The following is a 55,047-nucleotide window of genomic DNA, read 5'->3' on the forward strand; positions in this document are numbered from 1 at the left end:
TCTCCAAGCTGGACCGTCTGATCATCCCAGGCTCCGTACTGCTGATCTGTCTGGCCGCCATGCTGGCGGTGGGCATGCTGGAGCCCCAGTACGGGATTCCGGCCCTGCTGTAACGGCCCGGATGGAAACAAAAAGCGCGCCCAAGGGCGCGCTTTTTTGTGTGTGTCGGTCGGGAGTCAGAGCCGCTGCACCATCAGGTGACTGTGCAATCCCTCCAACTCCATCACCACCAGATCCGGATCCAGCTCCGCGGGCACGCTCAGGGCCAGCTCGGCGGTGAACAGGGTGCCGCCCTCGGCGCTGGCCACCCGGTGGCACTCCATCTGCTCGACGTTGATGCCGTGGCTGGTCAGCGCCGAGGTGATGTCGTTGATGAGCCCGGGCTGGTCCTTGGCGTCGATCTGCAGCGCCAGGGTGCGGTCCGGTGCCGACCACTCCGGATGGCAGTCGTGGATCTGCAGGTGCATCCGCGGGGTCTCCATCAGGGCTTCCTGCAACTGCTGCTGCTGGGACTTGGGCACCTCCACCTTGATGATGGCGGCAAACTGCCCCTCCAGGTTGATCATGCGGCTGTTCAACCACTTGCCCTGGTGCTGGTGGGTGAGGGCCGCCAATTGATTGAGCATGCCGGGGCGATCCGGCCCCATCACGGTCATCAGGAATAGTGCGGTCATGGCCAGGCTCCTTGCTAAGTTGGGGTCGCTTTTCAAGTGTAAACCAGACGCTTAGTCCCGGCCTGATCCCGATCAAAGGGGTCATGACGCCCGCGGGGGAATGCAGTAGGCTGGGATCGAGTCGACAGCCTGAGGCCACCATGACGAAACCCTTTTCCCAGGCGTGCGAGAACAACCGCGCGCCCATATTGAGCGTGCTCAAAGCGGCCTTTGCCGACACCCGCCGGGTGCTGGAGATCGGCAGCGGCACCGGCCAGCACGGGGTGCACTTTGCTCCCCAATTGGACCAGTTGATCTGGCAGATGAGTGACCGGGCGGAGAATCTGCCGGGCATCGAGCAGTGGCGCCGGGAGTGCGGGGTGAGTAACCTGCCGCCGGCCATCGAACTGGACGTCACCCGGGCCTGGCCCGCGATGGCGGTGGACGGGGTGTTCTCCGCCAACACCGCCCACATCATGGCCTGGCCGGTGGTGGAGGCGATGATGGCGGGAATTGGCCAGGTGTTGCGACCCGGGGGGTGCTTCTGTCTCTATGGCCCCTTCCATTACGGCGGTCAGCCCACCAGCGCCTCCAATGCCCGTTTCGACGCTTACCTTCGTTCCGAGGCCCCCCAGATGGGGATCCGCGACATCGAGGCGGTGACGGCCCTGGCCCGGGCCCAGGGCATGACGTTGGAGGCGGACCACCCTATGCCCGCCAACAATCGTCTGTTGCAGTGGCGCCGGCTCAGTCTGTCTTGAAGGGCAGGCGGCTTCGCGCCTCGGCGTGGTAGGGGGCCAGCGCCGCCCACTCGTCGCGACAGAAGCGGTGGATGGCGGGGGCGAACTCGGGATGACTCACCTGACCGCAGCCGTAGGTGAACACCGGCTCGAAGCCGCGGGCCAGCTTGTGCTCCCCCTGCACCCCGGGATCGAAGCGGGCCAGGCGGTGGCGCAGGCAGTACTCGATCCCCTGGTAGTAACACAGCTCGAAGTGCAGGCCATGGATCTCCTCCAGGGCCCCCCAGTAGCGGCCATAGAGGGTGTCGCCCGCCTTGAGGTAGAGCGCCGAGGCCACCACGGCGTCGCCGCGCCGGGCCACCATCATGACCAGGTGGGGCGTCAGGTGCTGGGCCAGGGCGGTGAAGAACGCCTCGGTCAGGTAACCACCCTGGCCGGTGCGCTTGAGATAGGTGTGGTGGTAGCAAAGATAGAACCGGCGCCACAGTTCGGGGGGGATCTCGGCGCCCTCGAGCACCTCGACGGTGACCCCCGCCTGGCGCACCCGCTCCCGCTCCTTGCGCACCATCTTGCGTTTGCGCGCCTTGAAGCGGGCCAGGTAGGCCGCCATGTCGGCATCGCCGCGGTTGATCCACTGGAAGTGCACATCCCGACGCCGATACCACCCCTGTTCGGTCATGGCATTGGCCTGCTCGGCGGGACAGAACAGCCACTGCACTCCGGAGGCGCCCAACCGCGCGCACTCCCCCTCCAGATGCACTGCCATCGACGCCATGATGGCCCCCTCATCTTCGTCGGGGGCCACCCCCAGTCGGGGGCCGCTCACCGGGGTGTAGGGCACGGCACTGACCAGCTTGGGGTAGTAGGCCAGGCCATGGCTCTGGTAGGCCCGGGCCCAGGACCAGTCGAACAGGTACTCGCCGTAGGAGTGCTGTTTGAGGTACAGCGGCAGGGCCGCCACCAGATGCTCGCCCCGGTACACCAGCTGGTGGTGGGGGTGCCAGCCGCTGCGGCCCCCAACGCAACCGGTGGCCTCCAGGGTGTGCAAAAAGCGGTGGCCGGTGAACAGGCCGCCGCCCAGCAGGGGATCCCACTGGGCGGGCGCAATATCCGCAAGGGTGCTCAGGGTGCGGTGGCGCAGGGGCTCGGCCATGGGGTGTGGGTCAGATCAGCCCCAGGTGGGCAAAGCGCTCCCGCACCATGGCCACCGGCAGGTTGCCGCTTTCCAGGAAGTGACGGTGGAAGGCGCGGTCCCGGGCCCGGGGATCCGGCTGCTGCTCGGCCTGGGCGGCGTCGAAGTCCCGTTTCAGGCCCCACACCAGGTGGTTGCCCACCAGGTAGCTCAAGGGGTAACCCCGCTCCTGGGAGTACCAGTTCAGCTCCCCCTCGACCCGCTCGTCGGTAAAGCCGGTGACCGCCTTGAGCAGCCGACCAGCGTTGACGAAGGGATCCTCGCTGTCCAGGGTCAGCGGGTAGCCAATCTCCAGGTAGTCGGCGTTGCCGGTCATAAAGTAGAGATCGATGGCGACCCGGGCGCTGATGCGGCTGAGATCCAGCTTGGCGATAAAGCGGGCCTCGTCGGTCAGCTCCCCCATGTAGCCCAGATCCAGCATGTAATCCTCCAGCATGGTGGCCCAGCCCTCCGCCAGCTCTATGGCGGGAAAGGCCCGGCGCACCATAGTGGGGTGCAGGGCGGCGGTGGCCAGCTGCAGGTGATGGCCGGGGATCCCCTCGTGCATCATCATTACCGGGATCCCCAGCTCCGTGTGTTCATCCAGCAGCGCCTCGGAGAGGGTGAGGTAGACCTGGCTGGTCTTGGTCCCCTCCGCCAGGGCCGCCGGCTGCATCATGGCGCCGGCGGGGATCATCGGGGCCATAAAGGCTGGGGTCTGCATGATGGTCATCGACTGGGCCTCGGGCAGCACAAAGAGATCGTGCTGGCGAACGAAGGCTTCAATCTTCTCCGCCTCCCGGTGGTAGCGGTCAATCACCGAGGCCAGTTGGCCCCCCTCCAGCGGCACCGCGTAGCGGCGATGGAGAAAGGCTTGCAGCTCAGCCACCGTGGTGTCCGCACCCAACTGGTAGCGCTGCACCAGCGCCCGGTGCAGACTGGCGATCTGGCCCTGGGTGCGGCTGACGAACTGCCGGGTCACCTGGTGGATCTCATCCAGGCTTAAGCGGACGCCGTTCAGGGCCACCAGGCGCTGGGCCCGCTCCAGGCCGATGGCGAAGCGCTCGGAGCTTGGCAGGGCCTCAAGCGCCTCGGCGTAATGTGCCATGGCCTTGTTGGCCTGGGCGATGGCCTCGGTCAGGCTGTCCAGGGCCGGGTAATCCGCCTGCACCGCCCAGTGCCGGATGCTGTCAAACAGCTCCGGCAGCCCCGCCAGGGTCTCGATGTCGATCTGCACCCAGCGGGCCAAAGGCACCGTCAGCTGGGCCAGGTGGCCGTGCAGGTACTCGGGCACCTGCTTGATCCGGCCCAGGATGTCGTCCAGGCGCTCGCTGTCGGCCCGGTTATCCCGGGTCACCAGCAAAAAGATCCCGGCACTGATGGTCTCCCCCGCCTTGGGCAGCCGCTGGCGATGGGTGTGGCCATCCACGTCGAGGGTGCCCTCGAAGCGCACCCGCTGGGCCCACAGCCGCATCAGTTGGCGGTCCTGCTCCTGGTCGAAGCTGAGCGCACCACAGGCGTCCGCCGCGTCCAGCACCGCCTGGGCCTTGGCCATCCACTGCTGATGGCTGGCCTCGCTGGGGTCCGGCAGGCGGTCCCGCTGCTGGGCCAGCCCCAGCTCGATGCAGGCGTTGGGGCAGTGGCTGATGAAGGCCAGGAAGGCCCGGTTCAGGTCGGCTAAGGGGTCCATCTGGGGTCGTGCTCCGATGACAAGGGGGGAAGGGCGATGGTGGCACAGCCCGGGTCCGGGGAGCAACCGAACCGGGCCAGTGGATCCCACTGCGTACCCGGCCTGGCCCTGTCTTGTGGTGGTGGTGAAAAAAGCACCAGGGCGCGGTGCCCATGGCGGTGGGTTTTGTTCAGGTTACCCACAGACTTAGTCCCAGAAATTGTGGATAATCAGCCAGTAACGTGGGAGTGAGCCGGGAATGTCGCCAGTGGATCCTGCTGAAAACCCGGCCCGTTACGGTGTGGAATAGGGGGCGGTAAAGGGCCTGCGGGCCCTGTACAGCAAGTGAATGAATAGACATAATTTGCGTTTAACTATGCAGCAATGAGGAGGCGGCTTTGAGCCAGAGTGTGGCGATCGTGGGGGGCACCCACGGCAATGAATTTTCCGGACTGACCCTGATCCGAGAGTGGGAGAAACGCCCGGAAACCCTGGCTCGGCCCGGACTGGCGGTGCGCACCCTTTGGGCCAACCCCCAGGCCCACCAGGCCAATAAGCGCTACCTGGACGCGGATCTCAATCGCCAGTTCGAGCCGGCCCTGCTGGCGGACCCGGAACTGACCAACTACGAACAGAGCCGGGCCAAGGTGATCAACGCCCAGCTGGGCCCCAAGGGCCAGAGCCAGACCGATCTGGTGATCGATTTGCACAACACCACCAGCAACATGGGGCCAACCCTCATCCTCATCGATAACGGCTTGTGGGAGCGTCAACTGGCGGCCTTCGTCAAGGCGCGGATGCCCGAGGCGGTGATCCTGCTGGAGGACGCCAAGTCCCCCGCCGAGTGGGGCTACCTGTGCTCCGTGGGCAAACGGGGGGTGATGGTGGAGGTGGGGCCCCAGTCCCAGTCGGTGCTGCGGGACGATGTCCTGGAGCAGATGGCCACCCTGACCCAGCTGATCCTCGACTTTGCCAGTCTGGCCGCCACCGAACAGCTGCCGGCGCTGGCCCAGTCGGTGGAGGCGTTTCGCTACCTGGAGACCCTCTACCTGCCGGTGGACGAGGCCGGTGAGCGCACCGCGGTGGTCCATCGCCAGCTGGAGCAGAACGATTTTGCGCCGCTCAAGCCCGGCGATCCCATCTTCCGTCACTTCGACGGCACCCTGGTGCACTACCAGGGGGAGGAGGTGGTCTATCCCCACTTCATCAACGAGGCCGCCTACTACGACAGCAACGCGGCCTTCTCTCTGGCCCAGAAGATCCAGCTGTCGGTGGCCGACGGCGGTTACTGAGCCGGGGGCAGAGCCTCTTGGTGGGCGCGGATCCGCGCCGCGGCCAACTCGGCCCAGTGTCGATGGGTGGGCTCACCGGGGTGGAATCGGTCCGGAGCCAGGTGCTCCAGGGAGAGGGTGTGGCCCCGGGTCAGATCCAGCAGCCCCAGACCGGGCTGGTCGGCGACCCACTGGCCCAGCAGGCGGTTGAAGTGATCGGCCCGGCGGCCCAAATGGGCGCTTAAGGGCCAGGGCAGGTCGGGAAAACGGGCCAGGGGCGGCAACTGGGTCAGCAGCAGCAGGCCCGGGGCAAAGCGTTCGCTCAGGGTCTCGACCAGCGCCTGGGTCTCCCTGAGCCAACGCGCAGCGCTGGTGGCGGAGAGCGCGTCGTTGACTCCCAGGGAGATCAGCACCACGTCAAAGCGGGGGGCGTCGATGGCGCTCAGCAACTGCTGGGCGTCCTTGGTGGTCAAGCCGCTGCGGGCGTGCAGTTGCCACTGCAGCCCGAACTGGGCTTTGAGCTGCTGAGCCAACTGGCCGGAGAGGGCCTGGGTCTGGTGCTCGATGCCCACCCCCGCCGCCGCTGAGTCTCCCAGGATCAGCAGCGACAGGGGCGCTCCGGAGCCCAGCTGGCCCAGCCGAGGGCCCGGGGCTTCCGGCAGCTTTGGGGTGCGAAACCGCACCCACTGGCCCTGGGCCAGCAGTATGGGGGAGAGCACAACAGTCCAAAGATCCAGCATCGTCCTTTGCCATCCTGGTGGGCGTTCTGTGACGCCGTTGTGAGTGAAAGGTTGCGGGCTCAGCATGCCGTCCTGGCGTGCCGCTGGCAAGGGGGGCTGAACAAAAAAACGCCAGGCACTAGCCTGGCGTTTTTGTTATCCGCGCTGGGGGGCGCGGCGGCGACCTTGGCCGCTGGATTGGCCTCGTTCGGCCTGGTCCGAGCGCCCCGGACGACGGCGGCGCTGGGGCTTGGGCCGATTGTGCCCTTCACCGTGGCTCTTGTCGTGGTCCCGACGGGCCTGGGGCTTGTCGGCGGCCTTGGCGGGAGCGGATTGGCCGTCACCGCTGCGGCTTTTCGGCTTCTTGGGCTTTTTCGCCTTCAGCGGGCGCAGGGGCTTGGAGTCCGGCAGCGGCAGCTTGGGCTCGAAATCGGACAGGGGCACCCGCTCCAGGTGGGTCTGGATCAGCTGCTCGATGTCGTTAAGCAGCTTGAACTCCTCCTCGCACACCAAAGAGATCGCCTGACCCTCGGCGCCAGCCCGGCCGGTGCGGCCGATGCGGTGAACGTAATCTTCCGCCACCTGGGGCAGGTCGAAGTTGACTACCTGGGGCAGCTGCTGGATGTCCAGGCCCCGGGCGGCGATGTCAGTGGCCACCAGGGCCTGGACGCTGCCGTCCTTGAACCCGGCCAGGGCCCGGGTGCGGGCGCCTTGGCTCTTGTTGCCGTGGATCGCAGCGGCCTGGATCCCGTCCCGCTCCAGCTTCTGGGCCAGGCGGTTAGCGCCGTGCTTGGTGCGGGTGAAGATCAGCACCTGCTGCCAGTTGTTGTCGCGGATAAGCCGGGACACCACCTTGGGCTTGGCGCTTTTGTCCACCGGGTGCAGACGCTGGCTGACGGTGCGGGCGGTGCTGTTGCGGGGGCTGACGTCCACCTCCACCGGCTGGCTCAGCAGGCCCCGGGCCAGATCGCGGATCTCACCGGAGAAGGTGGCGGAGAACAGCAGGTTCTGGCGCTTGGCGGGCAGCAGGGCCAGGATTTTGCGGATGTCGCGGATAAAGCCCATGTCCAGCATGCGGTCCGCTTCGTCCAGCACCAGCAGCTCCAGATCGTCGAAGCGCACGGCGTTCTGGCCGTACAGGTCCAACAGCCGGCCGGGGGTGGCCACCAGCACATCGGCGCCGCGGCGCAGGGCCTGGAGCTGAGGGTTGATGCTGACGCCGCCGAACACCACCACCGAATTCAGGGGCAGGTTCTTGCCGTAAGCCTCCACCGACTCGGCCACCTGGGCCGCCAGTTCACGGGTGGGGGTAAGCACCAGGGCCCGGGCCCGGTTGCTGCGGGCCCGACGACCCTGCATCAGGTTCTGCAGCATCGGCAGGGTGAACCCGGCGGTTTTGCCGGTGCCGGTCTGGGCGGCGGCCATCACGTCCCGGCCCTCCAGGATGGCGGGGATCGCCTGGGCCTGGATGGGGGAGGGGGACTGGTAGCCTTTCTCGGCAACGGCGTGGGCCAGTTCTTGGGACAGGCCCAGGGAAGCAAAGGGCATAGCGTTCGACTCTTTGGGTGGGTGAGCCCAGCGAAGCGCGGATGCGGGCCCGAAAGGCGCGTAGCATAGCGCAAAACCCGCGCCTTGGCAGCTTTGATGTCAGGGCATGGGGTGCTCCGCGGTAAACAGCGCCTGGCGTCGCGCCGGGTAGGGGGGCGCCGGGTCCAGGCGCAGGCCGCTGCCCTGGCGGGTCAATCCCAGCCAGCGGTAGCTGGCATCCAGGTCGGGAAAGGCGCGGTCGTCGATGATCGCCCGGTAGTGCTGCTCAAACAAAGTGCCGCCGGCGAGGCGGTCGAAGGTGGCGATCAGCGCCTGGGCGTCCCAGTGGCGCCGGGTGTTGCGGCAGCAGTCAACAAAGCGGGCCAGCACCTGGTCCAGGCTGTGGGGGGCCTGGTCGCGCTGGCGCAGGGCGAGATCCACCGCCAGGAAGTAGGCCGCACCGCTCCAGTAGACCCGCATGTAGCTGCCGGTGCGCCACATGGCGGGGCTGAGCTCCCGCAAGCTGCGGTCCTTGCGCTGGGCATCGCGCTGACCGCGGCGAAAGCCGGCGTCCAGCTCCTCCAGGGCCCGCCCGGGGCTGACCACCCCCACCCGGCCCCGCAACAGGTTCTGGTAGTAGCTGGCCAACCCCTCGGAAAACCAGATGTCCTCGTGGCCGGGGTAGGGGATCAGCAGGTGGCTGAATTCGTGCAGGGCGGTCCAGTCCTGCCAGTAGTCCGCCGGGTCGTAGCCGGGGGTGATGTAGAAGTGGATCCCCTCCACCTGGCCCCGCTGTACCCGGGCCCAGGGCACCGGCCCCCCACCGGGACCGGTGGGGGAGACCCGGATCCGGGCCCGGGGAATGGGAAACTCACCGGTAACCGTCGACAGGGCGTTGGCGGAGCGCTCCACCCAGTCGGTGAGGGCGTCGCGCTCGGCGGCGCTGATCTCGCCGCTGATGCGGATCTCCAGGGGGCCGGACTCGGCCCAAACGACGCTGCCGGCAACGAGCAGCAGGGCCGGCAGCGCGGCCCTCAGGGCATCGACCATCGCCCCCTCCTCAATGAACGTGAACCTGCCTCAAGTGTGGCAGACCCGGCGGGCCTTGCCGGGGTGATCCTGGCCGATGCCGGACCCGTATCTTTGGGGGTAACGGCAGAGGAGGGTCTATGGCCAAATGTGTGGGAGTCCTGGTGCTTATCTGGGCACTGGTGGGGTGCAGTGGCCTGCCCGAGGGGGCCAAGGCGGTGGAACCTTTTGAGCTGGAGCGCTACCTGGGCACCTGGCACGAGCTGGCCCGGCTGCCTAACCGTTTCGAGAAGGATCTGGTGCGGGTTACCGCCGAGTACAGCCTGAGGGAGGACGGCGGGGTGCGGGTGCTCAACCGTGGGTTCAACACCCGCTATCGCCAGTGGGAGGAGGCGGAGGGTCGGGCTTACCGGGTTGATCCCAGTGCCGCCATGCTCAAGGTCTCCTTCTTTGGCCCCTTCTACGGCGCCTACAACGTGATCTGGCTGTCGGAGGAGTACGATCTCTCCCTGGTGGCCAGCCACGACCTGGATTACCTCTGGTTGTTGGCCCGGGAGCCCAACGTGGAACCCGAGCGGCTCAGGGCCCCGCTTAAGCTGGCCGAGGGGCTGGGGTTTGCCACCGAGCAGCTGGAGTGGGTGATGCCTACAGCCAGGGAGTGAACTCGAAGCCGAGGCTCACCCGCTCGCTCTTGACGTTGTAGTCGATAAGACTCTCGCCGTAGCCGTAATAGATCTGGACGTAGCCGCGCAGCTTGGCGAACAGCGGCAGACTCCAGCCCGCCTCCACGCCGCCCTTGCCGGTGGCCAGGTTGCCCCGTAGGCGCAGGCTCAGGTTGCGCTCATCCCTTTTGTAGAGCATCAACAGCTCCCCATGGCCCATAAAGTCGGTGATGTCCGGGTTGTCGTCGCCGCGGGGATCGTCCGGTGAACTCTTGGGATCCTCCTTGAGTCGGTGCCAGGCCTGGGCGCCGAAGGTCCAGGCGCCGTTGCTGACCGCGCCGCCACCGATGATCCGGTTCCAGCTGCGGGATTGGGTGCCGCTTTGGCCGTTGGACTGGTGGTTGAACGCCAGGCTCAGGGCCTCCACTTTCCACTCCCCCCACTGCCAGTTCGGGCGGTGGAAGTAGATGAGTTCCGGCATGTGGTTGGTTTCCCGGAAGGGGGCCGAGGCGTCCTTGTTGTAGGCCTGCCACCAGCTCTGGTTGGTGTAGGCGACGTAGAAGCGGCCCTGGCCGGAGAACCACTCCGGAGTCACCGGCACCTTGACGCTGAGCTGGAACTTCACCTCCCAGTTGTCCATCGCCTCCGGGGCGTACTCCCAGCCCGCCTCGTTGGGCCGTCGGTTGTAGCTGGCGGGCAGGATGTAGTTGTTGTGGTGGGCATTGAGGACAAAGCGCTCCTCGGCGGCCGCCATCTCGGCGTCGATCCGTTCGGACGCGGCACTGTCGTCGTCATCGGCCTCAAGGTTGCAGTGGGCACGGATCTGCCCCAGGGTGGTGTCCTCGGCGCCGTGGCGCAGCTGTTCTTCGACGCAGGGGTTGGCGCTGGCCGCGGCCAATAACATCCATGTGGTTAGGCTCATTGCAGTACCGCAAAGGGATTGAAAAGGCAGGTGAGTTTACTCTGCCAGCGGCCACCGGCAGAGTAAAGCCGCTCATCCGGCCGGGTAGCCGGTCAGACGGCGGATCTCCCGGTAGAGGGGGGCCAGCTGGGGATAGAGCCGCCGGTACACCCTCTGGTAGAGCGCCTGGTAGAGCGCATGGTGTTGTGGGTTGGGCTCGAAACGCTGGCCGACCCGCACCATCGCTTGCTGCGCCTGGGCAAAGTCCGGGTACCAGCCCAGCCCCACGGCGGCGCAGATGGCGGCCCCCAGGCCCGAGGTCTCAAAGGTATGGGGCCGCTCCGCCGGCAGGCCGAAGAGATCGGCGGTCAGCTGCATGGCGGCGCAGGATTGGGAGCCGCCCCCGGAGATCCGAAGCACCTGGGTGCGGGCGCCGGTGGCCCGCTCGATGCTGTCCAGCCCCTCCTTAAGGCCGTAGGCCAGCCCCTCGATCAATGCCCGATAGAGGTGGGCCCGGGTGTGCACATCGCCAAAGCCGATGATGCTGCCCTTGGCCTCGGGGCTGGCCAGGTCCGCCCCCCAGTAGGGTTGCAGCATCAGCCCCATGGCCCCGGGGGGCACCTCGGTCACCAGCTGGTCGAACAGCGCCTCCACCGGCTCGCCGCTCTCCCGGGCCAGCAGCTGCTCCAGCTGGCCGAACTGCTCCTTGAACCAGCTCACCATCCAGAAGCCGCGAAACAGCATCTTCTCGTTGAGAAACACCCCGGGCTCGCAGGCCGGGTAAGCGGGGATGAGGGGCACCACCTCGCGGTAGCGGCGGGCCGCCAGGTTAACCGTGGCGGTGGTGCCGAAACTGAGGCTGGCCACCCCCTCCTGGTGTCCCCCGCTGCCCAGCACCTCGCAGGTCTTGTCGCCGCCGGCGGCGAACAGGGGCAACTCGGCGGCCAGGCCCAGCTCGCTGGCGGCTTCGGCGGTCAGCCGGCCCAGGCGCTCGCCGGGGGCCTTCAGCGGGCACATCTGCTCCGGGGTGACCCCCAGGGCCGCCCAGCGCCAGTTACGCCTGTGATGCCAGCGGTGGCGCCGGTAATCGAAGGGCAGGTAACCCACCTGGGCGGCGGTGCTGTCGCACAAGGTGCCGATCAGGCGCCCGGTGAGGTAGGCGGAGAGGGAGACCAGCTTGTCGCAGCGCCGCCACTGTTCGGGCACCTGCTGGGCCAGGCGATTGGCGGGGGCCCGCTGGCGTACCTTGGTGAGCAGGGGGCCGATTTTGGGCAGCGCCAGCAAGATGCGCCAGGGCTGGGGCAGGAGGGGCAATTCGGTGGCCCGGCGCTGATCCAGCCAGAGGACGGCGGGCCCCAGGGACGTACCTTGCTTATCCAGCGCCACCACCGAGGTGCGCTGGCTGGTCAGACTCAGTGCCGCCACCGAGGCCGGATCGGCGCCCTCGCGCCACAACCCCTGGCAGCAGTGCACCAGGGCGTCCCAGTAACGGCTGACCTCCTGCTCCGCCGCCCCCGGCTCCGGGCTGTGGTAGGGGGGCTCGAAGCGGTACTGCTGCTTGGCCACCAGGTTGCCCTGGCGGTCGAACAGCAGCGCCCGCAGGCTCTGGGTGCCGTTATCGATGGCCAGCAGGTGCTCAGCGCCCATCCTCGGGCCCCTCCATGTGGTAGGCCTGCCACTGCTGCCAATAGTCTTGCCACTGCGCCTGCCAGCGTGCTTCGGACCACTCCAGGGCCGGGGTGCACAGCCGTTGGATCTCCGTCTGGTAGTCCGCCAGGGTCTGGCCCAGCACCCAGCCCAGGCGGGTGCGGCGCAGCAGCAGATCCGACAGTCGGTGGATGGCGCCGTGGCGGGCCCAGTGCACCAGCTCGTGGCGGTGCACCAGGCTGTTGCCGATAAGGTTGCCGTCCAGGTGCGCCTGCTGAGTCAGCACCTGGTCCTCTTGTGGGGCCGGGGCGGGCAGCCGGCCCTGGGCCTGGGCCCGGGCCATCACCTCGTCGGCCATCTCCACGAAGGTGGTGAGCTTGCCGCCGGTGACGCTCACCAGCCCCGGCTCGTCCCAGATCAGGTGCTCCCGGCTGGCGTCCGAGGGGGCCTGGTTCTGACCCTCCCGGGCCAGGATGGGGCGCAGCCCGGACCAGCTGCTGAGGATGGGTGGGACCTGGCTGACCCCCAACAGCGGCAGGATCGCCAGCAGGTAGTCCCGCTCCTGGTCGCTGCAGCGGGCCGGCGCCGCCTTGTCCGCCAGGTGATCCAAGTCCGTGGTGCCCAACACGGTGGTGCCGGCCCAGGGGTAGCAGAACACCACCCGACCGTCCTGGGGATGGAACAGGGTCAGGGCGGCAGGCAGGGGCAGGTCCCGGGCGTCAAACACCAGGTGGGAACCGCGCAGGGGCCTCAGGGTGAGGCCCTCGGGCAGGGGCGTCAGGCCGTCGGCCCAGACCCCGGTGGCGTTGACCACCAGCGTGGCCTTGAGGCGGCAGGGGGTGCCCTGGTGGTCGATCTCCACCCCGGTCACCTGGCCGGACTCGCGCAGCAGACGGCGCACCGGGGTGTAGTGGCACAGGGCCGCGCCCTGGCACACCGCCTCCTCCAGGGTGCGCAGCACCAGCTGACTGTCGTCGCAGACCGCATCGAAGTAGTGGTTGGCGCCCTTGTTGGGGGCCAGGTTGAACCCTGGCAGTCGGGCCGCGAGGGCCTCGGGGCTCAACCAGCGGGGGGTGTGGGCCGGCGCGGCGCCGGAGATCCTATGATAGAGCCAGAGCACCAGGCGCATGGGCCAGGGGCCGGGGCCGCGGCCTTTGTGGTGCACCAGGTAGTAGGGCAGGGGGGTGATGATGTCCGGCCAGCGTTGACGCAGCCGCTCACGGGCCCGGGCCGCCTGTCGGGTCAGTTTGAAGTGGCCCTGGCCCAGGTAGCGCAGGCCGCCGTGCACCATCTTGGAGCTGAAGTTGGAGGTGCCCCCCGCCAGGTCCCCCCGCTCCAGCAGCAGGGTACGGTAGCCCTGCTGGGCCGCCAGGCGGGCCACCCCGGCACCGGTGATCCCCGCGCCGATGACGATAAGATCCCACTGCTGGCCGTCGGCCAGCTGGGCTCGGGTCTGGCAGACCGACTCAGTCAGGCTTCGCATCCGGGCTCCTTGGCCAGCAGGGCCCCGGGGTTGAGCTGCGCCTCGGGGTCGAAGTGACTCAGCACCGCCGCCAGGGTGTCCTGGGCGATGGGCCCCTTCTCCTGGGCCAGGTAGGGGGCGTGGTCCCGCCCCACCCCGTGCTGGTGGCTGATGGTGCCGCCGTGCTCGACGATGGTGGCCGAGGTGGCGTGCTTGAGTCGCTGCCAGCGGGCCAGGGTGTGCTGGGCGTCCTGGCCGCAGGGGAAGAGGTAGGTGGTGTAGAGGCTGGCGCCCTGGCGATAGACATGGCTGATGTGGGTGAAGGCCAGCACCGGCTGGTCCTCGCTGGCCAGGCCGCTGCGCAGGCTGTGCTCCATGGCTCGACGCAGCGGCTCCAGGTTGGCCCAGTCGATGGCGGTCTCCAGGGTGTCCACGCAATAGCCCGCCTGCCACAGGGTGTCGCGCAGGTAGGGGGCCAGGAAGCGTTTGCGCTGCCAGTGGGCCCCCAGGGTGGCGCTGTGCAGCACCGCCCCGTGGCGGTTCAGCGCCCGCTTGATGGCGCGGTAGTCCGCGCCCCCCTCCCACACCAGCATGGCGGGCGCCGTGGCCCCGCGCAGGGCCAGGTAGCGTTCCAGCCAGCGCCGCTTGTTCTCGGGCAGGGCCAGCGCCAGTTGGGTGCGGGTCTCCTCCGGGTGGCTCAGGCGCAGCATGCCCGCCGGCACCCCCGCCTGCACCAGGGCGCGTACCGCCAAGAGGGCCTGGTCCCAGTCCTTCAATATCGATGTGCAGAAGCGCTCGGCCCGGGGCAGGGGACGGACTCGCACCGTCACCTGGGAGAGCACTCCCACCCGCCCTTCGCTGCCGAGGATCAGCTCCCGCCAGTCCGGGCCGGCGGCGGAGGCCGGCTGGGTGGGGAGGCGCCAGCGCCCCTCCAGGGTGTGCAGCACGCCGCCGGCGAACAGCTGCTCGATGCGGCCATAGGTGAGGGATTGCTGTCCGCTGGAGCGGCTGGCCACCCAGCCCCCCAGGGTGGAGAGTTCGAACGACTGGGGGAAGTGGCCCAGGGTGAAGCCCTGGGCGTTGAGCGCCGCCTCCAGGGCCGGGCCGGTCACCCCGGCGCCGAAGGTGGCCAACTGGCTGACCGGGTCCAGGTGCAGCAGGCGGTTCATCCGCGCCAGGGAGAGGGTCAGCACCGGGCGCGGACTGTCCGGGACATTGATGTGGCCGGCCACACTGGTGCCCCCACCATAGGGGATCACCACCAGCCCCTGGGTCCGGGCGGTGTCCAGCAGCGCCCGCAGCTGATCCTCATTGTCCGGCTGGGCCACCGCGTCCGGGTAGTGCCCCAGCTGGCCGGATTTGAGGGCCAGCCAGTCCGGCAGACTCTGGCCCCGTGCGTGGCGCAGGCGCAGCTCCGGGTCCCGGGACCACAGCGGGTTGGGCCCCAGGCGCGACGTCGGCACCCGGGCCAGGGCCTCGGCCAGGGCGGCCTCGCCCAGAGGCACTCCAGGGCCCAGTTGCTCAGCCAGCATCGCCAGGGCGCCGGCGGGCAGCTGCGGGGCCAGGCCCTCACGGCCCCAGGCATTCCAACGTCGTTCCATCTTGTTGTCCCCTAATCACTTTTCTAAAGATAGAGCCTAAACAAGGGCGCCCTCAAGCGCAGCGACCCGTGGGGACAGCCAGGGGACATTTGCGGACAACTTGTCACGTCCTTGTTCCGGGCGGTACGGTATAGCCAGTCGTGGCCAGGGGGCGACGGCGGACAAGGACGGTGAGGGAGGAGTGAGATGGCACTGGGAAGTTGTGCCCTGCCGGCGGTGTTGCAATACCTGGACCTGGCCAGGGAGCGCGGACTGGCGATCCCGGCGCTGCTCAGCGCTGCTGGATTGACCGCCGAGTGCGTGGACGGCCGTCAGGAGCGGCTGGCGGGGGAGCGTTTCCAGGCGCTTATTTTGGCGATGCGGGAGCAGACCGGGGACGACACCCTGGGTCTGGCCAGCGCGCGCTTTGTGCAGCCGGGCTCCTACTCGGTGCTGGGCTACATCGCCATGAACAGCGACAGCCTGGCCCAGGCCCTGGAGCGGGCGCTGCCCTTTGAGAAGCTGGTGGGGGACATGGGCCGCTCCACCCTCACCCCGGTGCCCGGCGGCTTGGCCCTGCGTTGGCGCTGCCAGTACGACCACCCCCAGGTGGTGCCCCAGATGGTGGACAACGTGCTGGCCAGCTGGACGGGGTTTGCCCGCCACCTGCTGGACGACGCGGCGGCCTGCCCCGCTGCGGTGCAGTTGCGCCGCCCGCGCCCGGCGGACGGCGGCGCGGCCCACGAAGCCTGGTTTGGCTGCCCGGTGACCTTCGGGGCCGACTCGGACGCCCTGTTTATCCCCGACACCATACTCGACCGACCGGTGGCCCGGCCCGATACCGAGCTGCGCCGGGTGTTGGAGCAGCACGCCCGCAGCAAACTGGTGGCCCTGGATCAGGAGGACGACCTGCGATTGCGGGTGCGGGCCCTCATTCGCCAGGCCTTGAGCCAGGGGCCGGTGCGCCGTGAACGGATCGCCGAGGCCCTCAACATGACGGAGAAAACCCTGCAGCGGCGCCTGGCCCAGTGTCACACCCAGTACCAGAGTGAGCTGGACGCGATACGCCAGGAGATGGCCAAGGATTGGCTGGAAGCCTCTCCCATGCCGGTGTCCGAGATCGCCCTGCGCCTGGGCTTCAGCGAGCCCCGCTCCTTCCAGCGCCGCTTCAAGGCCTGGACCGGTCTGCCGCCGGGAGCCTACCGGGAGCGGGCCCGGGAGGCGCGGCCATGACCTTGCCCAGCGGTAACCTCTTTGCCCAGCTGCCCCCTCTGGAGCCCAGCCAGCCGGAGTGGTTTCAGACCCTGTTGAGTGGCCAGGGCTGGCAGCTGGAGCGGATCTTAAGCGCCGGGCATCGCTCGGAAGCGGGCTTTTGGTACGACCAACCCCAGGGGGAGTTTGTCTTGCTGCTCCAGGGGGAGGCACGACTGCGCATCGAGCAGGAGGCCGAGGCCCGTACCCTGGGACCAGGGGACTGGCTCTACCTGCCGGCGGGCTGCCGTCACCGTGTGGAGTGGACCTCACCGACCCAGCCGACCCTGTGGCTGGCGCTGCATCTGGCGCCGGAGGCGGCCCTGCCTGTGACGCCAAATAACATCGAGTAAAATATTTATAAATTTTTTGTCTTAGACAACTGACTGTTCTTTATCACTTCGATTGGAATATGGCCGGAAACGGCGCGGTTGTGCGCCGATTGGCCCCTTTTTCACCACCCCCACCGCTGTTATGATGCCGTCCCAAACGATAATGAAGCGGGTTCGTTCCCGCCCTGCCTTTTAGGGAGTTCCAATGATTGAAACCGGCCTGATCCTGGCTCTGGCAGCAGTGCTGGTGGTGCTCCTTCGGCCCTTTTTCCGCTTCGGCTGGGCCTTTTTCGTGGATTACCTGGAACGGCGGTTCAGTCACAAGATCGACGACTGAACACCGCCGGGGACATTAAAGTCGCCAATGAGTGCATCTGTGAGCGGGGCCTCGGTAAGGGGACTACGCTTTAGACTAAAGTCGTAGAACCCCATTGCTGTTTAGGAGGCGATTGAGATGTCAGTGGTGACCTGTTTGGTGGTGTCAGCGGTTCTGGTGCCCGTCGTAAGACCCGTGGTGGATCGCACCATCGACAGCCTGGCCGATCGCATGGCCGACAATCAGCGTAAAGACGACTGATGGACGCGTCGTCACGGAGTGCCGTGACGCGTGTTGCTTCCCCGTTTCCTCCCCCCCTGAATCGCCCATCCGAACCGCCGTTACGGCCGGTGACCCCATAAAGGCTTGTGTAAAATCCAGTTAGTGGTAGTTTGCCTGCAAACGCCTTAACCGGGATAAAGTGACCATGCCAAAAGCAAGTGAAATCAAAAAGAACACCGCCATCGTTTTCAATGACAAAACCTACATCGTTCGGGATATCGAGCGCTCTGTACCCCAGGGGCGTGCGGGCGGCAGTCTCTACCGGATGCGCATGTACGAGGTGGTGACCGGTCAGAAGGTGGATGAAACCTTTAAGGACAGCGACATGCTCGATTTGGGTGATTTGCGCCGCCGGGCCGCCACCCTGTCCTACATCGACGGCGATGAGTACGTGTTCATGGACTCGGAAGATTACTCCAGCTACCACCTGAACAGCTCCGCCATCGACGATGCGATCCCCTTCCTGGATGAGTCGACCGAGGGGATGCAGGTGGTGATCGTCAACGACACCCCGGTGGGCCTCGACATGCCCACCAGCGTGGAGCTGGAGGTGATGGAGACCGATCCCTCCATCAAGGGCGCGTCGGCCACCTCCCGCACCAAACCGGCGGTGCTCTCCACCGGCGTTACCGTACAGGTGCCGGAATACATCGCCACCGGCGACAAGATTAAGGTGAACGTCGAAGAGCGGCGCTTTATCGGTCGTGCCGACAGCAAGTAACGGCCAAACGTCTCTGGTAAAGAAAAGCCCGGTGCACTGCACCGGGCTTTTTGGATCTCCGGCAGGCAGGTACCGGGGCCGGTCGCCTCCGCGACGTCACGCACCGGAGAGAACGCGCGATTTGCCCCGGTACCCACAGTGGTAACGGCCCACAAGGGCGAACGGTTTGGTTTGGGGTGAAAAAGAGCGTCAGGGCACGGATTTCGGCCCCTCCAGGGCCAGGGTTTCCAGGTCCACCAGCAGCAGGTCGCTGTGCAAAAAGCCCGTGCTGTAGATGTTGCGCACCCGATGTTGGCCGTCCACCAGGTAGACCCGAAGCAGGTGGGCCAACTGACCGGTCTGCCGACCCTGCGCGTCGTATTCGGCCATCACCCACTGGTTGTAGTCCTCGAGGATGGGGGCCAGGGCCGCGGGGGATTCGGTGGTGACAAAGGCCCATTTGGGGCCGGCATCGCGGCGGTGGCGCCGGGCGTACTCGGCCATCACCGCCGGGGTGTCGTTGGCGGGATCGAAGCTCAGGGTCACCAGTTGCACCCGGCGGGCCAGCGCGGGCTGCTGGGCCAGTTTCCACTGCAGCCGGGAGAGGGCGAAGCTGGCCAGGGGGCAGGCGTTGGGATCCGGGCAGCGGGTGTAGATGAAGCTGAGCACCGTGAGCTTGTCATCAAACAATCGGTGCAGGGAGGTGGCCTGGCCCGTCTCATCCACCACCTGACCGTCGGACGCCGGCCCCAGCGGAGGCAGCGGATAGCTGCCCGGGGCCGGCAGGGGGTAGCCCAGGGGGCCGTAACCCGGCGCGTCGGGGGCCTGCTGACGGTGGGCGGCGTGGGGATCCGCGGCCAGGGCCCCGGTGGGGGCCCACAGCAGGGCCAGCAGGGCCCAACGGGCCAGGGGCCTCATCGGCTGGCCGCCTGGGTGCCTGTGGGCTCATCCGGTTGCTGGCCATAGAGGGCGAAGGCCCCCAGGCGCATCTGATGGGGGCTGCCCAGCTGTTCGGCGTGGAAATCGAGGGTGAAGGTGGGGGTGAGCGCTTTGCCGTCCCAGCGGAAACCCTTCACGTATTGCAGATCCTCCCCTTCGGTCTTGTCCCAGTTGGCCAGCAGCGAGGAGGAGTAGTAGAGCCGTTGCCCGTCCCAGCTTTGCGACACCATATTGACCTGGCCGCCGATCACCTGCTCCATCAGCTGTTTGGGGGCGAAGGGATCGGAGATGTCGAACAGCCGGGTCTTGCCGTCGTTCCAGGTGTTGACCCACAGCCGGGTGTCGTCGGCGGAGATGGAGATGTCCACCGGCAGGGGCACCTGGCTGGCATCGCCGATGTCCGCCACCGCCTTGGCCTGCCACTGGCCTGCGTCATCCTCGTAGATCAACCACAGCTTGGAGGTGAGCGCCGTGGTGGTGAAGCAGTAGTTGTGGTTGGGGCCCCAGGCGCAGCGCAGCTCCAGCGGCGCCCCGGGCACATCCAGGATGGTGTGGGGCTGGCGGGTGTGCAGGTTCCACACCACCACGGTGTTGCCGAAGCGCTTCATCGCCTCGGCGTCCGCCATCATCTTGCCCAGCCCCATCATGTAGTTGTTCCAACCGGTGAAGGAGGAGGTGAACATGGCGTTGCGCCGGGGCAGCACCCGTACGTCGTAGCCATAGCCGTCGGCAAACTGGCCGGTCTGACGGGCGCCATTGAGCGCGCCGGTTTTAGGATGCCAGTGGGTGGCCACGTAGTCCCCCTGGTTGCTGTACTCCACCAGGGCGGTTTCACCGCCGTGATCCCGGTCATTGGAAAGTCCGGTGAGCAGCATCCGCCCGGGCAGGGCGTAGTTGGTGTGGGGCCCCACCACGCCACCGGAGCGCTTGACGAAGTCCTCGATCACCTTGTGCAGGCGGGGTTTGGCGGGGTCGCTGTGGACATCGAAGATGAAGATCTTGGAGGTGTCCAGGCCGCTGGCCCAGAGGTAGCGGCGATCGTCGGTAAAGCCGCTGTGGTGGGCCTCATTGCGGCCCCCCACCGACAGGCTGTGGATCACCTGGCCGAAGCGCTCGGAGTCGGGGTTGACGTCCAGGGTGACCAGTTTGTCCTGGCCGTCGCCCACCCCCTCCACACCCAGGGTCCAGACGTAGACCACGTCCTCCTGGCCGACGATTTTGGCCATATAGGGGGACATGCAGGTCTCATCGGCCCACAGGGGCCAGCAACACAGGCTAAGCATCAGGGCGGTAAAGGGTTTCATCTCAAGCCTCCTGTTACCCGGTGCTAGGATTCAGGGAGTATAGCCATTGGGAGTGCGCACCATGGTCAAAGGGGGGCTGGGCCTGCTGGCGGGGCTGTGGTGCCTGGGGGCCGTGGCACAGGTGCCCCTGGGCTTGCCGCCGTCGCAACCGGTGGCCACGGAGGAAGTGGTGGCCCTGGGGCGGACGCTGTTTTTCGACCGCCGCCTCTCCGTCAACGCCACCCTCTCCTGCGGCAACTGCCACGTGGCCGCCATGGGCTTTAGCCACCGCGAGATGGCCACATCTGTGGGGATCGAAGGCCGAGCAGGGCGGCGCAATGCCCCGGGGCTTTTCAACGTTGCTTACCTGCCGGCGCTGTTCTGGGATGGGCGCAGCGCCGATCTGGAGGCGCAGATCTGGTCGCCGCTGCTGGCGGACAACGAGATGGGCAATAGCAGTCGGGCCCAGGTGCTGGCCCGGCTGGCCACCCTGGACGATTACCCCCAGCGGTTTGAGCGCGCCTTCGGTCGGGGCATCGACGAGCAGACCCTGGGCCAGGCGCTGGCGGCCTACCTGCGCAGCCTGCTGCTGGGGAACAGTCCCTTCGACCGCTGGTTTTACCGCCAGGAGCAGGATGCCCTGAGTGCCAAAGCGCGGGCCGGCTACCGGGTGTTCGTCACCCGCGCCGGCTGTCATCGCTGCCACCAACTGGGGCTGGAGTGGGCGCTGTTTACCGATCACCGCTACCACAACACCGGGGCGGGGGCCGGGGCGCGGGCCCAGCAACGGGTGCAGCTGGCGCCGGGACTGGCCACCACCGTGGGGGATTTGGCCTCGGTGGGGGGCGCGGCCGAGGCGGATGACGGGCGCGCGGAGGTGACCGGCCTGGCCAGCGATGTTGGGCGGTTTCGCACCCCCAGCCTGCGCAACCTGACCCTGACCGCCCCCTACATGCACGACGGCTCCCTGGCCACCCTGGAAGCGGTGGTGGCCTTCTACAATCGCGGCGGCGGTGCTCACCCCAACAAGGATCCCCTGCTGGTGCCTTTGAACCTCAGCACCGAAGAGCAGGCGCAGTTGGTGGCCTTTCTTGAGTCGCTCACCGGCCGCGGTGCCGAGGCCCTGGTGGCCGAGGCGGAGGCCACGGCGGTGGGCAACCCGTGAAAAAGGTCGCCAAGCCCGGGCCGGTTCGGGATAATGTGCCCCCCTTGAACTGCGGATGCCCCCTCGATGCTCAGTTATCGCCACAGCTACCACGCCGGCAACCACGCCGATGTCCTCAAGCACAGCGTCCAGGCGCTGATCCTCGATGCCCTCAAGGGCAAGGATAAGCCCTTCGTCTACCACGACACCCACTCCGGGGCCGGTCGCTACGATCTGAAGGACGCCCACGCGGAGAAAACCGGCGAGTACGTCGACGGCATTGGCCGGCTCTGGGGCCAGGATTGCCCGGAGATTCTGCACCCCTACCTCAAGGCGGTGAAGGCGCTGAACCCCAACGGCAACCTGCGTTACTACCCGGGCAGCCCGCGCCTGGCGGCGGCCCTGACCCGGCCCCAGGACCGCCTGATGCTGACCGAATTGCACCCCAGTGATCACCCCCGCCTGGTACAGGAGTTTGCCCAGGATAAGCGGGTGCGCATCGCCCGGGAGGACGGCTACCAGTGCCTCAAGGCCAGCCTGCCCCCCAAGGAGCGCCGCGGGGTGGTGCTGATCGATCCCCCCTATGAGCTCAAGGGCGAATACGGCGATCTGGTCAAGGGGGTACTCGAAGGGGTCAAGCGCTGGGCCACTGGCACCTACGCCCTGTGGTACCCGGTGGTCTACCGCCAGGACATCGACTTTGTCGAGCGTCGACTCAAGGCGTCCGGGGTGCGCAAGATTCTCAAGATTGAGTTGCGGGTCACCGGCGATAACGCCGAGCGGGGGATGACCGGCTCGGGGATGATGGTCATCAATCCCCCCTGGAAGCTGGAGAGCCAGATGACCGAGCTGCTGCCCTACCTGGTGGCCCAATTGGGCCAGTCGCCCCAGGCGGGCTTCACCCTGGAGTGGCTGGTGGCGGAGTAACCCCGCAAAGAAAACCAAACAGGGCGCCTTAGGGCGCCCTGTTTCTCTTCGCTGTCCGGTCAGCTTTTCAGGTCGCGGACCAGGGCATCGAGCTGGCCCGACTGGCGGTTCAGCCCCTCGATGTGGCTGGCGGCGTCCTCCAGCATCTGGCCGATGGCCAGGCCGTGTTGACGGATCCGGTCGATGTTGGCCACCAGGGTGCTGGCCACGCCGCTTTGCTGTTCCGCCGCGGTGGCGATCTCCACGCTGCCGTCCGCCAGGCCCTGGTTGCGCTCGCTGATCTCACCGATCTGCTGCTCCACCTGGCCCATCAGCTCGCCGCTCTGGGCGGCGTTGCTGACGGTGCGCTCCATCACCTCCACCAACTGGGCGCGGCCCTGCTGCAGGGTGTCCATCATCCCCTGGATCGCCACCGTGGCCTCCTGGGTGCGACCGGCCAGGGTGCGCACCTCGTCCGCCACCACCGCAAAGCCGCGGCCCTGCTCGCCGGCCCGGGCCGCCTCGATGGCGGCGTTGAGGGCCAACAGGTTGGTCTGCTCGGAGATGGCGTTGATGCTGGTGAGCACCTGGTTGATCTGGGTGATGTTCTGCTCCAGCTCCGAGACCGCCTGGGCGGCTTCCCCCACCTCCCCCTGCAGCGCCGTCAGGCTGTGCTGGGTTTCGCTCAACCGCGACTGGCCGGCCTGGGCGGCGCTGGCGGCGCCCTGGGTGTTTTGCGACGAGGTCAGGGCGTGGTTGGCCACCTCGCGGATGGAGTACTCCATCTCCTCCGAGGCGCTCACCAGGCTGTCGAGTTGGCTAGACTGCTCCTGGGCCAGCACGCCGGAGTCCTGGCTGACCCGGGTCAGCGCCTGGCTGAGATCCTGCATCAGCCCCGCCGCCCGTTTCATCTCCTGCACCAGGTTCTGCTCCCGCGCCGCCACCTGATCGATGGTGATGGCGATCTGGCTGAATTCATCCCGCACCGGGAAGAAGTTGAGCCGGGCGGTCAAGTCCCCCTCCTTCAGCTGGTTCAGGGCCCGGTTCATGGTGAACATGGCGCCGCCAATAAAGGTCATGATGTAGTAGGAGAGCAGGCCGCACAGCGCCACCGCCAGCCCCAGCACCGAAAGGGCGACAGGGGTGAACAAGGTGCCGTAGCCGGGGGTGGACTTCAGCCCCAGGGCGTAGCCGGTAGACAGGCGCAGTGGGTGGGCGCCGCCGTCCAGCACAAAGGGGGTGTCCGCCAGCCAGGGCCCCGCTTCGGCCCGGGGCACCGCCAGGCGCTCCATCTGGTCGGCGAGGTGACGCTGCTGCGCCATCAGCTGTTCCAGCGCCTGGGATTGGGCCTGCTGGGCCAGGACGCCACCGGCGATGGCCAGGGTCAACATGGGCAGGAAAAAGAGGACGAGGAATTTCTCCCTCAGGGTGAGGTGGATCCAGAGCCGGTCAATCCAGCGAAACGCGACTTCTTTCATCGGTTTGAACGTCCTTCCGATGGCTAATTCGAATGGCATTATGCGGATAACGAATGTTAAAAAAAAGCACTTTGGGCCAACATTACAAACTCTTATAAAACCACATCACAACGGGCGCGTTACCGCATCGCCCAATCCGGTTGAATCAACGGCCACTGATGCGGTCTTAGCCCTTAAGCCGGCGGCGTCGGCACAGTGGCGAGGAGCACTCCACCATGGCGATAAGCGTTCGACAGCGTCAGGCCTTCGCGGCCCAGATGGCCCGGGCCAAGGCGTTCTACCAGGACGGCGTCTGGGACCAGGCGTTCTACCACCTGGAGAATGCCCACGTGCTGGGACAGCGCAGCATTCGCCGCCACGCCCTCAGTCACTGGTGGATGCTCAAGGTGGGCTGGCGACAGCGCCGCTGGGGCGAAGTGGCGAGTCAGCTGCCCCGCCTGATGGCGTCCCTGGTGGTCAGCCGAGTCTGGGTGCCACCGGGCAACACCGGGGGCAGCAACGTCTCCCCCTTCCAGGCGATGCCCCTGCGCAAGGAGTTGCGCCAGGATATGGAGTGGCAGGACTGAGCCGCCACCGTGAAACGGGCGTCAGAACCCCGGGCGACGGTGAGCCCCGCCCCGAAAGGGGCGCGTCTGTGCTGCCCGGTGTGATTACTGAATCCCCCCGTTAACCCTCTCAAGCCCGTCGGCCAGCGCCTGCTCGGTGGCGCCAAGCAGTCCGTACGCCAGTTCGATGGGCTCGAGCGTGGGATTGATGATGAGCTTCTCGGCCATGATGTCGCAGGCCTTGGCGGCCTCTCCGGCGTGGGCCGCGGCGTCGGGCTGATCCGCCAGGCGCTGGGCCAGGCCAGTGAGCCTGTTTCGCTGCGCCAACATCTGTCGGATCAGGTCGTAACGCAGGGCCTTCTCGCGTTTTTTCATGGGCTCACCTCCTGCAAAACCTCGGCCCGGCGGATCCGCTCGGACGCCATGGCCAGACCGCCGGCCCGGCCGCTGTAATAACGGCCCAGGGAGGTCATGTGCCCCCGGTTGGCCGCCGCCCGGTTGGCTTCCACCGCCAGGCGGTTGACCTCGGTGAGCAATCGCTCCACGTCGGTGCGAGCGAACACCGTACCGCTGCGGGCCAGGTTGCGCAGCAGCTCCGCGCCCTGGTAGTGGCCCCAGGCGGTGCCCATGGGGCGCAGGCGATCCCACTCCGGCACCTCGTCCACCGGGACCGCGGCCACACGGCGGGACGCTTCGCGCTCCAGTTGGCTGGCCACCTCAATCAAATCGTCTTTGCCAATCATCCCATTCGCCCCCAAAAGCGGTCTATTACGGCGTTTTTTGCGACGGCTCGCCGCGACAGTTGGGGATTATTGCCCAGGTGCGCCTCGGTCGCCCCGGATTGGATGGTGAGCGGTTCAGACTGTGTCTGGTTTGGGTTTGGCGGGGGGCCTTGCCCGCGTCCCCGGGGCCTTAGGGGCATAAAAAAAGCGCCCATCGGAGGGCGCAAGGGGGTTATCAAAGCAGCGAGTCGGTAGCTGGGGGTGCGGATGGGCGGGCCATCGCAACGCCGTCATCATCCCCAAGGGGTGTGGCGGCAATGTGACCCTTTTGTGTCCAAACGATGACAGGGGGCGGCAGTGACGCTAACTCATTGAGCTGTATCGCGGTCTATACTCAAACCCATTCTTGTTGGCTGCAACGCCAGAGGGAGAAGCGAAGATGAACGACAGCTCCTGGACCACCCTGGGCATCCTGATCGCCGGGGTGCTGGCCCTTATCGTCTTTACCTGGGTCTTTGTGATCCTGCGTCGAGACCGGGCCCACGATAAAGAGGAACAGCTGCGCTCCGATGCGGCGGTGGACTCCGCCCTGTCCCGGGTGCTGGCCGCCTACCAGAAGGCGGTGAAGCTGCCCGGGGACGAAAGCCTGTTCGAGGTGGAGCAGCGCCTTAAGGATCTGCTGCTGGTGGTGGTCTCCTTCGAAGAGGTGGACGAGGACTTCAAGACCCTGCCCCAGGCGCTGGAGGAGGTGCTGGGCAACCTCGAGCGATTGCAGGGGCGGGACGAGGAGGACAGGGTCACCCAGCTGACCGAGGACATGCAGCGGATGCAGAGCTACCACCAGAACTTCGAGCGTCTGCTGGACGGTCACCCCACCTAAAAACCACAGCCGCAACCGGCGGTTAACTTGATGGTAACCGCCATCTGTGGTTTGATGTCGACCAAAGTCGAATGGCGCCCCGTTCGTGGGCGTGATTCAGGGATGGATCGCCGACGGGAAAAGGAACGGGATGAAACGGATGACCCTTTGGCTGGTGCAGGCGCTGCTGCCGACGCTCTGCGTTGGGGTCGTCTGCCTGACGCTGCGACCCCTGCTGGGGGAGTTTGATGCCCCCCGCACCCTGGCCCTGATGTGTCTGGGCCTGGTGATCGGGGTGATCTGGGCCGAGCGCCACCGACAACACCACAGACTCACCGCTCTGCGCGCCCTGCGCTGACTCGGCCCCCCTCTGGGCTTTGGTCGCATGGCCCTGGCCGCTCCCCTCTGGAACACTGGGGCCTTTCCTTTTATGGGAGAGGCCCATGCTCACCACCAATAACGCCGTCTTACTGCTTATCGATGTTCAGGGCAAGCTGGCCCGCAGCATGGCGGACAGCCCGGCCCTGATCGAGAAACTGCGCGCCCTTATCCAGGGGGTGCAGCATCTTGACCTGCCCATCCTCTGGGTGGAGCAGTACCCCCAGGGGCTCGGCCCCACGGTGCCGGAGTTGTCCGAGCTGCTCGGCGCACAGGCGCCGCTGACCAAACTCAGTTTCGGCTGCGGCGGCGAGCCGACCATCCTGGCTGCCCTGTCGGCCCTTAAACGCCGCCAGGTGCTGGTTTGTGGCATCGAGACCCACGTCTGCGTCTACCAGTCGGTGGTGCAGCTGCTGTCGGAGGGATACCAGGTGGAGGTGGTCAGTGACGCCGTTGGCTCCCGTCAGGGGGCCGACAAGGCGATGGCGCTGGCCAAGATGGCCCGTTTGGGGGCCGAGCTGACTTCGGTGGAGATGTGCCTGTTCGAATTGATGGGCCGCTGCGATCACCCCCAGTTCAAGCGCCTGCTGCCACTGGTAAAATGACCCTTGGCGTTGTGGGGTATCCCTGCTAACTTTCTAATTTCTAAATAAAACACTGGCAATGCCGGAACAAGGAAGTGGGAGAGGCAGGATGGGATACATCTGGCGAGGGATGGGCTGGCTGGTGCCGGTGCTGGCGGGGGGACTGCTGTTGGCAGCCCAGGGGCTGGCCACCGGGCTGCTCGGCGAGGGGGTGGAGACTGGCCCCTGGCCTTTGTGGCTGGCCACTGGACTCAGTGCCCTGGCCATCGGGGTGCTGGGCCTGGCACTGAACGCCGGCGGCGAACGCAGCCAGGGGCCCCACACCCTGTTGGGGATCCCGATGCAGTACTGGGCGCTGCTGCTGCCCCTGGGGGTGGCCCTGATCAGCCGTGCCCCCCTGCCGGAGCCTCAGGATCCGGTGGCCGAGATCGCCGCGCCCCAGGTGGGGGATCGTTACCTGGCCAATTTCGATTTCATGTTCGATGACGTGGATCCCGGGTTTCCCTACGGGGCCCTTGAGGTGTTGTCGGTCAACAGCAAGGGCGTCAAGGTGACGGTGAGCGTCTACCAGTTCGACACCCCCCGCAGCCTGCGCCGGGCCCTGCGCTTGGGCGGTGAGGAGAGCGAGTTTGCCGACGACATCGACTTCTACTTCGGCTTCGAGGAGCTCAGCGATCTGGCCGCCGAGGGCCACATCTTCGACGTTCAGCGCCAGCGTGCGCCATGACACGGCACGCCACGCCCTAAACCCGACTCGGGGTTAGGGCGTGCTCACCACCGCCAGGTGCCGGCCATCCGGGCTCAGCGCCAGGCGCCCCAGGGTACCGACCCCCAGATCCGCCACCTTCTGCCACTGCCCCGCCACGGACCAGCGCCACAACTCGCTGCCCCGACCCATCCACAGACTCTGACCGTCCGGGTGCCAGGCGTAGTCCTCGCTGCGTCTGTCCACCGCCACCAGGGGGCGCAGGGCGCCGCTGTCCGGCTCGAAGGCGGTGATCACCCAGCTGCCGTCCACCCGCTTGTGCAGAAAGCTGAAGGCCTGGCTGTGGGGGATGGGGTGGAGGCTGCGGCCAACGTTGGCGCTGACCAGGTGACCCTCATCGGCCCGCTCGCCCCAGGGCTCGAAGTAGAGGTGGTAGCCGTAGCGGGCCCACAGCAGGGTGCCCTGGCCCGGTCGCTGGGCATAGTAACCGGCGGGGATCAGGCTGTTGATGGCCCGCTGGCGCGGCTGGCCCGGGGCCTGCACCCAGACGCTCTGATGGGGCACCCCCTGTTCCACCACGTAGCTGATGGCCCCCTCGGTGCCACTGGGCTGGGGAGAGAATTCGCTCTCATCCGGGGTGTTGGTGAGGTTGGTCAGGGTGCCGTCGGCCAGGGCGTAGTGGAAGATCTCCATCTGCCCGCCGGCCCGGTCGGAGCTGAACAACAGCCCCTCACCATCGGCGGTAAAGGCCGGCTGGTTGTTGTAGCCGGAGGCCGGCGTTACCGCCACATGCCCGGTGGGCAGGCCGTCCTTAAGGGCGTAGAGGTGCAGTTGGAAGTCCTGCGCGGACAGGGGGCTGGCCGCCAGTAGCAGCATCAGAAGGGGGAAGCGCATCCTTGGCCTCATCGTAATCAAAACAGAGGGTTAGCAAGCTAACAGGGCCAAGGAGGCGGGGCAAGGGACTAGGGGGTGCTAATGCGGAAGCAGTAACGCTCCACTAGGCCCGGCAACTGGGACAGCACGGTGTCTTTGAGGGCCAGGGATTCCTGCTCCAGCAAGCGCTCCAGGGCGTTGGCGTCGAAACGGCTCAGGGCGTCCTCGGCCACCGGGGCGAAGCTCAGGTGCCAGGGCTCGGGGGCAACGCCACCGAGGGGCTCCCGGTAGGGGCGAAAGAAGCCGTGGCGGGCCAGGTTGGCCTCCATCCATTGGGCCAGCTCGAAGCAGGGGCCCCCGCTTTGGTACTCCCAGGGCTCCAGCTTGAGTTGCTCCCGGGTTAGCCGGCCGGCATCGAACCAGTCCAGATCCGTCCCCCAGTGGTGGCGGGAGGCGCCGGGCAGGGCAGACCAGGCCAGGATGGCGTCCAGGATGTCGGCGTCGCTCATGGTGCGCACATCGCAGGCCTGACCGGCCCGGTTCTGAAGCGCCCGCTCACCCTGGGCCTTGCCGTTAAAGATCGCCAGCTGGCGGTGGAAGGGACGCCAGCCGGAGCAAAGCCCCAGCTGGAAACCCGCATCCGCGGCGTCCGCCTTGAGGCGTTGCCAGGCCACCGCCGTGCGCCCCTCCAGCCACTGGTCGTCCACCGCCACCAGGTGACGGTCGTCCAGTCCCAGCAGCTGCTCCTGGGTCAGCACAGCAGCTTCTCCATCACCTTCTCGTAGCACAGGGCCAGTTGCTCCAGGTCCCGCACGCTGACGCATTCGTTGATCTTGTGAATGGTGGCGTTGCAGGGACCCAGTTCCACCACCTGGGCACCGGTGGGGGCGATAAAGCGCCCGTCGGAGGTGCCGCCGCTGGTGGAGGGCTCGGTGTCGTAGCCGGTGACGTCGCGGATCGCCGCACAGGTGGCGTCCAGCAGGGCACCGCCGCCGGTCAGAAACGGTTGGCCGTTGTAGGTCCACTGGATGTCGTAATCCAGGCCGTAGCGGTCGAAGATGTTGTGCACCCGGGCTTCCAGCTCGTGGGCGGTCACCTCGGTGCTGTAGCGGAAGTTGAACTGCACCGTCAGCTCGCCGGGCACCACGTTGGGGGCACCGGTGCCGGCGTGGAGATTGGCGATCTGGAAGCTGGTGGGGGGGAAGAACTCGTTGCCCTGGTCCCACTCCATGGCGCTCAGTTCCGCCAGGGCCGGGGCCGCCTTGTGCACCGGGTTGTCCGCCAGGTGGGGGTAGGCCACGTGGCCCTGGACGCCCTTGACCGACACCAGGCCGGTGAGGCTGCCGCGCCGCCCGTTCTTGATGATGTCCCCCAGCTTATGGGTGCTGGAGGGTTCGCCGACGATACACCAGGTGATCTTCTCGTTGCGCGCCTCCAGGGTGTCGATCACCCGGGTGGTGCCGTTGATGAAGGGCCCCTCTTCGTCGGAGGTGATGAGAAAGGCGATGGAGCCGTCGTGGTCCGGGTGGGCGGTGACGAAGCGCTCCACCGCCACCAGCATGGCGGCCAGGGAGCCTTTCATGTCCGCCGCACCGCGGCCGTGGAGGATGCCGTCGATCACCGTCGGCTCGAAAGGCGCGGTGTGCCACTTGCTCAGATCCCCGGGGGGCACCACGTCGGTGTGGCCGGCAAAGCAGAACACCGGCCCGTCACTGCCGCGGCGGGCCCAGAGGTTGGTGGTGTCTTCGAACACCATGGACTCGATGGTAAAGCCCAGGCGCTCGAGGATGGCGGACATCATCGCCTGGCAGCCGGCGTCCTCCGGGGTCACCGAGGGGCGGGCGATGAGATCCTTGGCCAGGGTCAGGACGGCGGAATCAGCCATGCTGGGCCACCCACTGGTCGTAGTCGGCGGCCTTGAAGCCCACCAGCAGGGCGTCGCCCGCTTCCAGCACCGGGCGCTTGATCAGGGTGGGGTTGGCCAGCATCAGTGTTTTGGCCTTGTCCGCATCCAGGTCCTGCTTGTCCGCCTCGTCCAGGGCGCGCCAGCTGGTGGAGCGGGTGTTGAGCAGGGTGGTGTAGGGCACCTGGGTCAGCCAGCGCTCCAGCCGGGCGGCGTCGAGTCCCGCTTCGCGAAAGTCGTGAAAGGTGTGGGCCTGGCCCTGCTGCTCCAGGTGTTTGCGGGCCTTGCGAACGGTATCACAGCTTTTGATGCCGTACAGGATCATCCTTTTTGCTCCAGTCAGTTATCGTGCAGGCATTGTGACATCGCCGGCCCGGGCCCACAAGGCGGCGACGGCGGACCCGGGGCCGAGCAAAACCCGGTTGCATCGGCGGGCAAAGCTTCCCAAGATCAGAGGCAAGAATTGGCAAGAAAGGGAACAGCATGGCTCTCACAGGCAGCCGCATCCTGGTGGTGGAAGACGACAGCGTGACCCAGCTGCGCCACCAGGGCTATTTTCAGCAGGCCGGCTACGAGGTGACGGCGGTGTCCAACGGGGCGCAGATGCGTTCGGCGATGGCCCAGCGGTCCTTTGACCTGGTGCTGCTGGACGTGAACCTGCCGGACGAGGATGGACTGCAGCTGACCCGGGAGCTGCGCAGTCAGTCCTCGGTGGGCATCATCCTGGTGACCGGGCGCAGCGATGCGGTGGATAAGATTGTCGGCCTGGAGATGGGGGCGGACGATTACGTCACCAAGCCGGTGGAGATGCGCGAGCTGCTGGTGCGGGTGAAGAACCTGTTGTGGCGCATCGGCCAGGCCCAGCGGCCGGCCCCAACGGAGCAGGTCGCAACCAGCCTCCAGTTTGCCGGCTGGCACCTGACCCCCGCCAGTCGGCAACTGCGCCGGGGCGATCAGGAGGTGCGCCTGACCACCGCCGAGTTTGAGCTGCTGAGCGCCTTTGTGCGTTACCCCCAGCAGGTGCTGCCCCGGGAGCGGCTGCTCAGCCTGTTGTCCCACCGGGTGGAGGCGCCGGACGATCGCACCATCGATGTGCTGGTGCGTCGCCTGCGGGGCAAGATGGAGAAGGGGGAGGGGTTGCCCCGGTTGTTCATCACCGTCCACGGCGAAGGCTACCTGTTCGGCGCCACCGTCACCTCGTAAACCGCCCGGTAATCTGGGTCCGACAGGCTGTCCTCGAAGCGGTCCAGGGCCTTGGTTGGCACCAGCACCTCCACCCCGGGATCCAGCCGCTCAGGCAGGGGTTGCCCTGCCAACTGCGCCAGGGCGGCGTCCACCGCCATCCGGCCCTGCTGGCGCATGCGGTCGCTGTTGGCCATCTGAATCTTCCCCCGCAACAGCGCCCGGTAGACCCCGTGACTGAGGTAGGTGCTGATCACCTGGGTGTTCAAGCCCCGGGCCTGCAGCTCGTTGACCGCCACCTCCGCCGGGATCGCCCCGGCAATGATGAGATCCGGCGCCGGGTGCTCGGCCAGGTACTGGGCCAGCAACTGGCGCTGGCGGGCGGCGCTGTTGGCCCCGTGAAGGGTGGCGGCCACCGTCAGCCGGCCGGGCTCAAGGTGCGCCAGCAGGCCCTGGCTGAGAAACTGGTTCCCCCCCTGGCCCTGGGGCCCAAACATCAGCAGGGTTCGGGTGCCCTCGGGATAGTGGGCGTTCACATGGGCGGCCACGGTTTCCCCCATCCGGTACCAGTCGGTGCCGATGGTGCTGACCACCGAGCCCGGCTCCACCCGGTTGACCAGCGCCAGGGTGGGGGTGTGGGCCATGCCTTCGCGGATGGGCGTGGCCAGGGTGTAGGTCACGCTGCCCAGCAGGATGGCGTCCGCGCCCCAGTCACGGCAGTGCTGATACTGGGCCACCTGGGTGGCCCGATTCTGGTAGCCCCCGGCTTCCAGGGCGATGAGTGCGACGCCCCGGGCCCGGGCCTGCTCCACCATGCCGGCGTTGACGCTCAGCCAGTAGGAGTCTTTGAGGTGGGGGTAGAGGGCGCACAGCTTGACCGGCGCCGCGGACAGGGCCAGCGAAACGCAACTTAAGCAAAGGAACCAGGTGGATAGGGCAAGACGCGCCACGGCAGTTGACCCGATTTTCAGTACACTGAAATAGTGTATCAGAGCTGATGGGACCGCCCTTGACCTCACTGCGTTTCTCCCCCTGGCGTTCGGTTGCAGGAAAATTGCTGATCGCCTTTGTGATCCTGGCGAGCCTGTCGGTGCTGGCGGCGGTGCTTGGCTGGATAAGCCTGTCCCAGCTGCGCGCCTCCCACCAGCAGCTGACCGAGCAGGCGGTACCGGCGCTCAACCAGTCCCGGGCCATCGCCGAGCTGTCCGGGCGAACCCTCAATGGCGGGCGGCTGATGGCGGAGATCCCAAGCCCTCGCACCCTGGACCAGACCTGGCAAACCCTGGAGGCCACCAACGCGGCCTTGGATAAGCAGCTGGACCAGCTGCTGGGGATGGAACCGGGCCAGCGCACCACCCTCAAACAGCTGCACCGGGAGGTGAGGGCCATCCTGACCCGGATGCACACTCTGGCGCAGGCCCAGTTGGCGGACCAGCAGGCGTTTGATGACCGGTTCGCCCGGGTCAACGAGGCGGCCAATGCCCTGGCGGATCTTGCCGACGGTCAGCTGGCCAACGCCGAGACCGTCCTGGTGGCCCGCAGCCTGGGGCTCTACGACAGCCCCAACCGCGCCGCCCAGGTGGACGGCCTGGTGGAGCAGGATCTGATGCAGATCCGACGAATGAACGAGCTCAAAAGCACCCTGCTGCGGCTGCGACGCACCCTGGTGCTGCTGCCCTACCTGTCGAATCCCCAGCCCATGACCGAGCAGGGGCGCCAGTTTGCCCAACTGGCGGAGTACCTGCCCCTGCAGCTGGCCTGGGTGGCGGATCCGGAGCGTCGCGCCGCCATGGAGAACCACGCCGCGGTGCTCCGTCAGGGGGGGACGCTGTTCCATGCCCGCCATGAGCTGAGTCGCCAGAGCACCCAGATGAGCGCGGCGCTGACCCAGCTGGTTGAGCGGTTCGAGGCGATGAACGAGACGGTCCTGGGCTTGGTGGTCCGGGCCAACGCCGGTCTGTCCGATGCCCAGCAGCAGATCGAGCGGGACTACCAGTGGGCCCTGTGGGGGCTGCTGCTGTTGGGGCTGGTGGCGGCCCTGGTGGCGGGCTTCGTGCTCTGGCGGGTGGTCTACCGGGAGGTGGTGGTGCGCCTCAATGGCACCACGCAGGCGCTGCTGCGATTGGCCGAAGGGGACCGAGACGTGCCGATCATCCGGGGGGGCAGTGACGAGCTCAGCCGGCTGGCGGGGGCCATCGACACCTTCAAAGCCACGGCCCTGGCCCGAGAGCAAGCTGAGCAAGCCCTGCGGGCCCAGCATCAACGCCTGGAGCAGGCGGTGACCGAGCGCACCGATGCCCTGAACCGGGCCAACGGGCGTCTGGCCAAGCAACTGGAGGCCACCGCGGAGGCCAAAGCCCAGGCGGAAGCCGCCAGCCGGGCCAAGACCACCTTCCTGGCCACCATGAGCCACGAAATTCGCACCCCCATGAACGGGATCCTCGGCACCGCCGAGCTGATGGCGGACGCCAACCTGAGCCCCCAGCAGGATCATTACCTGGGGGTGATCCGCCGCTCCGGCGAGGCGCTGCTGGACGTGCTCAACGACGTGCTGGACTACTCCAAAATCGAAGCGGGCCACCTGAACCCGTTGACCGAACCGGTGGAGGTGGGCCGTCTGGCCCAGGCGGTGGTGGACACCCTGGCCTCCCGGGCCGCCCAGAAACGGCTCACGCTGCGGGTGGAGCAGCGCAGCGCCCTGGCAGCGGCTTACCTGGGGGATGGGGGCAAGCTGCGCCAGGTGCTGCTCAACCTGGTGGGCAACGCCATCAAGTTCACCGAGCGAGGCGAGGTGGTGCTGGCGGTGTGGGAGCAGGATGGGGCGCTCACCCTGGCGGTGGAGGACACCGGCATGGGCATCGAGCCGGCTCGGCAGCGCTCGGTGTTCGAGCCCTTCCAGCAAAGTCGCAGCGGCGAACAGTGGGGCGGCACCGGGCTGGGGCTGCCCATCAGCCGGCGCCTGGTGGAGGCCATGGGGGGCGCTTTGACCCTCGACAGCACACCGGGTCAGGGCAGCGCCTTTGAGGTGACCCTGCCTTGGCCCCACACCGAGGCGGTGCAGGCCCCGCAACCGCGCCCCCAGGCCCTGCCCAGTGCCACTGTTCTGGTGGTGGAGGACAACGCGGTCAACCGCATGGTGATGGCCGGATTTCTCGGCAAGTTGGGTCAGCGTGTGGTGATGGCGGACAGCGGCGCCGCGGCCCGGGCCCAGGCAGCAGCGCAAGCGTTTGACCTGGCGCTGGTGGACATCCGCCTGCCCGATGGCGACGGTGTCGAGCTGCAAGGTCAGCTCAAGGCGCTGCAACAGAGTCACTTTGGCCGCGCGCTGCCCTGCATCGCCGTATCTGCCCAGGTGTTCGAGGAGCAGGTTCGGGATTACCTGGCGGCGGGCTTCGAGGGCTTTGTGGCCAAGCCGGTGCGCCTGTCCCGGCTGGCCGACGCCCTGGCCGGGCAACTGGGGAACGGCGAGCCCGAGGGAGCGATGGAGGTCCCCAAGGTGGCCCGGGGGGTGGATTGGGCGCAGTTGGCGCAGGACCGCTCGGTGCTGGGTCAGGCGCTTATCCAGACCATGGTGAGCCGGTTCGAGTCGGAGGCCCAGGCCACGCTGGCGGCCATGGCGACGGCGTCGGAAGGGGAGGCGCTGGCGGCGCTGGCCCACAAGCTTAAGGGGGGCGCCAGTGCCCTGGGGCTGGTGGCGCTGGGCGAGCTTTGCCAGCAGATTGAGCAGGGGGGGCAGTGGAGCCCGATTGGCTCCGAGGCCCTGGCGCAGCAGCTGGCCGAGGACCTGGCCCGGCTCAGACAGTGGTTGGCCGAACCGGACCCCACCGGAGAGTGAAGGCCGGCAGGGGGCTTACTGAAACAGCCGCAGGGGCAGGGGCTTGACCTCAAGTGCCTGCTCAAGCCCCGAGAGGACGCTGGCGGTCAGACGGGCCAGGCCCTGGTAGTAGGGGGTCTGCGCGGCCTCGAACAGGGTGTCGCAAAAGCACTCGGACCAGGGCAGCAGATGCTCCGCCAGCAGCACCCTCAGCGCTTCCAGGGCATGCCCTTGGGGCGTTTCACACTGCTGGTCCAGCAAACTGGCCACCGCCGACAGCATCAAACCGATGTGATCCACCGGCTCGCTGAGCTCGGTGGTCACCACGATGCCCCACTGCTGGTAAAAGCGCATCAGGGCCTGGGTGGAGGGGCCACAGAGCAGCCGCTTCTCATGCAGGTAGGGGCTGCCCCAGGGGATCGCCTTGAGGGTCACCGGGCCAATAAAGAGCGCGGTGAAATCCTGTTGCAGGCGGGGCAGCAGGGCGGCGTTGCCCTGGGCGAGGGCCTCGGCCAGCAGCGCCAGCCCCTCGGCGCGGCGACCAGGCTCGCCGGTGCTGGGCCAGCTGTGCACCGCATCGACGTCCCGAAGGCGCGTCAGCATGGCGTCACTGGGGGCGTAGTAGAGGGCGTGATACAGCACGTTGCACTGGGCCTGGTAGTGGCGCAGCTGTGACTCGTTCAGCATGGCAGGGCTCCGTTCACTCAAGGGCTCAGACTTCGGCCCAGTTCAGCACCTGGCCCTGCTCCGAGCCGCTGGGGCGGCTGTGCCGGTTGGGGGCGATGATGAGATTGGGCTGGGTGAGGTCACTGCTGGGCAGGGGCGCCACGTCGGGTTTCACCGCCTCGGGGTAGCGGGCCTTGAGCTCGGCCATGGGGCCGAAATCCAGGGCCCGCATCGGGCAGGATTCGACGCAGATGGGCTTCAGGCCCTGGTCGATGCGCTCGAAGCAGCCGTCACACTTGGTCATCAGGCCCTGGGCCGGGTCATACTGGGGCGCGTCATAGGGGCAGTAGGCAGCGCACATCTCGCACCCGATGCACTGCTCGGCGTCCACGTGTACCAGGCCATCCTTACTCCGTTTGTGCATGGCGCCGGTGGGGCAGCGCTCGACGCAGGGCGGGTTGCTGCAGTGGTTGCAGCCGATGGAGAGGTAGTAGGCGAACACGTCCTGTTTCAGGGTGCCGTCGGCCTGGGGGGCCCACTGGCCGCCGCCGTACTCGTAGACCCGCCGCCAGATCACCCCCACGGGGAGATCGTTCTTATCCTTGCAGCTGACGTGACAGGTTTTGCAGCCCGTGCACTTGCTGGCATCGACGTAGAAGCCGTACTGCTGTTTCACTTGCATGCTCATCTCCTATCAGGCCTTTTTGATTTCAACGCGGTTGGTGTGCTGACCGTTGCCCTTGGACAGGGGGGTGGCGCGCTGGGAGGTCAGGGTGTTGAGGCAGCCACCGGTGTCCACCGACTGACCGAACCCCTGGTACCAGGCGCCCTGACCCAGGGCGGTCACGCCGGGCATGATGCGGGGAGTGATCTTGGCGGGCACCTGGATCCGCCCCCGCTGGTTGTAGACGACCACGCTGTCGCCGGGCTGGATCCCCCGGGCCTGGGCGTCGATGGGGTTCATCCACACCGCGTCCTCCACCGCCTCACGCAGCCAGGGGACGTTGTGGTAACTGGAGTGCACCCGGCCCTTGGTGTGGTAGCCGGTCAGCTGCAGCGGGAACTGCGCCTGTTTGTTTTCCAGGTCCTGGTATCCGTCCCAGGTGGGCACGTACTTGGGCAGGGCGGAGATCACGTCGCCCTCGTTCAGGGTCCAGGTGGCGGCCTTGTGGGCCAGCTGGCTGGAGTAGATCTCGATTTTGCCCGACGGGGTGTTGAGCGGGTGGGCTTCGGGGTCGTTGCGAAACGCCTCCAGCACGATGTAGCTGCCGCTGGGCAGGTGCTTGCGGAAGATCCCCTGCTTCATCATCTGGTCTTTGCTGGGCAGCTCCGGGTTGGCCTCCTGGGCCTGGGCGTAGAACTCGGCGCGCCACTGGTCGGCGGTTTTGCCTTCGGTAAAGGCCGCCTCCACCCCCCAGCGTTTGGCCAGCTCCACGCAGATGTCGTACACCGGGCGGCACTCGAACATCGGGCCGACACTGCTGCTCATCTGAATGAGGGTGCCGGTGTCCCCGGCGGCGTAGGCCTGGTTGACCAGGTCCTCCGACTCCAGCCAGCTCACGTCCGGCAGCACCACATCGGCAAACTGGGCCGAGGGGGTCATCCAGTTGTCGATCACCAGGATGAACTCGCACTGGCTGGTGTCCGCCAGGATCCGCTCGGTTTTCTTGGTTTCGGCGTGCTGGTTGATCAGGGCATTGCCGGCGTAGTTGATGATCGCCTTAATGTTGGTGCCAAGCTTGCCGTCGCCGTTCTCATCCAGCTGCGCCTTGGGCAGGACCACGCCGTCTTTGAGCACGGACATGTTCTTCCCATCCTGAATCGCCTGGGTGAAGGTGAAGAAGGAGATCTGTTTTTTCACCGGGTTGTCGCCGGTGGGCATCTTGGGGGCGTGCAGGGACGCGCCGGTGCACAGGGCGCCGTTGTTGGTGCCCGGCAGCCCTAGCTGGCCCAGCAGAATGGGCAGCATGTGGGCAGCCCGGATGTTGTTCTCCCCCGCCGCCTGACGGCTCAGGGAGGCCGCCACGTGGATGAAGGGGGCCTTGGCCGCGGCCAGCTCCCTGGCCAGCTGGGCGATGGTGTCGGCGTCGATGCCGGTGATGGGGGCCGCCCAGGCCGGGGTTTTGGCCAGGCCGTCGGGGCCCTCGCCCAGGATGTGCGCCTTGTAGGACTCTTCGTAGCCGACCCCCTCGGGCAGGGTTTTCTCGTCGTAGCCCACCGTGTAGGTGTCCAAAAACGCCTGGTCGACCCAGTCATGGGTAATGAACTCGTAGGCCAGGGCCTCCATCAGCGCGGCGTCAGTACCGGGGCGGATGGGGATCCACTGGTCCTCTTTGCCCAGGGCGGAGTCGGTGTAGCGGGGATCGATGATGATGGTCTTGAACGGCTTACCCTGCTCGGCGCGCGCTTTTTGCTTGGCCTGGATGATGGTCAGGTAGTCGTAGGACTCACCGGCGCCGCTCATGCGGATCTCCGAAGGGTTGTGGCCGATCAGCAGCACCAGATCCGAATTGTTCATCTCGGCGTTGGAGGAGCCGCGCCAGCCCAGGTTGGCGTCCCCCCAGGTGTAGTGGGCCGCCTTGTAGAGTTGGGCCCAGCTGTAATCTCCGTAGGTGCCCAGGTAGCCGCCGGTCAGGTTCATCAGGCGGTAGAGGCACTGCTTGCCGGAGAAGTGGTAGCCGGCCCCGGAGTTGTAGGTGAAGTGGGTGCTCTCGGGCCCGTAGGTTTGGCGCAAACGGCCCAGCTCCTTGGCCACCAGATCCAGGGCTTCCTCCCAGCTGATGCGCTCAAACTGGCCGCTGCCCCGCGGGCCGACCCGGCGCATGGGGTACTTGAGGCGGTCGGGGGCGTAGACCCGCTGGCGCAGGGAGCGACCGCGCAGGCAGGCCCGAACCTGGTGCGCACCGTATTCGTCCTTCTGGTCGAAGTCGGTCTCGACCCGGGTGATGATGCCGTCCCGGCTGAACACCCGCACCGGGCAGTTGGAGCCGCAGTTCACCAGGCAGGAGCTCCAGTTGAGCTGCTCGGGGCCGGGGGGCGCGGCCACCGGGGCCTGGGGCGCGGGGCCACAGCCGGTGACGGCCGCGGCGGCGCCCAAGGTGGCGCTCATCTTAAGAAAATCGCGGCGTTCCAGTTTCATGAAGCATACCTCTAGCTGTGGGCAGGCCCGGCCTGGGCAGCGCAGCCGGCGGGGCGGGTTCTGAGCCGCAGAATAGGGCGTTGGTATGAACGTGTTGGAAAGGGATTTGAACGGCTTAGGTCAAGATATGAAAAAAGATGAACAGCCCGGGGGTTTTGGTGAAAGGGCTCACAAAATCCCGGGGTCCGCCAGGGCTGGCCAGCGGCGGGGCGCGTCGAAACTGTGACCTGGCGCCATAAAAAATGGCCAGCGTCAGGGGCTGGCCAGGGTCATCGAGTGGGGCGGTTTAGAGGAAGGCGCGCAGGATGGCGCTTTGGCCGGCCACCACCTCCCCCTCCTGCTTGTCCAGGGACTGGACGTCCTCCATGTTGGCGATCACCACCGGGGTCAGCACGCTCTTGGCGTTCTCCTTGAGGTAATCCAGGTCGAACTCCAGGATGGGATCACCGGCGCTGACCTGTTGGCCGGCTTCCGCCAGGCGGGTGAAGCCGGCGCCGCGCAACTCCACGGTGTCGATGCCAAAGTGCACGAACAGCTCCAGCCCCAAAGGGGACTCCAGAGAGAAGGCGTGGTTGGCGTCGAAGATCTGGCCGATGGTGCCGTCGATGGGGGCCACCACCTGGTGGCCGGTGGGATCGATGGCCACCCCGTCGCCGACGATCTTCTCGGAAAACACCACGTCGGGCACCTGCTCGATGGGCACCAGGCGGCCGGAGACCGGCGCCAGGATCGCCACGCCATCGGCGGGGACCTCGCGGTTAGCCATCATGCGACGTAAGCGGCTGAAAAATCCCATGGGTGTTGACCTTATGACGACGAGAGTACGGGGGAGTCCGAGTCTCAATGTTAGCTGAAAATCATCTGCTCACACAATCATTTAACAGCGCCATCAGGTCCCGTTTGTGGCTGCAGTCCAGGGCCTGGTTGAGCAGGGCCTTGCCCTGGGCGTGACGATACTGGCTGAGCTGGTACTTGATCTCGGCGCTGCGGGAGGGGGTGATGCTGAAGCTGCGCAGCCCCATGGCCAGCAGCAGGGGCAGGGCGCGGGGCTCGGAGGCCAGCTCACCACAGAGGGAGAGGGGCAGACCCAGGGCCTTGGCCTGGCGGCTGAGCTGGTGCAGCAGGCGGATCATCGCCGGACTCAGCTGAGGGTAGTGGGGGCTGACATTGGGGTTGTTGCGGTCCGCCGCGTAGCAGTACTGGGCCAGGTCGTTGGTGCCCACGCTGGCAAAATCCAGTTGCGGGGCCAGGGCGTCCAGCATCAGCACTGCCGCCGGGGTCTCCACCATGATCCCCACCGGCAGTTCGGGGTTCATCCCCAGCTCCGCCTTCACCTGGGCCAAGAGCGCCAGCACCGCATCCAGCTCCTCCGGCTGACCGATCATCGGCAGCAGCAGCTTGACCGGGGATTCCATCGCCAATCGAACGATGGCCGCCAGCTGGGTCTTCAGCCGCTCCGGCTGGGCGATCCCCAGGCGGATGGCCCGCTGGCCCAGGGCGGGATTGCTCTCCGCCTGGTTGAGTCCCGGCAGGGTCTTGTCGGCGCCGAAGTCGAAGGTGCGGATCACCAGGGGGTGGCCGTCGAGCTGGCGGGCGATCGCCTTGTAGAGGCTGAGCTGGCGCATCTCGTCCGGCCAATGCCCCTCCGCCATGTAGAGAAACTCGCTGCGCAGCAGGCCGATGCCGTCCAGGTGGCACTGGCGCACCTTTTCCGCCTCCTCCACCGAGCCGATGTTGGCCCCCAGCCAGACCCGCTCTCCGTCGGCGGTGAACGCCGGTTGCCGGACGCAGGCCTGGTAGCGCTGGCGGCGCTGCTGCCACTGGGCCAGGGTGGCCTGGAACAACGTCAGATCGGCGTCGTTGCTGGCCAGGGTCAGCTGGCCCTTATCCCCATCCAGCAGGCCCGCTTGATCGGACAGGCGCTTGAGGGCGTCCTGCAGCACCACCGTGGGGATCCCGGCGCCGCGCAGCAGGATCGCCAGGTGGTCGTCGTAGTTGCCCTGCTCCAGCACCACGCCACACAGGTGGGTCTTGGGCAGGTGGATGAACTCGGCGGCGGTGAGATCGCTGGCCACCAGGATGCTGTCCTGGTCGAGGCGGGTGGGCAGCCCCTGGCTCTGGCCGGCCAGGCGCCGGCTTAGGCGTTGCCCCAGGCAGTGGATGTCTCGGCCCCGGTGGGCCAGTTGCGGCTCCTCCAGCTCGGAGAATTGGGCGGCGTAGTCGGTGAACACCGCCAGGCAGGCCTGGGCGGCGCTGAGCCCTTCGCTGATCCGCTCATCGATGGCGGCCTTGAGCTCCGGGTCGGACAGCAGCAGGTGATCCGCCTCCAGCAGGGTGCGCTGGCTGTCGCTCAGGTCAGGACGCTGGGCCAGCTCAGCCAGGGCCTGGCACTCCAGGGCGAGGCGCTCTTCCAGCTGTCGATGGGGGTCGCCGTGGCGGCGCTGGGGGGCGTCGGTCTGGGGCCGACACAGGTGAAGTCGCCCCAGGGCGAGGCCGGGGCTGATGGCAAAGGCGGTAAAGACTCTGGACATTCCGTGTCCCTCGCTGGTGGGCCTGAAGGCCCGGGGTTAGGCCAACTCCTCGAGCAGCGCGGAGATGGACGCCACCGCGGTTTCCGCCTTCTCCCCCTGGGCACTGACGGTCACCTCGGCTCCCTGGGTCAGGGCCAGGGTCTGCAGTTTAAACAGGCTCTTGGCGCTGGCGCGGCGGCCCTGGCACTCCACCAGGATGTCGCAGGGAAAATCCTGGGCGGCCTTGACGAGCAGGGCCGCGGGGCGGGTGTGGATCCCGTAGGGCGCAGTGATGGTGACGGTCTTTCGAAACATACCTGGGTTACGGCTTAGGCGTGATGGCGCCAAGGATACTGACGCCATCACATCAGGTCAAATCGCCGCCAAATCAAGTTCGAAACTGCCCCAGTTGGCCGGTCAATCGGCCCCCCATCGCCTTGAGTTCGTCCGCGGCGCCCAGGTGGCTCTGGCCCGCCTTGGCGGCGGCCTCGGTCAGCTCGGCGATGGTGTGGACGTTGCGGTTCACCTCGGCGCTGACCTGGCTCTGCTCCTCGGTGGCGGTGGCGATCTGGCCGTTGCGGTCCTGGATGGCGGTGACCGCCTCGATGATGGCGTCCAGCGCCTGGTTGGCCTCCTCGGCCTGGCGGGAGAGGGCCTGGAACTGGTCCAGGGAGCTGCTGGCGGCGTCGGTCACCTGGCCCACTCCGGACTGGATGTTGTCGACGATGGCGCTGATCTCGTTGGTGGAGTCCTGGGTGCGGTTGGCCAGGGCGCGCACCTCGTCGGCCACCACCGCGAAGCCGCGGCCGTGCTCGCCGGCCCGGGCGGCCTCGATGGCGGCGTTCAGCGCCAGCAGATTGGTCTGCTCGGCGATGTTGCGGATCACCTCCAGGATCCCCCCCACCTCGGCGCTGTGGCGGGCCAGCTGATCGGCGGTCAGGGCGGTCTGGTTGAGGTCATCCGACAGGGATTGCACCAGGGCGTGGGTACCCTGGACGGCGCCGCGGCAGGTGGCTACCTGGTGGTGGGCGCCATCGGCGGCGTCGGCGGCCTGCTGGGCGGACTGGGCCACCTCCTCGGTGCTGGCCAGCATCTGGGTCATGGCGCTGGCCACCGACTGGGTCTGCAGGTGCACCTGCTCGCCGGTGGCCTGGGACTCGCCGGCCAGGGTGGTGAGGTGGTGGGCGCTGTCGCTGACGCTGACGCTCATTGGCTGCAGCTCCCGCATCATCTGGGCAATTTTGCCGGTGAAGCGGTTAAACCCTTCGGCAAAGCGGCTCACCTCATCGTGACCGGCGGTGTCCAGACGACGGGTGAGATCCCCATCGCCATCGGCGATCTCGCCGATGGCCTCGATCGCCTCGTTGAGGGGGCGGGTGATGGAGTAGTTGAGCAGCAAAAACAGCGACAGCAGGGGCAGGGCCAGGAAGGTCAGGAACAGGGCGTAGGTTTTCACCACCGCCATCATCTGGGCGTCCACCGCCTCGCCATCCCCCAGCAGCACCAGCAGGCCATCGTCCAGGGCCCGGGCGCTCAGCCAGTAGTGGGTGCCGTTACGCTCAAACTCGGTGTCGAAGCCGCGGTTGGCCTTAATGGCCGCCAGCGCCTGGGCCAGCGGTGCCTGGCCGGCGTCATCCTGCCACTGGGTGACCCGGGCTGGGGCCCCCTGGCCCAGTCGGGCCTCGCCGTCGAGGCTGAACAGCCAAAGTGGGTGCTCACCCTGCTCCAGGCGCTGCCAGCGCTCGGCGCTGAGCTCAGTGCCCGCCAGGGCCCGGCTCAGGGTGTCGGCCAGCTCCTGCACCTGGTGGTGCTGCTCCTGCTCCAGTTGGGCCCGCTGTTCGCTCAGGCCCAGGTAGGTGTAGATGAGGGTGCCGCCGGCGGCGATCCCCAACAGCGCCAGCAGGCGCAACGAGATGGATAGGCGGCGTAGCAGCGCGATCATGTCTGTCCCTAATACTAGATATACGGCTGTTCTATTTAACGAAATTGATGCCCGGAACGAAAAGGCCCGGATCAAAGATTTGCCAAATAGGCACACAAAAAAAGGGGTAACCAAGCGGTTACCCCAAAGGCAAGGTAGAACAGGGAAGTTACTGAACGTTCTCCGCTTCGGTGAAGATGCCGGCGAACAGGGCAGAGGAGAGGTAACGCTCGGCGGAGGAGGGCAGCACCACCACAATGGTCTTCTCCTTGAGCTCGGGGTTGGCCTCCAGCAGCTTGTTGACCGCCACCACGGCGGCCCCGGAGCTGATCCCGGCCAGGATCCCCTCCTCCTTCATCAGGCGGTGGGCCATGGCCATGGCCTCGTCGTTGGAGACGGTGATCGCTTCGTCCACCATCTCCAGATCCAGGTTGCCGGGGATGAAGCCGGCGCCGATCCCCTGGATCTTGTGCGGGCCCGGGGTGAGCTCTTCGCCCTTGAGGGCTTGGCTGATCACCGGGGAGTCTTCCGGCTCCACCGCCACCACGTGGACCGCTTTGCCCTTTTGCAGCTTGATGTAGCGACCGACGCCGGTCAGGGTGCCGCCGGTGCCGACGCCGGCGACAAAGACGTCCACCTCGCCGTCGGTGTCGTCCCACACCTCGGGGCCGGTGGTCTGCTCGTGGATCGCCGGGTTGGCGGGGTTCTCAAACTGCTGCAGCAGCACGTAGCGACCCGGATCGCTGTCGCGGATCTCCTCGGCCTTGGCCACGGCGCCCTTCATCCCCTTGGCGCCTTCGGTCAGCACCAGGGTGGCCCCCAGGGCCTTGAGCAGCTTGCGGCGCTCCAGGCTCATGGTGTTGGGCATGGTCAGGGTCAGGGGGTAGCCACGGGAGGCGGCCACAAAGGCCAGGGCGATGCCGGTGTTGCCGGAGGTCGGTTCGATGATCTCCTTACCCGGACCCAGCACGCCGCGTTTTTCCGCGTCCCAGACCATGTTGGCCCCCAGGCGGCACTTCACGCTGAAGGAGGGATTGCGGGCTTCGATTTTCGCCAGCACCTTACCGTCGGTGACCCGGTTGAGGCGCACCAGCGGAGTGTTGCCGATGGAGAGGGAGTTGTCGTCGTAGATCTTTGCCATGGTTGCATTCCTGCCAAAATAGGGGCTCAGTGCGCATCCGCGCAGTTAAGGCTTAGCTTAATCTTTGAAATGGCGCGAGGAAGTGCTTGTTCGTTATGCCTTATTCCCGAAGGTAATTACCTTAACTCTTTTTATATACAACGGCTTGGAGTGGCTTACCGGACGCTGGTCTCGGCGCAACCCTGTGGTAACGTTGGATTCACAACAGGAAGGAGCCTGACGTGAGCCAACCAAAGCCCGATCCCAAAGACCTCATCACCCCCGATGCGTTCCAGATCCACTCGGCCCTGCTGAACCGGCCTTTGGCCTCCCCCTGGCAGCGGGGGCTGGCGATGGCGCTGGATCTTTTGGTGGTGGCCATCCTCACCGGCTCCGGCGGGCTGCTGTTCGTGATCCTGGTGCTGGCCACCTGGCGGATGCGCAAGCGCCAGTGGAAGGCGGGCACCTGGGCGTTGTACGGGCTCTATTTTCTGCTGGTGGTCTCCATGGTGGCGCCCCTGTACCACTGGGTGAGCGACTGGGGGACGCCGACGGCCCCCGTGGTCACCACCGATTCAGGCAACGCACTGGAGATCAACGACCCTGCGGCGGCGGTGGGGGGCGCCCTGGCGCTGATCCGGGCGGAGACCTGCGAAGACCGCGCCTGCCTGGCGGGGGTGATCGACGAAGTGGGGGGGCTGGCCAAGCAGCTCGAGGAGGTCGAGCGCCAGGAGCTCTACTGGGAGCTGCTGGACAACCTGCCCCAGGCGGAGCGGGAGGCGGCCAAACCCATGCTGCAGGAAGCCCTAGGAGTGGGTCAGGCCCTGGTGGCGGCGCCGGCCACGACGAGCGCAGCAGCGCCGGAAGAGACGCCCGAAGAGGCGGGTCGCCCAGTCGGTGAGGTTGCTGTCGATGGGGCGGACGGTGGCGAGGCCCAGCCCGAGCCGGATCCGGTGGCGGAGCTGGAGGCCCAGTTGGCCCGGGAGAAGTCCCGCCGCCAGAAGCTGCAGAAGCAGGTGGCGGAGTACGAGGAGGTGGGCACCAGTCCCCTGGCCTGGCTTTTGGGGGCCATTAAGGACATGGGGCTGGGGTTCGGTCTGGCGGCCTTCTACTTCACCGTCTTTGTGGCCTGGTTCGATGGCCAGACCGTGGGCAAGAAGCTGACCCGTTGCCGGGTGCGCCAGCTCGATGGCACGCCGCTGTCCCTGTGGGACGCCTTTGGCCGCTACGGCGGATACGGCGCCGGCATCGCCACCGGGCTGCTGGGTTTTGTACAGATCTTCTGGGACGCCAACCGTCAGGCGATCCACGACAAGATCGCCGCCACCGTGGTGGAGGATTTGCGTCCCCGGGCGCGGCTCAAGGCCCGCCGGCGCCGCCACCGCCCCCTGCCGGACAGTCCGGCGCCGGCAACTGATGGCACCTAAGCGGCTTTTTTGCCTGACTCATCAATTCGCAAGCGCCCCTTCGACTAGGCTTTAGGGGCTTTGGGCCATGGTGACCCGAAGCCAACCAAAAAGTGAGGTTGGGCGATGAACACCCTTTTTCGAGCGGCCCTTGGGGCCATGATGCTACTGGCCTGTTTGGGTTCGGCAAACGCCGCAGAGCGCAGCTGGGACAGCGGCAGTGTCTGGAACATCACCTACGTGGAAACCCATCCGGGAAAATTCAACGATTACATCGGTGATCTGCGCTCGGTGTGGCGTCAGTTCCTGGACGCGCAAAAAGCGGACGGATTGGTGCTCTCCTACAAGATGCTGAGCGTGGCCGCCCCCCGGGACGGGGAGCCGGATCTTATCCTGATGGTGGAGTACAAGAACTGGGCCGCCTTCGACCGCGGCGTCGAGTATTTCGAGGCCCTCTCCACCAAGATCATGGGTTCCATGGACGCCACCCAGCAGGCCAATGTGCAGCGGGGGGAGTTGCGCACCATCCGCAGCCAAGTGATCGCCCAGGAGCTGACCTTCAAATAGGTCCGCGGGCAGCAAAAAGGGGACGGCCTGGCCGTCCCCTTTTTCGTGTTGTCGTCCCTCAGATGAGCCAGGCGTAGCTGAGCTTCATAAAGTAGGTCTGGCTGTCCTGGGTCAGGTCCGGCTCGCTGTCGTCGGCAAAGCGACCGTCGGAGAAGCCGGCGTAGAACACCGTCTGGGGGTTGAGCTTGTAGCCGTACAGCAGTTCGGAGGAGAGGCGCTGGTAGTTGGCGTCCACCTCGTCGTAGCGGTAGAGGCTGGGGTCCCGGTCGATGTGGGTGTAGATGGTGGACAGGCGCACGAAACTGCGCACGCTGAACTGCCAGGTCAGGCGCAGATCCGACAGGTTGGCGGTGAACAGGGTGCCGCCGTCCACGTCCAGCTCCCGCCAGTGGTGGCGCAGGTGGGCGGTGAGCGCCCGGGTGGGCTTCCAGTTCACCCAGCCGTTGAGGCGGGTGAGGGTGCCCAGCTGGTTGTTGGCAAAATCGATCTCATCGCCGTAGCGCACCCCGACGCCGAACTTCACCGGCTTGATGGGGCGCACCTCGCCGTAGAACCCGGCAAAGGTTTCATCGAACCGCGGCGCGTTGCCGGCCACCGCCAGGCTGCTGCCGTCCTCCCGCTGGCCCACCCGCTCGCGGGTGACGGCGTACCACTCCAGGAAGCTGTCGTAGCGGCCGGACAGGGCGAACTTGGCCTCGGCTTCCTGCTCCAGCAGCTCCCCGGCCATATTCTCGCTGCGGTCGATGTCGCCGGACAGCTCCACCTCGTGGAAGAAGCGGTTTTCCGGGTACCAGAGCCGGCCGCCGCCCAGCACCGCCTTCTCGAAATCCACCCGCTCGATAAAGCCCAGATCGGCGCGAAAATCCTCGTCGGCGCGGTAGTAGTTGGCGTAGCCGAACCAGTGGCGGGACTGGTAGTTGTAGGCCAGGCGCAGCAGCTGGCCCTGGAAGGCGTCGTCGCTCAGGGTTCGCAGCACCTGCTCGTTGTAGTCGCAGTCACCGAACTCGCATTGGGCGCTGTCCGGGGCGCTGCAATCGTCGCCGTCGCAGAACTGCTGGGCCAGGTCGTCCGGGTAGCGGGTGTCGCTGTAGAGCCACATGGCGTCCAGCCGGTGCTGGTCGTTCAGCTCCCAGCGCAGATCGGCACCGGTCATGGCGTTGTGGTACTGATCGCTTTCCCGGAAGGTGCCGATCACCCCCGCCTGCCAGCCCTGGCCGCTGTCGTACAGGTAGCGGCCCGCCAGGTTGTCACTCTTGCGGCCCAGCTCGGCGATGCTGGAGCCCAGGTTGCCGGGCACCAGGAAGTTGGTCTGCTCGTCCCGGGTCTGCAGCAGGCCGTAGACGTGGTTGCCCCGCTGGCCGGTAAGCTTGGTGCCGAACTCCGGCTCCGCCAGGTTACGGGTGTGCACCAGGTTGAGCTGGGTGGCGAAGTTGTCGGCGTTGTCCAGGTAGAAGGGGCGCTTCTCCGGGTAGAACAGGGCGAAGGTAGTGTTAACGTCGAGCTGGCCGGCGTCCGCCTCCACCTGGGAGAAATCCGGGTTGATGGTGAGGTTGAGCAGGGTGTCCGGGGTGATCCCCCAGCGCAGATCCAGCCCCGGCTCCAGCTCCTCCTCCCGGTTCCAGGGGCTGTCGCCGTCGTCCCGGGTCTCCATGCGGTTGGCGGTCAGCGACGGGGTGATCTGCAGCTGGTTGCCCGGCTCGGCCCCCTCGAAACCACTGGCCAGGCCCATCTGGCACAGCCGGCAGGCGATGTCGCGGTCCACCGGGGTGGCCGCCAGGCGGTAGTTGTTCTCCCGGGGGTAGAAGCGCACCAGCTCAATGCCCCACTGCTGGGTGTCCTGCCGGCTGTCGAAGTTGAACAGGCGCAGGGGCAGGGCCATCTCCACCTGGTAGCCGGTGTCGGTCAGGGCACCGGCGCTGTGCCAGATCCCATCCCAGGCGTCGCTCTCCCGGCCGGTCAGCTCGTTCTCGATGCTGTCGTGCTGCACCCCCATGGGGTTGACGAAAAACTGGTAGGCCAGGCGGGCCTGGTTCCAGGTGTCTAGCTTGATCCCCACCATGTCGTCGCCCCAGCTCTTGTCCCTGTCAGTCAGGTGGGCGCGGATGCGGCTGGGTTCGGGGTCCTCGGCGATGAAGGCCACGTAGAGGGTGTCGGCGGTGGCGATAAGCCGCGCCTCGGTGGGCACTGGCGCCGGGGCGTTCTCCGCTGGCCGGGTCTGCAGAGTCAGGGGCACCTTCACCGCCTGCTGCCAGGCGGCTTCCGACAGCACGCCGTCGATCACCGGGGCCTGATCGGTCTGGGGAATGGTGATGTGAAGACGCTCCTGGGCGTGGAGGGTCAGGGGGAGCAGCAGGGCTGCAAGGGGGAAAAGACGAGTCAACATCCTGTTAAGTCGTGGTTATTGTTATTGGCGCCATTGTGCCACAGGGGGCGGCAAAGTCCGGCGCCAAAGGTTAACCAAATGTAACTTAACTGCCGGGCGGGGGATCGCCCGGCATGACATCAGATGCGGCGGTGCACTTCCCGGTACTGATCCACCCACAGGGCGGTGGCGCCGCAGATGGCCACCGGCATCAGGATGAGGTTCACAAAGGGGATCATCGCCATCACCGCGGCGGTGGCGCCGAAGGAGAAGCTGCGCCAGCGCTGCATTCTCAGGGCACTGCGCATGCGGTCGAAGGGCACCTTGTGGTTGTCGAAGGGGTAATCCAGGTACTGGATCGCCATCATCCAGGCGGTAAAGCAGAACCAGAGCACCGGCCCCACACCGGGGATGAAGAAGAGCACCAGCAGGAACACCAGGGCCCGGGGCAGGTAATACCACAGTTTGGTCCACTCCCGGCCAATCAGGCGCGGGGTGTCCTTGAGCAGGTCCAGCACCCCGCCGGTGTCCACCGGCTGGCCGGTCAGCCGCTTCTCCACCTGCTCCGCCAGCAGGCCGTTAAAGGGGGCGGCGATGAAGTTCATGATGGCGGTGAAGGTGAAGGCGGCGCTGACCAGGATGCTCACCCCCACTAGGGGCCAGATCAGCCACTCCAGCCAGTGCAGAAACTCCGGCATGGTCCCCACCAACTGCTCGATCCACACCCCCATCTGCTGAAACAGGAAGTAGAAGGCCACGGAGAAGAGCACCAGGTTGATGGACAGCGGCAACACCACGAAGCGGCGCAGCCCCTTCTGACGAATGAGCTCGAAGCCCTTGATAAAATAGCTGACGCCACTGCTGCCCTGGGGCAGCACGGTGTCCTGACGAATGGGGTCGTTCAACAACGGATTGCGCTCCTAGCGGTAAGCCATGGGGTCATTGTGTTGCTCAGCGTAGCATTCGGTCAACATCCATAGCATTTCAGGCTGTTACAAATTACATGCCCATTTGGTAGAGTGGCAGCTTCCCAAGTTTCAGGATCGCCTCGCCCCAGCCTTATGCGGCTCAAACAGATCAAGCTCGCCGGATTCAAGTCCTTCGTGGACCCCACCAAGGTGCCCTTCCCGGACCAGATGACCGCCATTGTCGGCCCCAACGGCTGCGGCAAATCCAACGTCATTGACGCGGTGCGCTGGGTGCTGGGGGAGAGCAGCGCCAAGAACCTGCGCGGCGACGCCATGACCGACGTCATCTTTAACGGCTCCAGCGGCCGCAAGCCGGTCTCCGTGGCCAGCGTGGAGCTGGTGTTCGACAACAGCGCCGGTCGCCTCGACGGCCAGTACGCCAGCTACGCCGAGATCTCGGTCAAGCGCCAGGTCAATCGCGACGCCCAGTCCAGCTACTTTATGAACGGCAACAAGTGCCGCCGTCGCGACATCACCGATCTCTTTATGGGCACCGGGTTGGGGCCGCGCAGCTACGCCATCATCGAGCAGGGGATGATCTCCCGGCTGATCGAGTCCAAGCCCCAGGAGCTTCGGGTGTTCATCGAGGAGGCCGCCGGGATCTCCCGCTACAAGGAGCGCCGGCGGGAGACCGAGAACCGCATCCGCCACACCCGGGAGAACCTGGAGCGCCTCACCGACGTGCGCAGCGAGCTGGGCACCCAGATCGAACGGCTGCGCCGCCAGGCGGACGCCGCCCGACGCTACCGGGAGCTTAAGATCCAGGAGCGCACCCTGCACGGAGAGTTGCTGGCCCTGCGTTGGCGGGAGCTGAGCGGCCGCATGGGGGAGCTTGAGGCGGTGATCCAGGAACTGGAGCTGAAAAAGGACCAGTTCGAGAGCGCCAGTGCCGGCGACAGCGCCACGGTGACCGCCCTGGAGCAGCAGCGGTCGGATCTGGCCGCCGAGGTGGAGCAGAGCCAGCAGAAGCTGTTTGCCCTGGGCAGCCAAATCACCCGCTTGGAGCAGCAGATCCTCCACAGCCGTCAGCGGCGTCAGCAGCTGGAGGATGAGATCCGCCGCAACCAGGTGCAGTCCGCCAGCGCCGAACAGAGCCTGGCTCAGCTCTCCGAGGAGGAAGCCGAGCTGGAGGAGAGCCTGGCGATGCTGGCCCCGGAGCTGGAAACCCTGGCCGAAGGGGTGGAGGAGCTCTCCCTGACCCTGGAGGAGGCCCAGGAGGCGTTCGATGCTTTAAGCGATCAGCGAGACGCCGCCCGGGACGCCCAGGCCCAGGCCCAGCGCGCCGCCCAGGTGGCGGCCACCGAGGCGGCCGGACTGGAGCGGGAGGGCCAGCAGCTGGCCAGCTCCGCCGCCCGTCTGGCTCAGCAGCTGACCCAGTGGGATCCGGCGGCCCAAGAGGCGGCCCTGGCGGCAGCCGAAACCGCCCTGGCGGACGCCGACGCCCTCCAGGCCCGGGAGGCCGCGCGCCTGGCCGAGGCGCAGCAGCAGCGCGAAGCGGCGGAGCAGGCCTTCGAGCAGGCCCGCAGCGAACGCGAAGCGGCGGCCCGGGAGCATGGCCAGCTGACGGCCCAGCACGCCTCCCTGGCCACCCTGCTCAAGGCCCGGGAAACCCGGCTGCCGGCCCCCTTTGATGCCCTGCCGCGGGCCTGGCAACAGTGGACCATTGAACCGGGCTGGGCCACCGCCGTGGAGCAGGTGCTCAGCCGCACCCTGCAGGCGGTGGTGGGCGGCGACGAAACTGAACTGCCCGAGGGGCTGGCCCGACTGAGCCCCTGTGACACGGCAGCGCAACCGGCGGCCCACCCCTGGCCCCGGCTGCTGGACACCATTCAATCCCCCTTTAACCTGAGCCCCTGGCTGGCCCAGGTCTACTGCGCCCAGACCGAATCTGAGGCCCGCCAGTGGCTGGCCGAAGCCGGCCCCGGGGTCTCCGTGGTGCTGCCCTGCGGTCGCTGGCTGGCCCAGGGGTTCGAGGCGGCCCCCGGTCAGGGGGACGAGCGCCCCCTGACCGAACTCAAGGCCCAGTGGGAGCAACTGGCGCAGCAGCTGGAGGCCCAGGCCGAGGTGTTGGCCCAGGCCGAGCAGAACGTGGCCCAATCCCAGCAGCGCAAACAGGCGGCGAGCCAGACGGAGGAGCAGGCTAGGCGGGAAGCCCAGCAGGCCCGGGAAGCGCAGCTCAATGAGCAGAACCGGGTGGACAACCTGCGGCAAAACCTGGCCCAGCAGCGTCAGCAGCGGGATCTGCTGGCGGAGCAGCAGGAAGAGCTGGCCCTGCGCCAGGAGGAGAACGAGGCGCGCCAGCTGGAGCTGGAAGCACGGCGCGAGCAGCTGGAGCTGGACCAGGAACAGGCCGAGCAGGCCCTGGTGACCATTGAGCAGCGGGCTGAGGCGGAGCGTCAGGCGGTGCGGGCCCGGCAGAGCCAGCGGGATCAGCAGCAGCAACAGCTGCAGCAGCTACAACTGACGGTGCAGGGCCAGCAGGCCCGCCTGCAGGGCATGGCCGGCCAACGTCGCCAGGCCGAGGAGGCCCAGGGTCAGTGGCAGGAGCGCTGCGAGTTGGCCCGGGAGGAGCAGGAAGCCCTGGCCGAACCCCTGTTGGAGTACGAGGAGAGCCTGGCCGAGGAGCTGGCCCAGCGGGTGGAGCTGGAGGCGGAGCTGGCCACCCGGCGGGACCGCCTGGAGGAGGTGACCCAGACCCTGGCCAGCCTCAACGACTCCCAGCGGGGCCAACAGGCCCAGATCCAGGAGCTGGTGGCCCAGCTCAGCCGTCACCAGCTGGAGTATGAGGGGCTGCGGGTGCAGGCCCAGGGCCAGCTGGATCTGTTGGCGGAGTCCGAGATGCAGCTCAAGGGGATCCTGGAGACCCTGAGCGCCGAGGCGGCGGTCAACCAGTGGCAGACCGATCTGGAGCGGGTGCGGGAGCGCATCAAGCGCCTGGGGGCCATCAACATGGCCGCCATCGAGGAGTACGAGCAGCAGGCCCAGCGCAAGGCCTACCTGGATGAGCAGGATGCGGATCTCAACCAGGCCCTGGAGGTGTTGGAGTCGGCCATCCGCAAGATTGACCGGGAGACCCGGCAGATGTTCCGGGAGACCTTCGACAAGATCAACGCCGATTTGAGCACCCTGTTTCCCAAGGTGTTCGGCGGCGGCAGCGCCTACCTGGCCCTGACCGACGACGATCTGCTCAACACCGGGGTCACCATCATGGCCCGGCCGCCGGGCAAAAAGAACAGCACGATCCATCTTCTCTCTGGTGGTGAAAAGGCATTGACGGCATTATCATTGGTGTTCGCGATTTTCCGCCTCAACCCGGCGCCATTCTGTATGCTGGACGAGGTGGATGCGCCGCTGGATGATGCCAACGTCGGGCGCTTCTGCCGGCTGGTGAAGGAGATGTCCGAGACGGTGCAGTTCATCTTTATCAGCCACAACAAGGTGAGCATGGAGATGGCGGATCGCCTTACCGGGGTGACCATGCATGAGCCGGGGGTTTCCCGGATCGTCGCCGTAGACATCGAAGAGGCCGCTGCCATGGCCCTTATGGGATAAACGAGTTAGGTTCGACACGCTATGGATGATATGCGCGTAGTCTTTATTGTGGTGGGCCTGTTGGCCATCGTGGGTTTGTTGGTGCACGGGCTCTGGTCCTTGAGGCGCAACAGCCCCGCCAAGATCCGCAACCGCCGCAGCCCCGCGCCGAAAAAGCGTGCCACCGACCCCCGGGCCGACGAGCCCGTTATTGAGCCTGCCGAGCCCCAGGTGGAATCGGAGCCGGTGGTCCCCGCCACCCCGCCGCAGCAGGCCAGCCTGCTGAACGACGAACCGGTGACCGCCCCGAGTCGGCGCCCCGCCCAAAGCCGGGCTCCACGGGCCCCGCGTCAGGAACCCACCCTGGGCGGCGATCAGATTGAGCTGGGCTTTGGCGAGCCGGAGCGGTCCGACGAGGAGGAGGCGATGGCGCCCATCAGCCTCAAGGAGCTCGAGGCGGAACTGGCCCGGGAGGAGGCCCGGGAGGAGGCCCGTGAGGAGGAGCAGGCGCAGCAAAGCCGCGCCGCCCCCGAGGCCAAACCGGCCGCCGAAATCGAGACGGCTCCGGAGCCGGTGGCCGAGCCGGCCCCCAAAGCCCAGGCGGCCCCGGCCGAGCCGGCGGACCCGACCGACGTCCTGGTACTGCACGTGGTGGGCAAAAGCGGCCCCATCGCCGGGGCGGAGCTGTTGCCCAACCTGCTGACCATGGGCTTCAAGTTCGGTGAGATGGAGATCTTCCATCGCCACCAGAACAGCGCCGGTACCGGCCCGGTGCTCTTCTCCCTGGCCAACATGGAGAAGCCCGGCACCTTCAACCCGGACCAGATGGAGCAGTTCACCACCGACGGGGTGGCGCTCTTTATGACCCTGCCCTGCAAGGGGGATCCCCGGGTCTGCTTCTCCATGATGGAGGGCGCCGCCAAGGGGCTGGCGGACCTGCACGACGCCGAGGTGCTGGACGATCGCCGCAACCCCTGGACCTCCCAGACCCAGGAGGGCTACGTGGCCCGAATTCAACGGGCGGAGCAGCCGGCCTGAGGTCGCCTGCCACCGCCCCCAAGGGCCGCCAACCGGCGGCCCTGTGTGTTTCTAACCGCCGAAGAACGACATGACTCAAGCGAAACAGCGCATCGACCAGCTCGCCGAGCAGCTGAACCACCACAACCACCAGTACTACGTGCTGGACAACCCCAGCATTCCCGACGCCGAGTACGACCGGCTGATGCGGGAGCTGATCGACCTGGAGAAGGCGCACCCGGAGCTGCGCCGGGCCGACTCCCCCAGCCAGCGGGTGGGGGGCGCCCCCTCCGGTCAGTTCGCCTCGGTGGCCCACCTCAAGCCGATGCTCTCCCTGGACAACGCCATGGATGAGGCGGAGTTCTCCGCCTTCCACCAGCGCCTAGCCGATCGCCTGGGCCAGAGCGAGATCCGCTACAGCGCCGAGCCCAAGCTCGATGGCATCGCCGTCAGCCTGGTGTACCGGGACGGCGTGCTGGAGCGCGCCGCCACCCGGGGGGACGGCACCACCGGCGAGGAGATCACCGCCAACGTGCGCACCATCAAGTCGGTGCCCCTGCGACTGCAAGGCAGCGGCTACCCGGCGCTGCTGGAGGTGCGGGGCGAGGCCTT

The 55,047-nt window shown here is 66.9% G+C and carries 53 protein-coding genes (2 of these 53 running past the window's edge); 23 read left to right on the forward strand and 30 right to left on the reverse strand.

The genetic code is table 11. The annotated features are described in order from the left end of the window. A protein-coding gene (locus tag KUV81_RS17515) for a DUF3360 family protein (protein ID WP_222545181.1) crosses the window boundary here: on the forward strand, positions 1-113 show its end. The gene continues 1,393 nt to the left of window position 1, outside the view; only the last 113 of its 1,506 coding nucleotides appear in the window; its start codon lies off the left edge, out of view; the stop codon is at positions 111-113. 63 nt (positions 114-176) lie between these two features. Here the strand turns inward: KUV81_RS17515 and KUV81_RS17520 are convergent, their stop codons facing one another. Beyond that, the gene (locus KUV81_RS17520; protein WP_222545182.1) at positions 177-674 is read right to left on the reverse strand and encodes a glycine cleavage system protein R; all 498 of its coding nucleotides are present in this window, start codon (positions 672-674) and stop codon (positions 177-179) included. A gap of 140 nt (positions 675-814) precedes the next feature. On the opposite strand from KUV81_RS17520, the gene KUV81_RS17525 reads away from it, so the two are divergent. Next, complete coding sequence (locus tag KUV81_RS17525) at positions 815-1,414, forward strand: DUF938 domain-containing protein (RefSeq protein WP_222545183.1); 600 nt, start codon at positions 815-817, stop codon at positions 1,412-1,414. On the opposite strand, the gene KUV81_RS17530 is transcribed toward KUV81_RS17525, so the two are convergent. Next, positions 1,401-2,546 carry a GNAT family N-acetyltransferase gene (locus KUV81_RS17530; RefSeq protein ID WP_222545184.1) on the reverse strand — a complete coding sequence of 382 codons (1,146 nt, stop codon included), beginning with the start codon at positions 2,544-2,546 and terminating at the stop codon, positions 1,401-1,403. The two genes, KUV81_RS17525 and KUV81_RS17530, sit on opposite strands and share 14 nt — an antisense overlap. A 10-nt stretch (positions 2,547-2,556) precedes the next feature. Then, the gene (locus tag KUV81_RS17535) at positions 2,557-4,254 is read right to left on the reverse strand and encodes a DUF885 domain-containing protein (protein WP_222545185.1); all 1,698 of its coding nucleotides are present in this window, start codon (positions 4,252-4,254) and stop codon (positions 2,557-2,559) included. 377 nt (positions 4,255-4,631) lie between these two features. Between KUV81_RS17535 and KUV81_RS17540 the strand changes: the two genes are divergently transcribed. Next, entirely contained in the window at positions 4,632-5,525 is an 894-nt protein-coding gene (locus KUV81_RS17540) for an aspartoacylase (RefSeq protein WP_222545186.1), read from the forward strand. Here the strand turns inward: KUV81_RS17540 and KUV81_RS17545 are convergent. From KUV81_RS17545 to KUV81_RS17555, 3 genes are all read right to left on the reverse strand, one after another. After that, a complete protein-coding gene (locus KUV81_RS17545; RefSeq protein ID WP_222545187.1) occupies positions 5,519-6,244 on the reverse strand; it encodes an SGNH/GDSL hydrolase family protein in 726 nt (241 codons plus the stop codon). The genes KUV81_RS17540 and KUV81_RS17545 overlap by 7 nt on opposite strands. 135 nt (positions 6,245-6,379) lie before the next feature. After that, a complete protein-coding gene (locus KUV81_RS17550; protein WP_222545188.1) occupies positions 6,380-7,771 on the reverse strand; it encodes a DEAD/DEAH box helicase in 1,392 nt (463 codons plus the stop codon). A gap of 99 nt (positions 7,772-7,870) precedes the next feature. Next, positions 7,871-8,800 (reverse strand): hypothetical protein, encoded by a 930-nt coding sequence (locus KUV81_RS17555; protein ID WP_222545189.1) that lies wholly within the window; start codon positions 8,798-8,800, stop codon positions 7,871-7,873. A gap of 119 nt (positions 8,801-8,919) precedes the next feature. On the opposite strand from KUV81_RS17555, the gene KUV81_RS17560 reads away from it, so the two are divergent. Beyond that, positions 8,920-9,441: a lipocalin family protein gene (locus KUV81_RS17560; RefSeq protein WP_222545190.1), complete on the forward strand. Its 522-nt coding sequence runs from the start codon at positions 8,920-8,922 to the stop codon at positions 9,439-9,441. Here KUV81_RS17560 and KUV81_RS17565 read toward each other — a convergent pair. The 4 genes from KUV81_RS17565 to KUV81_RS17580 form a co-directional block, all read right to left on the reverse strand. Then, the gene (locus KUV81_RS17565) at positions 9,425-10,363 is read right to left on the reverse strand and encodes a phospholipase A (protein WP_222545191.1); all 939 of its coding nucleotides are present in this window, start codon (positions 10,361-10,363) and stop codon (positions 9,425-9,427) included. The two genes, KUV81_RS17560 and KUV81_RS17565, sit on opposite strands and share 17 nt — an antisense overlap. Positions 10,364-10,435: 72 nt before the next feature. Next, the gene (locus KUV81_RS17570; RefSeq protein WP_222545192.1) at positions 10,436-11,989 is read right to left on the reverse strand and encodes an FGGY-family carbohydrate kinase; all 1,554 of its coding nucleotides are present in this window, start codon (positions 11,987-11,989) and stop codon (positions 10,436-10,438) included. Beyond that, entirely contained in the window at positions 11,979-13,472 is a 1,494-nt protein-coding gene (locus KUV81_RS17575; RefSeq protein ID WP_222545193.1) for a glycerol-3-phosphate dehydrogenase/oxidase, read from the reverse strand. Before KUV81_RS17575 ends, KUV81_RS17570 begins: the two co-directional genes overlap by 11 nt. Then, on the reverse strand, positions 13,460-15,052 hold the full coding sequence (locus KUV81_RS17580) for an FAD-binding oxidoreductase (protein WP_222545194.1): 1,593 nt from the start codon (positions 15,050-15,052) through the stop codon (positions 13,460-13,462). Before KUV81_RS17580 ends, KUV81_RS17575 begins: the two co-directional genes overlap by 13 nt. Before the next feature lie 186 nt (positions 15,053-15,238). Here KUV81_RS17580 and KUV81_RS17585 point away from each other — a divergent pair, with 186 nt between their 5' ends. The 5 genes from KUV81_RS17585 (at position 15,239) to yeiP (ending at position 17,933) form a co-directional block, all read left to right on the forward strand. Next, complete coding sequence (locus KUV81_RS17585; protein WP_222545195.1) at positions 15,239-16,264, forward strand: AraC family transcriptional regulator; 1,026 nt, start codon at positions 15,239-15,241, stop codon at positions 16,262-16,264. Continuing rightward, a complete protein-coding gene (locus tag KUV81_RS17590; protein ID WP_222545196.1) occupies positions 16,261-16,635 on the forward strand; it encodes a cupin domain-containing protein in 375 nt (124 codons plus the stop codon). The genes KUV81_RS17585 and KUV81_RS17590 overlap by 4 nt, the downstream gene beginning before the upstream one ends. Positions 16,636-16,819: 184 nt before the next feature. Next, a complete protein-coding gene (locus tag KUV81_RS19780; protein ID WP_261389474.1) occupies positions 16,820-16,951 on the forward strand; it encodes a hypothetical protein in 132 nt (43 codons plus the stop codon). A gap of 117 nt (positions 16,952-17,068) precedes the next feature. Next, positions 17,069-17,191: a hypothetical protein gene (locus KUV81_RS19785; protein ID WP_261389475.1), complete on the forward strand. Its 123-nt coding sequence runs from the start codon at positions 17,069-17,071 to the stop codon at positions 17,189-17,191. Between the two features lie 166 nt (positions 17,192-17,357). Then, positions 17,358-17,933 (forward strand): elongation factor P-like protein YeiP, encoded by a 576-nt coding sequence (yeiP, locus tag KUV81_RS17595; RefSeq protein WP_222545197.1) that lies wholly within the window; start codon positions 17,358-17,360, stop codon positions 17,931-17,933. Positions 17,934-18,122: 189 nt separating this feature from the next. Here yeiP and KUV81_RS17600 read toward each other — a convergent pair whose 3' ends face one another. Together KUV81_RS17600 and KUV81_RS17605 are read right to left on the reverse strand one after the other, a co-directional pair. Beyond that, complete coding sequence (locus KUV81_RS17600; RefSeq protein ID WP_222545198.1) at positions 18,123-18,830, reverse strand: SCO family protein; 708 nt, start codon at positions 18,828-18,830, stop codon at positions 18,123-18,125. Further along, positions 18,827-20,155, reverse strand: coding sequence for a selenium-binding family protein (locus KUV81_RS17605; protein WP_222545199.1), 1,329 nt, complete (start codon positions 20,153-20,155; stop codon positions 18,827-18,829). The genes KUV81_RS17600 and KUV81_RS17605 overlap by 4 nt, the downstream gene beginning before the upstream one ends. Positions 20,156-20,207: 52 nt before the next feature. On the opposite strand from KUV81_RS17605, the gene KUV81_RS17610 reads away from it, so the two are divergent. Both KUV81_RS17610 and KUV81_RS17615 read left to right on the forward strand, forming a co-directional pair. Next, positions 20,208-21,299 carry a cytochrome-c peroxidase gene (locus KUV81_RS17610; RefSeq protein WP_315900100.1) on the forward strand — a complete coding sequence of 364 codons (1,092 nt, stop codon included), beginning with the start codon at positions 20,208-20,210 and terminating at the stop codon, positions 21,297-21,299. Between the two features lie 66 nt (positions 21,300-21,365). Further along, positions 21,366-22,205: a 23S rRNA (adenine(2030)-N(6))-methyltransferase RlmJ gene (locus KUV81_RS17615; RefSeq protein ID WP_222545201.1), complete on the forward strand. Its 840-nt coding sequence runs from the start codon at positions 21,366-21,368 to the stop codon at positions 22,203-22,205. Positions 22,206-22,264: 59 nt separating this feature from the next. Here the strand turns inward: KUV81_RS17615 and KUV81_RS17620 are convergent, their stop codons facing one another. After that, entirely contained in the window at positions 22,265-23,662 is a 1,398-nt protein-coding gene (locus KUV81_RS17620) for a methyl-accepting chemotaxis protein (protein WP_222545202.1), read from the reverse strand. A gap of 215 nt (positions 23,663-23,877) precedes the next feature. Here KUV81_RS17620 and KUV81_RS17625 point away from each other — a divergent pair, with 215 nt between their 5' ends. After that, positions 23,878-24,228 carry a DUF3703 domain-containing protein gene (locus tag KUV81_RS17625; protein ID WP_222545203.1) on the forward strand — a complete coding sequence of 117 codons (351 nt, stop codon included), beginning with the start codon at positions 23,878-23,880 and terminating at the stop codon, positions 24,226-24,228. 84 nt (positions 24,229-24,312) lie between these two features. Here the strand turns inward: KUV81_RS17625 and KUV81_RS17630 are convergent, their stop codons facing one another. After that, a complete protein-coding gene (locus KUV81_RS17630; protein WP_222545204.1) occupies positions 24,313-24,582 on the reverse strand; it encodes a hypothetical protein in 270 nt (89 codons plus the stop codon). Further along, on the reverse strand, positions 24,579-24,950 hold the full coding sequence (locus tag KUV81_RS17635) for a hypothetical protein (protein ID WP_222545205.1): 372 nt from the start codon (positions 24,948-24,950) through the stop codon (positions 24,579-24,581). The genes KUV81_RS17630 and KUV81_RS17635 overlap by 4 nt, the downstream gene beginning before the upstream one ends. A 418-nt stretch (positions 24,951-25,368) precedes the next feature. On the opposite strand from KUV81_RS17635, the gene KUV81_RS17640 reads away from it, so the two are divergent. The 4 genes from KUV81_RS17640 (at position 25,369) to KUV81_RS17655 (ending at position 27,477) form a co-directional block, all read left to right on the forward strand. After that, entirely contained in the window at positions 25,369-25,809 is a 441-nt protein-coding gene (locus KUV81_RS17640) for a hypothetical protein (protein ID WP_222545206.1), read from the forward strand. Between the two features lie 130 nt (positions 25,810-25,939). Then, the gene (locus KUV81_RS17645; protein ID WP_222545207.1) at positions 25,940-26,146 is read left to right on the forward strand and encodes a hypothetical protein; all 207 of its coding nucleotides are present in this window, start codon (positions 25,940-25,942) and stop codon (positions 26,144-26,146) included. An 85-nt stretch (positions 26,147-26,231) separates the two neighbouring features. After that, positions 26,232-26,771, forward strand: coding sequence for a hydrolase (locus KUV81_RS17650; protein ID WP_222545208.1), 540 nt, complete (start codon positions 26,232-26,234; stop codon positions 26,769-26,771). 88 nt (positions 26,772-26,859) lie between these two features. After that, positions 26,860-27,477 (forward strand): hypothetical protein, encoded by a 618-nt coding sequence (locus KUV81_RS17655; protein WP_222545209.1) that lies wholly within the window; start codon positions 26,860-26,862, stop codon positions 27,475-27,477. Positions 27,478-27,510: 33 nt separating this feature from the next. Here KUV81_RS17655 and KUV81_RS17660 read toward each other — a convergent pair whose 3' ends face one another. From KUV81_RS17660 to KUV81_RS17675, 4 genes are all read right to left on the reverse strand, one after another. Then, complete coding sequence (locus tag KUV81_RS17660; RefSeq protein WP_222545210.1) at positions 27,511-28,350, reverse strand: hypothetical protein; 840 nt, start codon at positions 28,348-28,350, stop codon at positions 27,511-27,513. Between the two features lie 68 nt (positions 28,351-28,418). Then, positions 28,419-29,087 carry a M15 family metallopeptidase gene (locus tag KUV81_RS17665; protein ID WP_222545211.1) on the reverse strand — a complete coding sequence of 223 codons (669 nt, stop codon included), beginning with the start codon at positions 29,085-29,087 and terminating at the stop codon, positions 28,419-28,421. After that, positions 29,081-30,214 carry a succinyl-diaminopimelate desuccinylase gene (gene dapE, locus KUV81_RS17670; protein WP_222545212.1) on the reverse strand — a complete coding sequence of 378 codons (1,134 nt, stop codon included), beginning with the start codon at positions 30,212-30,214 and terminating at the stop codon, positions 29,081-29,083. The genes KUV81_RS17665 and dapE overlap by 7 nt, the downstream gene beginning before the upstream one ends. Beyond that, complete coding sequence (locus tag KUV81_RS17675) at positions 30,207-30,557, reverse strand: ArsC family reductase (protein WP_222545213.1); 351 nt, start codon at positions 30,555-30,557, stop codon at positions 30,207-30,209. Before KUV81_RS17675 ends, dapE begins: the two co-directional genes overlap by 8 nt. 158 nt (positions 30,558-30,715) lie before the next feature. On the opposite strand from KUV81_RS17675, the gene torR reads away from it, so the two are divergent. Next, positions 30,716-31,435 carry a two-component system response regulator TorR gene (torR, locus tag KUV81_RS17680; RefSeq protein WP_222545214.1) on the forward strand — a complete coding sequence of 240 codons (720 nt, stop codon included), beginning with the start codon at positions 30,716-30,718 and terminating at the stop codon, positions 31,433-31,435. On the opposite strand, the gene torT is transcribed toward torR, so the two are convergent. Continuing rightward, complete coding sequence (torT, locus tag KUV81_RS17685) at positions 31,405-32,364, reverse strand: TMAO reductase system periplasmic protein TorT (RefSeq protein ID WP_222545215.1); 960 nt, start codon at positions 32,362-32,364, stop codon at positions 31,405-31,407. The two genes, torR and torT, sit on opposite strands and share 31 nt — an antisense overlap. Before the next feature lie 59 nt (positions 32,365-32,423). Here torT and torS point away from each other — a divergent pair, with 59 nt between their 5' ends. Further along, on the forward strand, positions 32,424-35,249 hold the full coding sequence (torS, locus tag KUV81_RS17690) for a TMAO reductase system sensor histidine kinase/response regulator TorS (RefSeq protein WP_222545216.1): 2,826 nt from the start codon (positions 32,424-32,426) through the stop codon (positions 35,247-35,249). 15 nt (positions 35,250-35,264) lie between these two features. On the opposite strand, the gene KUV81_RS17695 is transcribed toward torS, so the two are convergent. The 8 genes from KUV81_RS17695 to cysK all read right to left on the reverse strand — a co-directional run bounded on the left by KUV81_RS17695 (position 35,265) and on the right by cysK (position 44,605). After that, positions 35,265-35,915: a molecular chaperone gene (locus KUV81_RS17695; protein ID WP_222545217.1), complete on the reverse strand. Its 651-nt coding sequence runs from the start codon at positions 35,913-35,915 to the stop codon at positions 35,265-35,267. A 25-nt stretch (positions 35,916-35,940) separates the two neighbouring features. After that, entirely contained in the window at positions 35,941-36,576 is a 636-nt protein-coding gene (locus tag KUV81_RS17700; protein WP_222545218.1) for a DMSO/selenate family reductase complex B subunit, read from the reverse strand. Positions 36,577-36,588: 12 nt separating this feature from the next. Next, entirely contained in the window at positions 36,589-39,027 is a 2,439-nt protein-coding gene (locus KUV81_RS17705) for a DMSO/selenate family reductase complex A subunit (protein ID WP_222545279.1), read from the reverse strand. 292 nt (positions 39,028-39,319) lie between these two features. Further along, entirely contained in the window at positions 39,320-39,829 is a 510-nt protein-coding gene (gene crr, locus KUV81_RS17710) for a PTS glucose transporter subunit IIA (RefSeq protein ID WP_222545219.1), read from the reverse strand. Between the two features lie 61 nt (positions 39,830-39,890). Continuing rightward, positions 39,891-41,564, reverse strand: a complete 1,674-nt coding sequence (gene ptsP / locus KUV81_RS17715) for a phosphoenolpyruvate--protein phosphotransferase (RefSeq protein ID WP_222545220.1) — start codon at positions 41,562-41,564, stop codon at positions 39,891-39,893. A 36-nt stretch (positions 41,565-41,600) separates the two neighbouring features. Continuing rightward, on the reverse strand, positions 41,601-41,858 hold the full coding sequence (locus tag KUV81_RS17720; protein WP_222545221.1) for an HPr family phosphocarrier protein: 258 nt from the start codon (positions 41,856-41,858) through the stop codon (positions 41,601-41,603). A gap of 73 nt (positions 41,859-41,931) precedes the next feature. Further along, the gene (locus KUV81_RS17725) at positions 41,932-43,485 is read right to left on the reverse strand and encodes a methyl-accepting chemotaxis protein (RefSeq protein ID WP_222545222.1); all 1,554 of its coding nucleotides are present in this window, start codon (positions 43,483-43,485) and stop codon (positions 41,932-41,934) included. Positions 43,486-43,633: 148 nt separating this feature from the next. Then, positions 43,634-44,605, reverse strand: a complete 972-nt coding sequence (gene cysK, locus KUV81_RS17730; RefSeq protein ID WP_222545223.1) for a cysteine synthase A — start codon at positions 44,603-44,605, stop codon at positions 43,634-43,636. Positions 44,606-44,826: 221 nt separating this feature from the next. Between cysK and KUV81_RS19880 the strand changes: the two genes are divergently transcribed. Beyond that, positions 44,827-46,011, forward strand: a complete 1,185-nt coding sequence (locus tag KUV81_RS19880; protein WP_222545224.1) for an RDD family protein — start codon at positions 44,827-44,829, stop codon at positions 46,009-46,011. A gap of 105 nt (positions 46,012-46,116) precedes the next feature. Further along, the gene (locus KUV81_RS17740) at positions 46,117-46,557 is read left to right on the forward strand and encodes a hypothetical protein (protein WP_222545225.1); all 441 of its coding nucleotides are present in this window, start codon (positions 46,117-46,119) and stop codon (positions 46,555-46,557) included. A gap of 58 nt (positions 46,558-46,615) precedes the next feature. Here KUV81_RS17740 and KUV81_RS17745 read toward each other — a convergent pair whose 3' ends face one another. Both KUV81_RS17745 and cysZ read right to left on the reverse strand, forming a co-directional pair. Next, positions 46,616-48,940, reverse strand: coding sequence for a carbohydrate binding family 9 domain-containing protein (locus KUV81_RS17745; RefSeq protein ID WP_222545226.1), 2,325 nt, complete (start codon positions 48,938-48,940; stop codon positions 46,616-46,618). Between the two features lie 119 nt (positions 48,941-49,059). Next, complete coding sequence (gene cysZ / locus KUV81_RS17750) at positions 49,060-49,812, reverse strand: sulfate transporter CysZ (RefSeq protein ID WP_222545280.1); 753 nt, start codon at positions 49,810-49,812, stop codon at positions 49,060-49,062. A 168-nt stretch (positions 49,813-49,980) separates the two neighbouring features. On the opposite strand from cysZ, the gene smc reads away from it, so the two are divergent. The 3 genes from smc to ligA all read left to right on the forward strand — a co-directional run. Continuing rightward, positions 49,981-53,439: a chromosome segregation protein SMC gene (smc, locus tag KUV81_RS17755; protein ID WP_222545227.1), complete on the forward strand. Its 3,459-nt coding sequence runs from the start codon at positions 49,981-49,983 to the stop codon at positions 53,437-53,439. A gap of 30 nt (positions 53,440-53,469) precedes the next feature. Next, positions 53,470-54,456 (forward strand): cell division protein ZipA, encoded by a 987-nt coding sequence (gene zipA, locus KUV81_RS17760; RefSeq protein WP_222545228.1) that lies wholly within the window; start codon positions 53,470-53,472, stop codon positions 54,454-54,456. A 70-nt stretch (positions 54,457-54,526) separates the two neighbouring features. Next, positions 54,527-55,047 carry the start of an NAD-dependent DNA ligase LigA gene (gene ligA / locus KUV81_RS17765; protein WP_222545229.1) on the forward strand. 1,510 nt of this gene lie beyond the right edge of the window, so only the first 521 of its 2,031 coding nucleotides appear in the window; its start codon is at positions 54,527-54,529; the stop codon falls past the right edge of the window.

It is taken from the genome of Ferrimonas balearica (assembly GCF_019802085.1).
Classification (GTDB): domain Bacteria; phylum Pseudomonadota; class Gammaproteobacteria; order Enterobacterales; family Shewanellaceae; genus Ferrimonas; species Ferrimonas balearica_B.

Bases quoted from the DNA above. Each gene is read 5' to 3' on its own strand.
- zipA (WP_222545228.1), top strand. From the start codon at position 53,470: ATGCGCGTAGTCTTTATTGTGGTGGGCCTGTTGGCCATCGTGGGTTTG.
- crr (WP_222545219.1), bottom strand. From the start codon at position 39,829: ATGGGATTTTTCAGCCGCTTACGTCGCATGATGGCTAACCGCGAGGTC.
- KUV81_RS17645 (WP_222545207.1), top strand. From the start codon at position 25,940: ATGAAACGGATGACCCTTTGGCTGGTGCAGGCGCTGCTGCCGACGCTC.
- torR (WP_222545214.1), top strand. From the start codon at position 30,716: ATGGCTCTCACAGGCAGCCGCATCCTGGTGGTGGAAGACGACAGCGTG.
- KUV81_RS17550 (WP_222545188.1), bottom strand. From the start codon at position 7,771: ATGCCCTTTGCTTCCCTGGGCCTGTCCCAAGAACTGGCCCACGCCGTT.
- KUV81_RS17520 (WP_222545182.1), bottom strand. From the start codon at position 674: ATGACCGCACTATTCCTGATGACCGTGATGGGGCCGGATCGCCCCGGC.
- KUV81_RS17620 (WP_222545202.1), bottom strand. From the start codon at position 23,662: ATGAAAGAAGTCGCGTTTCGCTGGATTGACCGGCTCTGGATCCACCTC.
- dapE (WP_222545212.1), bottom strand. From the start codon at position 30,214: ATGGCTGATTCCGCCGTCCTGACCCTGGCCAAGGATCTCATCGCCCGC.
- KUV81_RS17530 (WP_222545184.1), bottom strand. From the start codon at position 2,546: ATGGCCGAGCCCCTGCGCCACCGCACCCTGAGCACCCTTGCGGATATT.
- KUV81_RS17615 (WP_222545201.1), top strand. From the start codon at position 21,366: ATGCTCAGTTATCGCCACAGCTACCACGCCGGCAACCACGCCGATGTC.
- KUV81_RS17575 (WP_222545193.1), bottom strand. From the start codon at position 13,472: ATGCGAAGCCTGACTGAGTCGGTCTGCCAGACCCGAGCCCAGCTGGCC.
- KUV81_RS17675 (WP_222545213.1), bottom strand. From the start codon at position 30,557: ATGATCCTGTACGGCATCAAAAGCTGTGATACCGTTCGCAAGGCCCGC.
- KUV81_RS17720 (WP_222545221.1), bottom strand. From the start codon at position 41,858: ATGTTTCGAAAGACCGTCACCATCACTGCGCCCTACGGGATCCACACC.
- cysK (WP_222545223.1), bottom strand. From the start codon at position 44,605: ATGGCAAAGATCTACGACGACAACTCCCTCTCCATCGGCAACACTCCG.
- yeiP (WP_222545197.1), top strand. From the start codon at position 17,358: ATGCCAAAAGCAAGTGAAATCAAAAAGAACACCGCCATCGTTTTCAAT.
- KUV81_RS17630 (WP_222545204.1), bottom strand. From the start codon at position 24,582: ATGAAAAAACGCGAGAAGGCCCTGCGTTACGACCTGATCCGACAGATG.
- KUV81_RS17635 (WP_222545205.1), bottom strand. From the start codon at position 24,950: ATGATTGGCAAAGACGATTTGATTGAGGTGGCCAGCCAACTGGAGCGC.
- KUV81_RS17700 (WP_222545218.1), bottom strand. From the start codon at position 36,576: ATGCAAGTGAAACAGCAGTACGGCTTCTACGTCGATGCCAGCAAGTGC.
- KUV81_RS17525 (WP_222545183.1), top strand. From the start codon at position 815: ATGACGAAACCCTTTTCCCAGGCGTGCGAGAACAACCGCGCGCCCATA.
- ptsP (WP_222545220.1), bottom strand. From the start codon at position 41,564: ATGTCCAGAGTCTTTACCGCCTTTGCCATCAGCCCCGGCCTCGCCCTG.
- KUV81_RS17655 (WP_222545209.1), top strand. From the start codon at position 26,860: ATGGGATACATCTGGCGAGGGATGGGCTGGCTGGTGCCGGTGCTGGCG.
- KUV81_RS17570 (WP_222545192.1), bottom strand. From the start codon at position 11,989: ATGGGCGCTGAGCACCTGCTGGCCATCGATAACGGCACCCAGAGCCTG.
- KUV81_RS17605 (WP_222545199.1), bottom strand. From the start codon at position 20,155: ATGAAACCCTTTACCGCCCTGATGCTTAGCCTGTGTTGCTGGCCCCTG.
- KUV81_RS17745 (WP_222545226.1), bottom strand. From the start codon at position 48,940: ATGTTGACTCGTCTTTTCCCCCTTGCAGCCCTGCTGCTCCCCCTGACC.
- KUV81_RS17725 (WP_222545222.1), bottom strand. From the start codon at position 43,485: ATGATCGCGCTGCTACGCCGCCTATCCATCTCGTTGCGCCTGCTGGCG.
- KUV81_RS17560 (WP_222545190.1), top strand. From the start codon at position 8,920: ATGGCCAAATGTGTGGGAGTCCTGGTGCTTATCTGGGCACTGGTGGGG.
- KUV81_RS17740 (WP_222545225.1), top strand. From the start codon at position 46,117: ATGAACACCCTTTTTCGAGCGGCCCTTGGGGCCATGATGCTACTGGCC.
- KUV81_RS17580 (WP_222545194.1), bottom strand. From the start codon at position 15,052: ATGGAACGACGTTGGAATGCCTGGGGCCGTGAGGGCCTGGCCCCGCAG.
- KUV81_RS17565 (WP_222545191.1), bottom strand. From the start codon at position 10,363: ATGAGCCTAACCACATGGATGTTATTGGCCGCGGCCAGCGCCAACCCC.
- KUV81_RS17545 (WP_222545187.1), bottom strand. From the start codon at position 6,244: ATGCTGGATCTTTGGACTGTTGTGCTCTCCCCCATACTGCTGGCCCAG.
- KUV81_RS17650 (WP_222545208.1), top strand. From the start codon at position 26,232: ATGCTCACCACCAATAACGCCGTCTTACTGCTTATCGATGTTCAGGGC.
- KUV81_RS19780 (WP_261389474.1), top strand. From the start codon at position 16,820: ATGATTGAAACCGGCCTGATCCTGGCTCTGGCAGCAGTGCTGGTGGTG.
- KUV81_RS17555 (WP_222545189.1), bottom strand. From the start codon at position 8,800: ATGGTCGATGCCCTGAGGGCCGCGCTGCCGGCCCTGCTGCTCGTTGCC.
- KUV81_RS19785 (WP_261389475.1), top strand. From the start codon at position 17,069: ATGTCAGTGGTGACCTGTTTGGTGGTGTCAGCGGTTCTGGTGCCCGTC.
- KUV81_RS17625 (WP_222545203.1), top strand. From the start codon at position 23,878: ATGGCGATAAGCGTTCGACAGCGTCAGGCCTTCGCGGCCCAGATGGCC.
- smc (WP_222545227.1), top strand. From the start codon at position 49,981: ATGCGGCTCAAACAGATCAAGCTCGCCGGATTCAAGTCCTTCGTGGAC.
- KUV81_RS17585 (WP_222545195.1), top strand. From the start codon at position 15,239: ATGGCACTGGGAAGTTGTGCCCTGCCGGCGGTGTTGCAATACCTGGAC.
- KUV81_RS17640 (WP_222545206.1), top strand. From the start codon at position 25,369: ATGAACGACAGCTCCTGGACCACCCTGGGCATCCTGATCGCCGGGGTG.
- KUV81_RS17600 (WP_222545198.1), bottom strand. From the start codon at position 18,830: ATGAGGCCCCTGGCCCGTTGGGCCCTGCTGGCCCTGCTGTGGGCCCCC.
- KUV81_RS17695 (WP_222545217.1), bottom strand. From the start codon at position 35,915: ATGCTGAACGAGTCACAGCTGCGCCACTACCAGGCCCAGTGCAACGTG.
- KUV81_RS17535 (WP_222545185.1), bottom strand. From the start codon at position 4,254: ATGGACCCCTTAGCCGACCTGAACCGGGCCTTCCTGGCCTTCATCAGC.
- KUV81_RS17590 (WP_222545196.1), top strand. From the start codon at position 16,261: ATGACCTTGCCCAGCGGTAACCTCTTTGCCCAGCTGCCCCCTCTGGAG.
- KUV81_RS17660 (WP_222545210.1), bottom strand. From the start codon at position 28,350: ATGCGCTTCCCCCTTCTGATGCTGCTACTGGCGGCCAGCCCCCTGTCC.